55 protein-coding genes (2 of these 55 running past the window's edge) are annotated in these 54,902 nt (G+C 74.0%); 27 read left to right on the top strand and 28 right to left on the bottom strand.

The features are described from left to right. A protein-coding gene (sucC, locus tag HCN08_RS05140) for an ADP-forming succinate--CoA ligase subunit beta (protein ID WP_167981628.1) crosses the window boundary here: on the top strand, window positions 1-435 show its 3' portion. 744 nt of this gene lie to the left of the window's left edge; the window shows 435 of its 1,179 coding nt (coding positions 745-1,179); its start codon lies beyond the left edge, outside the window; it ends in the stop codon at window positions 433-435. 26 nt (window positions 436-461) lie between these two features. After that, window positions 462-1,346, top strand: coding sequence for a succinate--CoA ligase subunit alpha (gene sucD, locus HCN08_RS05135; RefSeq protein ID WP_167981627.1), 885 nt, complete (start codon window positions 462-464; stop codon window positions 1,344-1,346). 60 nt (window positions 1,347-1,406) lie between these two features. Here the strand turns inward: sucD and HCN08_RS05130 are convergent, their stop codons facing one another. Next, window positions 1,407-2,429 (bottom strand): RNA polymerase sigma factor, encoded by a 1,023-nt coding sequence (locus tag HCN08_RS05130; protein WP_167981626.1) that lies wholly within the window; start codon window positions 2,427-2,429, stop codon window positions 1,407-1,409. On the opposite strand from HCN08_RS05130, the gene HCN08_RS05125 reads away from it, so the two are divergent. Beyond that, window positions 2,408-4,168, top strand: a complete 1,761-nt coding sequence (locus tag HCN08_RS05125) for a cell division protein PerM (protein ID WP_322974234.1) — start codon at window positions 2,408-2,410, stop codon at window positions 4,166-4,168. The genes HCN08_RS05130 and HCN08_RS05125 overlap by 22 nt on opposite strands. 15 nt (window positions 4,169-4,183) lie before the next feature. On the opposite strand, the gene HCN08_RS05120 is transcribed toward HCN08_RS05125, so the two are convergent. Continuing rightward, a complete protein-coding gene (locus tag HCN08_RS05120) occupies window positions 4,184-5,017 on the bottom strand; it encodes a hypothetical protein (RefSeq protein WP_240969754.1) in 834 nt (277 codons plus the stop codon). 515 nt (window positions 5,018-5,532) lie between these two features. Between HCN08_RS05120 and purN the strand changes: the two genes are divergently transcribed. Further along, window positions 5,533-6,210, top strand: coding sequence for a phosphoribosylglycinamide formyltransferase (purN, locus tag HCN08_RS05115; RefSeq protein ID WP_322974233.1), 678 nt, complete (start codon window positions 5,533-5,535; stop codon window positions 6,208-6,210). Further along, window positions 6,207-7,838, top strand: coding sequence for a bifunctional phosphoribosylaminoimidazolecarboxamide formyltransferase/IMP cyclohydrolase (gene purH / locus HCN08_RS05110; RefSeq protein ID WP_167981623.1), 1,632 nt, complete (start codon window positions 6,207-6,209; stop codon window positions 7,836-7,838). The genes purN and purH overlap by 4 nt, the downstream gene beginning before the upstream one ends. A gap of 79 nt (window positions 7,839-7,917) precedes the next feature. Here the strand turns inward: purH and HCN08_RS05105 are convergent, their stop codons facing one another. Next, the gene (locus HCN08_RS05105; protein ID WP_167981622.1) at window positions 7,918-8,421 is read right to left on the bottom strand and encodes an RDD family protein; all 504 of its coding nucleotides are present in this window, start codon (window positions 8,419-8,421) and stop codon (window positions 7,918-7,920) included. Window positions 8,422-8,477: 56 nt separating this feature from the next. Further along, on the bottom strand, window positions 8,478-9,158 hold the full coding sequence (locus HCN08_RS05100; RefSeq protein WP_167981621.1) for an RDD family protein: 681 nt from the start codon (window positions 9,156-9,158) through the stop codon (window positions 8,478-8,480). A gap of 144 nt (window positions 9,159-9,302) precedes the next feature. On the opposite strand from HCN08_RS05100, the gene HCN08_RS05095 reads away from it, so the two are divergent. The 5 genes from HCN08_RS05095 to HCN08_RS05075 all read left to right on the top strand — a co-directional run bounded on the left by HCN08_RS05095 (window position 9,303) and on the right by HCN08_RS05075 (window position 14,673). Further along, window positions 9,303-10,178, top strand: a complete 876-nt coding sequence (locus HCN08_RS05095; protein WP_167981620.1) for a bifunctional methylenetetrahydrofolate dehydrogenase/methenyltetrahydrofolate cyclohydrolase — start codon at window positions 9,303-9,305, stop codon at window positions 10,176-10,178. After that, a complete protein-coding gene (locus HCN08_RS05090) occupies window positions 10,168-10,566 on the top strand; it encodes a DUF3017 domain-containing protein (protein WP_167981619.1) in 399 nt (132 codons plus the stop codon). The genes HCN08_RS05095 and HCN08_RS05090 overlap by 11 nt, the downstream gene beginning before the upstream one ends. Window positions 10,567-10,694: 128 nt before the next feature. Further along, entirely contained in the window at window positions 10,695-11,495 is an 801-nt protein-coding gene (locus HCN08_RS05085; RefSeq protein WP_167981618.1) for a helix-turn-helix domain-containing protein, read from the top strand. A gap of 198 nt (window positions 11,496-11,693) precedes the next feature. Further along, window positions 11,694-12,683, top strand: coding sequence for a malate dehydrogenase (locus tag HCN08_RS05080; RefSeq protein WP_167981617.1), 990 nt, complete (start codon window positions 11,694-11,696; stop codon window positions 12,681-12,683). Window positions 12,684-12,888: 205 nt separating this feature from the next. Then, on the top strand, window positions 12,889-14,673 hold the full coding sequence (locus tag HCN08_RS05075) for an LCP family protein (RefSeq protein ID WP_206318330.1): 1,785 nt from the start codon (window positions 12,889-12,891) through the stop codon (window positions 14,671-14,673). Between the two features lie 16 nt (window positions 14,674-14,689). Here the strand turns inward: HCN08_RS05075 and HCN08_RS05070 are convergent, their stop codons facing one another. Continuing rightward, window positions 14,690-16,312 carry an aminotransferase-like domain-containing protein gene (locus HCN08_RS05070; protein ID WP_167981616.1) on the bottom strand — a complete coding sequence of 541 codons (1,623 nt, stop codon included), beginning with the start codon at window positions 16,310-16,312 and terminating at the stop codon, window positions 14,690-14,692. 49 nt (window positions 16,313-16,361) lie between these two features. Here HCN08_RS05070 and HCN08_RS05065 point away from each other — a divergent pair, with 49 nt between their 5' ends. Then, on the top strand, window positions 16,362-16,844 hold the full coding sequence (locus HCN08_RS05065) for a carboxymuconolactone decarboxylase family protein (RefSeq protein ID WP_167981615.1): 483 nt from the start codon (window positions 16,362-16,364) through the stop codon (window positions 16,842-16,844). A 35-nt stretch (window positions 16,845-16,879) separates the two neighbouring features. On the opposite strand, the gene HCN08_RS05060 is transcribed toward HCN08_RS05065, so the two are convergent. From HCN08_RS05060 to rocD, 5 genes are all read right to left on the bottom strand, one after another. Then, a complete protein-coding gene (locus HCN08_RS05060; protein ID WP_206318403.1) occupies window positions 16,880-17,725 on the bottom strand; it encodes a hypothetical protein in 846 nt (281 codons plus the stop codon). A 54-nt stretch (window positions 17,726-17,779) separates the two neighbouring features. After that, complete coding sequence (efeB, locus tag HCN08_RS05055; RefSeq protein ID WP_167981613.1) at window positions 17,780-19,069, bottom strand: iron uptake transporter deferrochelatase/peroxidase subunit; 1,290 nt, start codon at window positions 19,067-19,069, stop codon at window positions 17,780-17,782. Next, entirely contained in the window at window positions 19,069-20,217 is a 1,149-nt protein-coding gene (gene efeO / locus HCN08_RS05050; protein ID WP_167981612.1) for an iron uptake system protein EfeO, read from the bottom strand. Before efeO ends, efeB begins: the two co-directional genes overlap by 1 nt. Window positions 20,218-20,273: 56 nt before the next feature. Next, on the bottom strand, window positions 20,274-21,134 hold the full coding sequence (gene efeU, locus HCN08_RS05045; RefSeq protein ID WP_167981611.1) for an iron uptake transporter permease EfeU: 861 nt from the start codon (window positions 21,132-21,134) through the stop codon (window positions 20,274-20,276). Window positions 21,135-21,409: 275 nt separating this feature from the next. Further along, window positions 21,410-22,666, bottom strand: coding sequence for an ornithine--oxo-acid transaminase (gene rocD, locus HCN08_RS05040; protein WP_167981610.1), 1,257 nt, complete (start codon window positions 22,664-22,666; stop codon window positions 21,410-21,412). A 249-nt stretch (window positions 22,667-22,915) separates the two neighbouring features. Here rocD and trpS point away from each other — a divergent pair, with 249 nt between their 5' ends. Both trpS and HCN08_RS05030 read left to right on the top strand, forming a co-directional pair. Continuing rightward, window positions 22,916-23,935, top strand: a complete 1,020-nt coding sequence (gene trpS, locus HCN08_RS05035) for a tryptophan--tRNA ligase (protein WP_167981609.1) — start codon at window positions 22,916-22,918, stop codon at window positions 23,933-23,935. Window positions 23,936-24,108: 173 nt separating this feature from the next. Then, window positions 24,109-24,684 carry a 2'-5' RNA ligase family protein gene (locus tag HCN08_RS05030; RefSeq protein WP_167981608.1) on the top strand — a complete coding sequence of 192 codons (576 nt, stop codon included), beginning with the start codon at window positions 24,109-24,111 and terminating at the stop codon, window positions 24,682-24,684. A 93-nt stretch (window positions 24,685-24,777) separates the two neighbouring features. Here the strand turns inward: HCN08_RS05030 and HCN08_RS05025 are convergent, their stop codons facing one another. The 3 genes from HCN08_RS05025 to HCN08_RS05015 all read right to left on the bottom strand — a co-directional run bounded on the left by HCN08_RS05025 (window position 24,778) and on the right by HCN08_RS05015 (window position 26,678). Further along, a complete protein-coding gene (locus tag HCN08_RS05025) occupies window positions 24,778-25,254 on the bottom strand; it encodes a lamin tail domain-containing protein (RefSeq protein ID WP_167981607.1) in 477 nt (158 codons plus the stop codon). A gap of 321 nt (window positions 25,255-25,575) precedes the next feature. Beyond that, window positions 25,576-26,046 (bottom strand): GNAT family N-acetyltransferase, encoded by a 471-nt coding sequence (locus HCN08_RS05020; protein WP_167981606.1) that lies wholly within the window; start codon window positions 26,044-26,046, stop codon window positions 25,576-25,578. A gap of 83 nt (window positions 26,047-26,129) precedes the next feature. Then, window positions 26,130-26,678: a carbonic anhydrase gene (locus tag HCN08_RS05015; RefSeq protein WP_167981605.1), complete on the bottom strand. Its 549-nt coding sequence runs from the start codon at window positions 26,676-26,678 to the stop codon at window positions 26,130-26,132. Window positions 26,679-26,812: 134 nt separating this feature from the next. Between HCN08_RS05015 and HCN08_RS05010 the strand changes: the two genes are divergently transcribed. Continuing rightward, window positions 26,813-27,490, top strand: coding sequence for a TetR/AcrR family transcriptional regulator (locus HCN08_RS05010; RefSeq protein WP_167981604.1), 678 nt, complete (start codon window positions 26,813-26,815; stop codon window positions 27,488-27,490). A gap of 29 nt (window positions 27,491-27,519) precedes the next feature. Here the strand turns inward: HCN08_RS05010 and HCN08_RS05005 are convergent, their stop codons facing one another. Both HCN08_RS05005 and HCN08_RS05000 read right to left on the bottom strand, forming a co-directional pair. Beyond that, window positions 27,520-28,566 carry a CU044_5270 family protein gene (locus HCN08_RS05005; protein WP_240969753.1) on the bottom strand — a complete coding sequence of 349 codons (1,047 nt, stop codon included), beginning with the start codon at window positions 28,564-28,566 and terminating at the stop codon, window positions 27,520-27,522. Window positions 28,567-28,585: 19 nt separating this feature from the next. Further along, entirely contained in the window at window positions 28,586-29,209 is a 624-nt protein-coding gene (locus tag HCN08_RS05000) for an RNA polymerase sigma factor (protein WP_167981602.1), read from the bottom strand. A 274-nt stretch (window positions 29,210-29,483) separates the two neighbouring features. Between HCN08_RS05000 and HCN08_RS04995 the strand changes: the two genes are divergently transcribed. Next, complete coding sequence (locus tag HCN08_RS04995) at window positions 29,484-30,191, top strand: hypothetical protein (protein WP_167981601.1); 708 nt, start codon at window positions 29,484-29,486, stop codon at window positions 30,189-30,191. Here HCN08_RS04995 and HCN08_RS04990 read toward each other — a convergent pair. From HCN08_RS04990 to HCN08_RS04975, 4 genes are all read right to left on the bottom strand, one after another. Then, window positions 30,188-30,628, bottom strand: coding sequence for an NUDIX hydrolase (locus HCN08_RS04990; RefSeq protein WP_167981600.1), 441 nt, complete (start codon window positions 30,626-30,628; stop codon window positions 30,188-30,190). The genes HCN08_RS04995 and HCN08_RS04990 overlap by 4 nt on opposite strands. A 170-nt stretch (window positions 30,629-30,798) precedes the next feature. Then, a complete protein-coding gene (locus HCN08_RS04985) occupies window positions 30,799-31,461 on the bottom strand; it encodes a hypothetical protein (protein WP_167981599.1) in 663 nt (220 codons plus the stop codon). Between the two features lie 371 nt (window positions 31,462-31,832). Continuing rightward, entirely contained in the window at window positions 31,833-32,588 is a 756-nt protein-coding gene (locus HCN08_RS04980) for a decaprenylphospho-beta-D-erythro-pentofuranosid-2-ulose 2-reductase (protein ID WP_167981598.1), read from the bottom strand. 70 nt (window positions 32,589-32,658) lie between these two features. Further along, complete coding sequence (locus tag HCN08_RS04975; RefSeq protein ID WP_167981597.1) at window positions 32,659-34,032, bottom strand: FAD-binding oxidoreductase; 1,374 nt, start codon at window positions 34,030-34,032, stop codon at window positions 32,659-32,661. A 173-nt stretch (window positions 34,033-34,205) separates the two neighbouring features. Between HCN08_RS04975 and HCN08_RS04970 the strand changes: the two genes are divergently transcribed. From HCN08_RS04970 to HCN08_RS04955, 4 genes are all read left to right on the top strand, one after another. Continuing rightward, a complete protein-coding gene (locus HCN08_RS04970; protein ID WP_407648672.1) occupies window positions 34,206-35,012 on the top strand; it encodes a phosphatase PAP2 family protein in 807 nt (268 codons plus the stop codon). Then, entirely contained in the window at window positions 35,005-35,973 is a 969-nt protein-coding gene (locus tag HCN08_RS04965) for a decaprenyl-phosphate phosphoribosyltransferase (RefSeq protein WP_167981596.1), read from the top strand. The genes HCN08_RS04970 and HCN08_RS04965 overlap by 8 nt, the downstream gene beginning before the upstream one ends. Before the next feature lie 223 nt (window positions 35,974-36,196). Then, window positions 36,197-36,655 (top strand): GtrA family protein, encoded by a 459-nt coding sequence (locus tag HCN08_RS04960; protein WP_167981681.1) that lies wholly within the window; start codon window positions 36,197-36,199, stop codon window positions 36,653-36,655. Then, on the top strand, window positions 36,643-37,596 hold the full coding sequence (locus tag HCN08_RS04955; RefSeq protein ID WP_167981595.1) for a YihY/virulence factor BrkB family protein: 954 nt from the start codon (window positions 36,643-36,645) through the stop codon (window positions 37,594-37,596). Before HCN08_RS04960 ends, HCN08_RS04955 begins: the two co-directional genes overlap by 13 nt. A 56-nt stretch (window positions 37,597-37,652) precedes the next feature. Here the strand turns inward: HCN08_RS04955 and HCN08_RS04950 are convergent, their stop codons facing one another. Beyond that, a complete protein-coding gene (locus HCN08_RS04950; RefSeq protein WP_167981594.1) occupies window positions 37,653-38,564 on the bottom strand; it encodes an oxidoreductase in 912 nt (303 codons plus the stop codon). 133 nt (window positions 38,565-38,697) lie between these two features. Here HCN08_RS04950 and HCN08_RS04945 point away from each other — a divergent pair, with 133 nt between their 5' ends. Then, the gene (locus HCN08_RS04945; protein ID WP_167981593.1) at window positions 38,698-39,255 is read left to right on the top strand and encodes a TetR family transcriptional regulator; all 558 of its coding nucleotides are present in this window, start codon (window positions 38,698-38,700) and stop codon (window positions 39,253-39,255) included. A gap of 56 nt (window positions 39,256-39,311) precedes the next feature. On the opposite strand, the gene HCN08_RS04940 is transcribed toward HCN08_RS04945, so the two are convergent. Then, on the bottom strand, window positions 39,312-40,679 hold the full coding sequence (locus tag HCN08_RS04940; protein WP_407648671.1) for a D-alanyl-D-alanine carboxypeptidase family protein: 1,368 nt from the start codon (window positions 40,677-40,679) through the stop codon (window positions 39,312-39,314). An 85-nt stretch (window positions 40,680-40,764) separates the two neighbouring features. Here HCN08_RS04940 and HCN08_RS04935 point away from each other — a divergent pair, with 85 nt between their 5' ends. Next, complete coding sequence (locus tag HCN08_RS04935) at window positions 40,765-41,034, top strand: SCO4848 family membrane protein (RefSeq protein WP_167981591.1); 270 nt, start codon at window positions 40,765-40,767, stop codon at window positions 41,032-41,034. 9 nt (window positions 41,035-41,043) lie between these two features. Here HCN08_RS04935 and HCN08_RS04930 read toward each other — a convergent pair whose 3' ends face one another. Together HCN08_RS04930 and HCN08_RS04925 are read right to left on the bottom strand one after the other, a co-directional pair. Then, complete coding sequence (locus tag HCN08_RS04930) at window positions 41,044-41,907, bottom strand: TetR/AcrR family transcriptional regulator (RefSeq protein WP_167981590.1); 864 nt, start codon at window positions 41,905-41,907, stop codon at window positions 41,044-41,046. Between the two features lie 157 nt (window positions 41,908-42,064). Beyond that, entirely contained in the window at window positions 42,065-44,275 is a 2,211-nt protein-coding gene (locus tag HCN08_RS04925; protein ID WP_322974231.1) for an MMPL family transporter, read from the bottom strand. Between the two features lie 159 nt (window positions 44,276-44,434). Here HCN08_RS04925 and HCN08_RS04920 point away from each other — a divergent pair, with 159 nt between their 5' ends. The 5 genes from HCN08_RS04920 to HCN08_RS04900 all read left to right on the top strand — a co-directional run bounded on the left by HCN08_RS04920 (window position 44,435) and on the right by HCN08_RS04900 (window position 48,403). Then, complete coding sequence (locus tag HCN08_RS04920; protein WP_167981589.1) at window positions 44,435-45,166, top strand: response regulator transcription factor; 732 nt, start codon at window positions 44,435-44,437, stop codon at window positions 45,164-45,166. A gap of 1 nt (window position 45,167) precedes the next feature. Beyond that, window positions 45,168-46,874 (top strand): sensor histidine kinase, encoded by a 1,707-nt coding sequence (locus tag HCN08_RS04915; protein WP_322974230.1) that lies wholly within the window; start codon window positions 45,168-45,170, stop codon window positions 46,872-46,874. 24 nt (window positions 46,875-46,898) lie between these two features. After that, window positions 46,899-47,753, top strand: a complete 855-nt coding sequence (locus HCN08_RS04910; RefSeq protein ID WP_167981588.1) for a carboxymuconolactone decarboxylase family protein — start codon at window positions 46,899-46,901, stop codon at window positions 47,751-47,753. 105 nt (window positions 47,754-47,858) lie between these two features. Further along, a complete protein-coding gene (locus HCN08_RS04905; protein WP_167981587.1) occupies window positions 47,859-48,047 on the top strand; it encodes a DUF4236 domain-containing protein in 189 nt (62 codons plus the stop codon). 83 nt (window positions 48,048-48,130) lie between these two features. Continuing rightward, window positions 48,131-48,403, top strand: a complete 273-nt coding sequence (locus HCN08_RS04900) for a GlsB/YeaQ/YmgE family stress response membrane protein (protein WP_167981586.1) — start codon at window positions 48,131-48,133, stop codon at window positions 48,401-48,403. Between the two features lie 3 nt (window positions 48,404-48,406). Here the strand turns inward: HCN08_RS04900 and HCN08_RS36050 are convergent, their stop codons facing one another. From HCN08_RS36050 to HCN08_RS04885, 3 genes are all read right to left on the bottom strand, one after another. Next, complete coding sequence (locus HCN08_RS36050; RefSeq protein ID WP_167981585.1) at window positions 48,407-50,521, bottom strand: DUF4132 domain-containing protein; 2,115 nt, start codon at window positions 50,519-50,521, stop codon at window positions 48,407-48,409. 85 nt (window positions 50,522-50,606) lie between these two features. Next, window positions 50,607-52,334 (bottom strand): FAD-dependent monooxygenase, encoded by a 1,728-nt coding sequence (locus tag HCN08_RS04890; protein ID WP_167981584.1) that lies wholly within the window; start codon window positions 52,332-52,334, stop codon window positions 50,607-50,609. 72 nt (window positions 52,335-52,406) lie between these two features. Beyond that, window positions 52,407-53,150, bottom strand: coding sequence for an acyl-CoA-like ligand-binding transcription factor (locus HCN08_RS04885; protein WP_167981583.1), 744 nt, complete (start codon window positions 53,148-53,150; stop codon window positions 52,407-52,409). Window positions 53,151-53,347: 197 nt separating this feature from the next. Here HCN08_RS04885 and HCN08_RS04880 point away from each other — a divergent pair, with 197 nt between their 5' ends. Continuing rightward, window positions 53,348-53,740, top strand: coding sequence for a hypothetical protein (locus tag HCN08_RS04880; RefSeq protein WP_167981582.1), 393 nt, complete (start codon window positions 53,348-53,350; stop codon window positions 53,738-53,740). A 139-nt stretch (window positions 53,741-53,879) separates the two neighbouring features. Here HCN08_RS04880 and HCN08_RS04875 read toward each other — a convergent pair whose 3' ends face one another. Together HCN08_RS04875 and sdhA are read right to left on the bottom strand one after the other, a co-directional pair. Beyond that, on the bottom strand, window positions 53,880-54,659 hold the full coding sequence (locus HCN08_RS04875; RefSeq protein ID WP_167981581.1) for a succinate dehydrogenase iron-sulfur subunit: 780 nt from the start codon (window positions 54,657-54,659) through the stop codon (window positions 53,880-53,882). Then, on the bottom strand, window positions 54,659-54,902 hold the 3' portion of the coding sequence (gene sdhA, locus HCN08_RS04870; RefSeq protein ID WP_167981580.1) for a succinate dehydrogenase flavoprotein subunit. 1,514 nt of this gene lie beyond the right edge of the window; only the last 244 of its 1,758 coding nucleotides appear in the window; its start codon lies off the right edge, out of view; the stop codon is at window positions 54,659-54,661. The genes HCN08_RS04875 and sdhA overlap by 1 nt, the downstream gene beginning before the upstream one ends.

Genomic DNA, 54,902 nt, shown 5'->3' with positions numbered 1-54,902 from the left:
GACGGCCAGGTCGGCATCATCGGCAACGGCGCCGGCCTGGTCATGAGCACCCTGGACGTCGTCGCCTACGCCGGCGAGGCGCACGGCGGCGTCAAGCCCGCGAACTTCCTGGACATCGGCGGCGGCGCGTCCGCGCAGGTCATGGCGGACGGCCTGGAGATCATCCTGGGCGACCCGGACGTGCGCTCCGTCTTCGTCAACGTCTTCGGCGGCATCACCGCGTGCGACGAGGTCGCCAACGGCATCGTGCAGGCGCTGGCGCTCCTGGAGGACCGGGGCGAGCAGGTCAGCAAGCCGCTGGTCGTCCGCCTCGACGGCAACAACGCCGAGCTGGGCCGGAAGATCCTCACCGACGCGAACCACCCGCTGGTGCAGCGTGTCGACACCATGGACGGCGCGGCCGACAAGGCCGCCGAGCTGGCCGCCGCCAAGTAAGCACGAGGACGAGGACACACACCACCATGGCTATCTGGCTCAACAAGGACAGCAAGGTCATCGTCCAGGGCATGACCGGCGCGACGGGCGTGAAGCACACCAAGCTCATGCTCGGCGACGGCACCAACGTCGTGGGCGGCGTCAACCCGCGCAAGGCGGGGCAGTCCGTGGACTTCGACGGCACCGAGGTGCCGGTCTTCGGCACCGTCAAGGAGGCCATCGAGAAGACCGGCGCGGACGTCACCGTCATCTTCGTGCCGGAGAAGTTCACCAAGGACGCCGTCGTCGAGGCGATCGACGCGGAGATCCCGCTGGCCGTCGTGATCACCGAGGGCATCGCCGTGCACGACTCGGCGTCGTTCTGGGCGCACGCCGGCAAGAAGGGCAACAAGACCCGGATCATCGGCCCGAACTGCCCCGGCATCATCACGCCGGGCCAGTCCAACGTCGGCATCATCCCGGGCGACATCACCAAGCCGGGCCGTATCGGCCTGGTGTCGAAGTCCGGCACGCTGACGTACCAGATGATGTACGAGCTGCGGGACATCGGCTTCTCGACGGCGGTCGGCATCGGTGGCGACCCGATCATCGGCACCACGCACATCGACGCGCTCGCCGCGTTCGAGGCCGACCCCGACACCGACCTCATCGTGATGATCGGCGAGATCGGCGGCGACGCGGAGGAGCGGGCCGCGGCGTTCATCGAGAAGAACGTGACGAAGCCGGTCGTCGGCTACGTCGCCGGCTTCACCGCGCCCGAGGGCAAGACGATGGGCCACGCCGGCGCGATCGTCTCCGGCTCCTCCGGCACGGCGCAGGCGAAGAAGGAGGCCCTGGAGGCGGCGGGCGTCAAGGTCGGCAAGACGCCGTCCGAGACGGCGCGGCTGGCCCGGGCGATCCTCGTCGGCTGAGGCCGCGCTCTTTCGTACGTACGGCCTGCTTCCCCTGCCGGGGGGCGGGCCGTACGCATGTCAGTCGGCGGGGGAGGATACGGGCCGGGTGGTCGCCTGCTGCTGGGCGGGGGCGTCGTGGTGCGAGTGGGCGCCGGGCTGCGGTCCGACGATCATGCAGACGGTGGTGACCAGCAGGATGGCGCCGGCCGCGCCGAAGGAGGCGACCGTACGGCGCCGGGTGCCGCGTTCGCTGGCCTCGCGCACGCCGGCGGCGGTGGGGGCGCCGGGGCTGCCGGGACCGTGGGGTTCGGCGGCGGTGAGCAGGCCGGCGAGGTGGGTGGCGGCGTCGCCGCCGTCGTAGACCTCGGGCGCGGCGGCGGCCAGTTCGCGCCGGGCGCCGATGATGCGGGAGGCGGCGGCGCGGGTGCTGGACTCGACCTCGGCGGCCGTCCGCGGCAGGCTCATCCCCAGCCCGTCGTGCAGCAGCAGCGCCCGCCGCCGCTCCGGGTGGATCCGTACGAGGGCGCCCCACAACTCGCCCTCCACCGCCGGCCCGCCCCGCCGCCGCAGCCGGGCCACATGCCGCTGCCAGGTCGCGAGGGCGTACGTGTGCGCGGTGGCCCGCAGCCACCCCACGGGGTCCTCGTCCCGCGCGACCTCGGGCCACCGCTGCCACGCCAGGTCGAACGCCCGCCCCACCGCCCGCCCGGCAAGCTCCCGATCCCCCGTGAGCACCACGACCTGCCGCCGCAGCCCCTCGGCACACCGCAGATAAAGCGCGTCGAACGCGTCCTCGGCCCCTCCGGTGTCCGCCGGGTCGACCACCCCGACCGCCCTGGCGGCAGCCTCCACGCGGGAGGACGAGATCCCCCCGGCCCCGGCGCTCGCCTCGACCCCGCAGGCACCGAGCGCGGGAGCTTCGGCCCCCTCCGCCGGGGACTCGGGGAGTGGCGTCGCGATCACCGCCGGGTAGACCGCCCGCACCCGAAAGGGCGCAGCCGTGCCGGTCCCGCTGCGCGCCTTGACCGCCGCCGCACCGGTACGCGCACGGGCGGCGGCGGGCTTCGGCCGGGACTTGTGTGGCCGCTTACGCCCGCTCACCGGTAAGTCCTCTCATCCGACTCGTCCGACGGTCCGAAAAAAGCACGCATACGTCGCATCATGGGCGACACGACGATCAAGTGCCTGCTGCACGGGCGAAACGGGTGTTCTTGGCACGATGGGACGCCGTGACCCCACGGACGCATCCCCCGACCCCACCCGAGCCATCCCGCGGCGACGGAGGGGGTGCCAGCCCGGGCGCGGAGGGCTACCCGGCGCCTTTGGGTGCGGGTGGTGGCCCAGGTGGTGGGGGGTACAGCGTTGGGGTGGTTGGGGGGCGGCGGGGGGTTGGGCGGGGGGCGGCGGTTGCTGCAGGGGCGGCGGATGCGGGGCTGGCGCTCGGGGGGCTGGCCGCAGTCGTGTTGCTGTTGTGGGTTGTGTCGCCGCTGCCGGACAGCGGGCTCGGGGGGGCGCTGCGGGTCGGGGCGGATCTGTGGCTCATGGCGCACGGGGCCGACCTCGTGCGGGACGGGACGCTTTCCGGGGTGGCCGCGCCGATCGGGGTCACGCCGTTGCTGCTCAGCGTGCTGCCCGCGTGGCTGCTGCACCGCGGGGCCGCGTCCGCGGTCGGCAACGGGTCGCCGCGGGCGGCCGGCTGGCTGCTCACGGGGTACGTGGGCATCGCGCTGCCGGTCACGGTGTACGCCGCGACCGGGCCCGTACACGTCAACGTGCTGTCCGCCGCGCTGCACGTCCCGCTCTTCGCCGCCGCCGCGACCGCCGCCGGCGCCTGGACCGGGTGCGGCCGGCCGTCACCGGCCCGCTATGTGCGGTGGGGCGGCGACGCCGCTCTCGCGCTGCGGGCCGGCGGCATGGCGGCGGCGGTCCTCGTCGCCGGCGGGGCGATCATCGGCGGCGTCGCGCTCGCCGAGCACCTGATGCGCTCGGGGCGGGCGTACGGGCAGCTCAGCGCGCCCATCGCCGGGCAGGTCGCGGTCTTCCTGCTGTGCGTGCTGCTCGTGCCGAACCTCGCGGTGTGGTCCGCGGCGTACGCCCTCGGGCCCGGCTTCGCGGTCGGCGCGGGCAGTGCGGTGAGCCCGGCGGGCGCGTCGGGCTATCCGCTGCTGCCGCGTTTCCCGCTGCTCGCCGCGCTGCCGCCGCAAGGGCCCGCGCACGCTCTCGGCTGGGCGACCCTCGCGGTGCCGGCCCTGGCCTCGGTCGCGGTCGCCGTCTGCTGCGTCAGGGGCCGCCGCCCGCCGGGCCGTACGGCCCTGGTCGCCGCGGGCGGCTCCGCCGTGTGCGGGCTCGCGCTGGGCCTGCTCGCCTACGCCGCCGCCGGGCCGATGGGTACGGCGACGCTGGCGGACTTCGGCCCGGGCTACTGGCTCACCGCCGCCGCGGCCACGGCCTGGCCGCTGGTCCTGGCCACGCTGCCGGCCACCGCTGTCGCCTGGCTGCGCACCCGGGCGTTGCGCGAACCGCCCCCGCACCCGGCCCCGCGCTGGGCCCGCACCCGCGCGACCTGGCGCTGGACCCGCGCACATCTGCGCCGCAGGCCCAAGCCGCCGTCGCTTTACGCCCGCCTCGCCGCGCTCACCCGCCGGAGGCCGGCCCCGTCCGACTCGCAGGTCCAGCCGCCGCCTTCGCGGTACGCCCGTCTCGCCGCGCTGGCCGGCGTGCGCCGGAGGCCGGCGCCGCCCGCCGTACCGGAGCAGCCTCCCGTACCGCCGAAGCCCACGCATCCGCCGAAGCCAGCGGAGCCGCCCCGGGCCGCGCCCGCGGATGGCGCGGACGGGTGAGGCCGGGGGAGTGCGCTACGGGCGCATCGCCGGGACGTCGCGGAGCGGCTCGGGGAGGAGCTTCTGGCACGCCTGGGCCGCGGGCGTCGTCAGGGCGTCCTTCTTGCACGTGTAGTAGTCGCGGTACGCGAGGTGCAGCGCGTACGTCGAGGCCACGATCGCGAGCGTGACCGCGCTGGTCACGATGCCCGTCCACGCCGCCGTCATGAAGGAGCGCTGCGCGTCGGGCCCGGGCGCGGGCGGCGCGGGGCGCGGGGACTGCGTGGCGTCGGCGAGCGCCGAGGCCGCCTGGGCGCGGGCCTTCGCGCGGTCCTCGGGCGACATCCGCAGCGCGCTGATGCCCCAGTAGAGGGCGAGCGCGCCGAGCAGCAGGCCCACCGGGATCCAGCCGACGACCGCGGCGATCAGGCCCCAGATGCCGCAGAAGATCGCATACCGGGAGCGCCGGTGCGCCGGATCCGTGGGGTCGAAGGTCGGGCCCGTGCCCTGCGGACCGCTCGGGCCCTGCGACGGGTCGGGCCGCCTGCCGTACGGGTCGGGCCGGCCGCCCTGCGGCTGCCGGGTGCTCCACTGGCTCCCCCACGGCCGGGGCGCACCCGGCGGCGGGGGCGGCGGCGCACCGTCCTCCGGCCCCTGACCCGAAGACCCCGGAGACCCCGCACCCCCTGGCGCTCCCGGCCCCCCGGCCGGATCCGCGGGGGCGGACCCCGCGGCGGGCCGCCTGGGCTGCCAGGGCCGGTCCGGCGCCCCCTCGGGCGGCGGGGCGAACGGGTTGTCCTGGTCCTGCTCGCCCTCGGGCGCACGCAGCGCGAGACGATAACGGCCGCTGCTCATGATGTGATGCGCCATCCCCTTGGGCTCGACTCCTCGTAACACCGGTATCAGCACAGTAATCCGCACAGCCGCGCGACCGCCCGGCCCGGCGGCCCGGGCCCCGCCGCCGTGCACCGGCGTACCGTGCCGTACCGCGCCGTACGACCGGGACGCCGGCGAGCCGCGCAGCGACCCGTGCCGTCCCGAGCATCCTCTTGCCTGTGCCCCGCACGTACGTCATACGCGACTCAGGTGTCGGATACATCACGTTCACCCGCGCGCAGGCCGCGCGCAGTCCGTGTCCCTGCCAGACGCTACCCTCCGCGCGCTCACCCGTCCCGCGGGGGCCGTCCACAGTGCCGGTATCGTTGCTGACGGTCGGCGGTCTCGTAGGGTTCCCCGGAATCCGGCCGATCCCTGACTCGTACGATCATCCCAAGGATGTCCGGGCGTGCGCCAGAGGTATGCGCCGCAGGTATGCGCCGCAGGTATGCGCCGCAAGCACGCGCCGGAACGTCCGCCGATCCGCCCGCGAGAGAGAGCCCCCGCCAGTGGCCGCCCGAACTCCCGCCGCCCACACCCCCGCCGCCCCGCACGGCGCCCCGCCCCGCGACCGGGCCGCCCGCCGCCTGGTCGTCCTCGTCTCCGGCTCCGGCACCAACCTCCAGGCGCTGCTCGACGCCATCGAGGCCGACCCCGGCTACGGCGCCCGGATCGTCGCGGTCGGCGCCGACCGCGCCGGCATCGCGGGCCTGGAGCGCGCCGAGCGCGCGGGCCTGCCCACCTTCGTCGTACGGGTCGCGGATTTCGCCGACCGGGCCGCCTGGGACGCCGCGCTCACCGCGGCGACCGCGGCGTACGAGCCGGACCTGGTGGTCTCGGCGGGCTTCATGAAGATCGTCGGCAAGGACTTCCTCGCCGCGTTCGGCGGCCGGTTCGTCAATACCCACCCCGCGCTGCTGCCGAGTTTCCCCGGGGCCCACGGCGTGCGCGACGCGCTCGCGTACGGCGCGAAGGTCACCGGGTGCACCGTCCACTTCGTCGACGACGGCGTCGACACCGGCCCGGTCATCGCCCAGGGCGTGGTCGAGGTCCGGGAGGACGACACGGAGGACGCGCTCCACGAGCGCATCAAGGACGTCGAGCGGCGGCTGCTCGTCGACGTCGTAGGGCGGCTGTCGCGCGACGGCTACCGCATCGAAGGACGAAAGGTACGGATCCCGGCATGAGCGCCGACACCAACGCCACCGAGGGACAAGGCCAGGGACAGGGCCAGGAACAGGGCCAGGGACAGGGCCAGGGGCAGCGGCCCATCCGCCGCGCCCTGATCAGCGTCTACGACAAGACCGGCCTGGAGGACCTGGCCCGCGGGCTGCACGAGGCGGGCGTGGAGCTGGTGTCGACCGGCTCGACCGCGGCCCGGATCGCCGCCGCCGGTGTGCCGGTGACCCCGGTCGAGGAGCTGACCGGCTTCCCCGAGTGCCTGGACGGCCGGGTCAAGACGCTGCACCCGCGCGTGCACGCCGGCATCCTCGCCGACCTGCGGCTGCCCGACCACCAGCGGCAGCTCGACGAGCTGGGCGTCCGGCCGTTCGAGCTGGTCGTGGTCAACCTCTACCCCTTCCGGGAGACCGTCGCCTCCGGCGCGACCGACGACGAGTGCGTCGAGCAGATCGACATCGGCGGGCCCTCCATGGTGCGGGCCGCCGCGAAGAACCACCCCTCCGTCGCGGTCGTCACCAGCCCGGCCCGTTACGCCGACGTGCTCGCCGCCGTGCGCGGGGGCGGCTTCGACCTGACGGCCCGCAAGCGGCTGGCCGCCGAGGCGTTCCGGCACACCGCCGCGTACGACGTCGCCGTCGCGTCCTGGTTCGCCGACGGCTACGCGGCCGACGACGACAGCGCCTTCCCGGCCTTCGCCGGCGAGGTCTTCGTCCGCCGCCAGACGCTGCGCTACGGCGAGAACCCGCACCAGCCGGCCGCGCTGTACGTCACCGAGGGCGGCACCGGCGGCGGGCTGGCCGGCGCGGAGCAGCTGCACGGCAAGGAGATGTCGTACAACAACTACGTGGACACCGAGGCCGCCCGGCGGGCCGCCCACGACCACACCGAGCCGTGCGTGGCGATCATCAAGCACGCCAACCCGTGCGGCATCGCGGTCGGCGCGGACGTCGCCGAGGCGCACCGCAAGGCCCACGCGTGCGACCCGCTGTCCGCGTACGGCGGCGTCATCGCCGTCAACCGGCCGGTGTCGGTGGAGATGGCCGAGCAGGTCGCGGAGATCTTCACCGAGGTCATCGTGGCGCCCGCGTACGAGGACGGCGCCCTGGAGGTGCTGGCCCGCAAGAAGAACATCCGGGTGCTGAAGGTCGCGCAGGCGCCCGACGCGACGACCGAGTACCGCCCGATCGAGGGCGGCATCCTGCTCCAGGCCAAGGACCGCCTCCAGGCCGAGGGCGACGACCCCGCGACGTGGCAGCTCGTGAGCGGCGAGGCGCTCGCGCCCGCGGAACTGGCCGACCTGGCCTTCGCGTGGCGTGCCTCGCGCGCGGTGAAGTCCAACGCGATCCTGCTGGCCAAGGACGGCGCCACGGTCGGCGTCGGCATGGGCCAGGTCAACCGGGTCGACTCCGCCAAGCTCGCCGTCGCCCGCGCCGGCGCCGAGCGCGCGACCGGCTCCTACGCCGCCTCCGACGCCTTCTTCCCCTTCCCCGACGGCTTCGAGGTCCTGGCCGAGGCCGGCGTCAAGGCCGTCGCCCAGCCCGGCGGCTCGGTCCGCGACGACGCGGTCATCGAGGCGGCCCAAAAAGCCGGCGTCACGATGTACCTGACCGCCACCCGCCACTTCTTCCACTGACCCGCACCGTCCCCCCGCCCGAAGCCGACCGCGGCCGTACCCCCGACAAAGGGGTACGGCCGCGGCCGTGCGCGCCGGCTCAGGAGGCCGTCGGTGCCCGCCGGCGCTGCCCGGTGAGCACCACGGCGTTGACGGCCTTGTCGGCGAAGGTCTGCCGCTGCTCGTCCCACAGCGGCCACAGGAAGCCGAGGTAGCACGACAGCAGGTCGAGCAGGTGCAGCCATCTGCGGCCGATGCCGCGCGCCGGCCCCAGCAGCCCGCCGTCCCGGCGGTCCACCAGTTGCAGCCCGAACAGGGCCTTGCCGGGGCTGCGCCCGGTGCGCCCTTCCCACAGCCCGACCAGGATCGCCAGGACCAGCGTCCCGGCCGAACCGGCCTGGAGCGCGTCGGTCCGCGCGTCCCCCTCGGCCATGGTCGCGTACGGCACCCATGACGGCGCGGCGATGACCGCCTGGTCGATCACGCCCGATCCGACGCGCTGGACCCAGCGCGCCAGCTGCCGCCGCTCGAAGCGGTCCGCCGGCCGGAAGGCAGCCGCCTCGATCTCCACCGCGTAGCCCGGGACGTCCGAGGTGTCCGTCATGCCGGGCAGGCCCGGCGCAGGCGGCGCGGGCTTCGCGGTGTATCCCCCCGGATCGCTCAAAACTGGTCCTTGATCACCACGGAGCTGGTCATCTTGTCGGCCCAGGTCTGGTTCTTGGCGTCCCACAGTGGCCACAGGTAGCCCAGGAAGCAGGGGATGCCGTCGAGGATGTGGGCCAGGCGGCGGCCGAAGGCGCGCCAGAAGCCGAGGGCGGAGCCGTCGTGCTCGCGCAGGATGCGGATGCCGACGATCTTCTTGCCGGGGGTCTGGCCGGTCTTGCCCTCGCGGTAGACGAGGAAGAGGAAGACGGCGAAGCCGAGGATCGCGCCGATGACCATCAGCGTGACCTGCGTGCCGGTGGCGGCGGGCAGGTCGTGGCAGTTGCTGCGGGAGATGCCGCGGTCGGCGCAGTCGTTGACCGCGTCCTGGACCTTGACGTTGTGCGGCAGGTAGCCGGCCTGGAAGATGCCGGTCGGTATGAGGTTGAACATCAGCAGGTCCAGCAGCAGCGCCCCGAGCCGGGCGCCCCAGCTCGCCAGCGGCGGCATCCCGTACGGGAGCGCGCCCGGCATGCCGGCGGGGGTGCCGTAGCCGCCGTACGGCTGCTGCGGGGGGTAGCCGTAGCCGGCCGGCTGACCGTACGCGGGCTGCTGCGGGATGCCGGGCGGCTGCGGCTGGCCGTAGGGCTGCTGCGGCGGGCCGCCGTACGGGTTCGGGGGGCCGGGAGGCTGGCTCACGTGCGTGTTTCCTTCACGAGCGGGGACGGACGGCAACGAACCGCCACATCGTCCGGCCAGGCGACACCGGCGCGCAAGGCCCAACGGGGCACAGGAAGCGTACGGATTGGTACCGCGCACCCGGCATCGTTGAGAATGGGGGGCATGAGCGCCCAGATTCTCGATGGCAAGGCCACCGCCGCCGCGATCAAGTCCGAACTGACCGAGCGCGTCCAGGCGCTCAAGGCCCGCGGCGTCGCGCCCGGCCTCGGCACCGTGCTGGTCGGCGACGACCCCGGCAGCAAGTGGTACGTCGCCGGCAAGCACCGCGACTGCGCGCAGGTCGGGATCGGCTCGATCCAGCGCGAACTGCCCGGCACCGCCGGCCAGCAGGAGATCGAGGCGGTCGTCCGCGAGCTCAACGAGGACCCGGCCTGCACCGGCTACATCGTGCAGCTCCCGCTGCCCAGGGGCATCGACACCAACCGGGTGCTGGAGCTGATGGACCCGGCCAAGGACGCCGACGGGCTGCACCCGACGAACCTGGGCCGGCTCGTCCTCGGCGTGCCCGCGCCGCTGCCGTGCACGCCCAACGGCATCGTGGAGCTGCTGCGCCGGCACGGCGTGACCATCGACGGCGCGCATGTGGTCGTCGTCGGGCGCGGCATCACGGTGGGGCGCTCCATCGGGCTGCTGCTCACCCGCAAGTCCGAGAACGCCACGGTGACGCTGTGCCACACCGGCACCCGCGACCTGGCGGCGCAGCTGCGGCAGGCCGACATCGTGGTGGCCGCGGCGGGCGTGCCGCACATCGTCAAGCCCGAGGACGTCAAGCCGGGCGCGGCGGTGCTGGACGTCGGCGTCAGCCGGGACGAGGCCGGCAAGATCGTCGGTGACGTCCACCCGGCGGTCGCCGAGGTCGCCGCGTGGCTGTCGCCGAACCCGGGCGGTGTCGGCCCGATGACCCGCGCGCTGCTGCTGCAGAACGTCGTGGAGGCGGCCGAGCGCGCGGCGGTGCGGGCGGCGGACAGTGTCGTCTGACCTCGGCCCCGGCGGCCGGCCCACCGTCACGACCTCCACCGCCCGCCCGGAGGGCGGCGGCCGGGCCGCGCCGGGCGACGCCCCGGCGCCGGCCCGCCAGTGGCCGATCATCGTGGTCATCGTCGGGGCGGTCGCCGGCCTGGTCACGGTGGCGACCGGTGCCTTCCGCGCCGGCGCGATCGTGCTCGGCGCCGCGATGCTGCTCGGCGGGGTGCTGCGCTGGACGGTGACGTCCGTGGGCATGCTCGCGGTACGCAGCCGCTTCACCGACGTCTTCACCTACGCGGTGCTCGGCGTCGCTATCGTCCTGCTGGCCCTCATGGCCCAGCCGGACCCGGTGATCCGCATCCCGTTCCTGGAGGACATCATCCACTTCTCCGTCCGCTAGGACGGCCGTTGGCCGGCGCTTAGCACAACCGCCGGACATATGCCGGAGGTTGGGCGGAATGAACATCCGTGCGGCACGGATGTTCTATCGTTGCCCTCGGTATTCGACGGGATACGAAGGGTGCGGCCATGGGGCAGTGGGAGCCGCTGGCGGACCACATTCCTGTGGACATGCGGCGGCTCGCGACGCAGCTGCGGCGGATGAAGGACCGCAGCGGCCTGACGGTGCCCGCGCTCGCCGCGCGGACCGCGCAGTCCGCGCAGGCCTGGGCGGGCCACCTCGCGGCGGACACGCTGCCGCCGCTCGCCGCGGTGGAGGTGCTGGCGCAGGCCAGCGGCGCGGACTACGACCGGGTCGGGGCGCTGTGGAAGCTCGCCGAGAAGGCGTCGAAGGGCACCGGCGAGCGCGGCCGGGGCAAGCCGCTGCCCGACCCCGACCCGCTGGACCCGCTGACCTCCGCGGAAGGCATGCCCTCCGCCCGCCGCCGCGCGGTCCTGCTCGCGGCGGCCGGCGTGTGCGCGGTCGCCGCGCTGCTCGCCGTCGTCCTCATGGCCGGCCCCGGCAGCACGCGCGCCCCCGACCGCGGCGCGGCCCCCACCCCGCCCGACACGGCCACGGCGACCGCCCCGCACGCCCCGCCGGGCCCCGCCACCGGCACCCACCCCTCCCAGGACCCCGCCCCCGCGGCCTCCACCCCGCCGGCCCTGACCACCACCCCCACCCCCGGCACGACGACCACGACACCGCCCCCGGCCGCGTCGACGCCGCAGCCACCGCCCCCGTCCAGCGGGGCCGCGCCGCCGCCCGCGTCCTCGGCCCCCGCGACCTCCGCCCCCGCGCCCCCGCCGTCCACCCCGGCCCCGACGCCCACCCCCACCCACACCGGCCTGTGCCTGGGCCTGATCGTCCTCGGCATCTGCATCGGCTGAGCCGCGCCACGGTGACCGCCGCCACAGGGCGGTGGGGTGCGGGGGCGGGTGGGGCAGGCGATAGCCTGGCGGGTGGCTCTCTCCGGGACGAGAGAGCCGCGTTCTGGGCCGCTCGGGCCGCTGCCGGAGGGGCCGTCAGGCCGCACCACGGACCACCCCCGAAGCAGCGCAGCTAACTGCACAGGCCAGGAGAAGGCAATGACTCGCACTCCCGTCAACGTCACCGTCACCGGAGCGGCCGGCCAGATCGGCTACGCCCTCCTCTTCCGCATCGCGTCGGGGCACCTGCTCGGCGCGGACGTGCCGGTGAAGCTCAGGCTGCTGGAGATCCCGCAGGGGCTCAAGGCCGCCGAGGGCACGGCCATGGAGCTGGACGACGCCGCTTTCCCGCTGCTGCGCGGCATCGAGATCACCGACGACCCGAACGTCGCCTTCGACGGTGCGAACGTCGCGCTGCTGGTCGGCGCCCGCCCCCGGACCAAGGGCATGGAGCGCGGTGACCTGCTGGAGGCCAACGGCGGCATCTTCAAGCCGCAGGGCAAGGCCATCAACGACCACGCCGCCGACGACATCAAGGTCCTGGTGGTCGGCAACCCGGCCAACACCAACGCCCTCATCGCCCGCTCGGCCGCCCCGGACGTACCCGCCGACCGCTTCACCGCGATGACCCGCCTGGACCACAACCGGGCGATCGCGCAGCTGGCCAAGCGCACCGGCGCGGCCGTCGCCGACATCAAGCGCGTCACGATCTGGGGCAACCACTCCGCGACGCAGTACCCGGACATCTTCCACGCCGAGGTCGCCGGCAAGAACGCCGCCGAGGTCGTGAACGACGAGCAGTGGCTCGCCGAGACCTTCATCCCGACCGTCGCCAAGCGCGGCGCGGCCATCATCGAGGCCCGCGGCGCCTCCTCGGCGGCCTCCGCCGCCTCCGCGGCCCTCGACCACGTCCACACCTGGGTCAACGGCACCGCGGACGGCGACTGGACGTCCATGGGGATCGTCTCCGACGGCTCCTACGGCGTGCCGGAGGGCCTCATCTCGTCCTTCCCGGTCACCACCAAGGACGGCGCCTTCGAGATCGTCCAGGGCCTGGACATCAACGACTTCTCCCGCCCGCGCATCGACGCCTCCGTCAAGGAGCTGGAGGAGGAGCGCGACGCGGTCCGCGGTCTTGGCCTGATCTGAGCCTGACCCGACCCGGATCCGAGCCAACCGGGCCTCCGCCGCCCGGAGTTGTCCGACCGGCCCCGTCGCTGACGTCCAGCGACGGGGCCGTCGCACGCCGCAATCGTAAGCGGAATGCAACCAAAGAGGCGTTTGAACGGTCCTAGATGTCGGCCGACCAGGCCGCCCCAGTCCGCCTGGGTCCGACGTCGCAGGGGATACGAGCATGAGCGAGCCCTCCCACGGTCACCGGGGCCACGGCACCGGGCGCCGCCGCGCCGGCGCGCACGGCTCCCGCCCCGCCGCCGCCCCCGGCGGCAGCTCCGGCGGCGCACCCGGCACCCCCGGCGGCGCCCCCGCCGACGAGCGCCCGCCCGGCGGTCGCGCCGCCGCGCGCAAGGCGGCCCGCGGCGGCAGGAAGCGCGGCCGGCGGGCCCTGAAGATCACCGGCCTGGTCGTCGGCTTCCTCGTCCTCGCCACCGGCGGCGCGGCCGGCTACGCGTACTGGAAGCTCAACAGCAACATCCAGTCCGACGACCTGTCCGCCAACGGCAAGGACGGCGCCGGCCACGAGAAGGCGGACGCCTTCGGCCGCACCCCCATCAACATCCTGGTCATAGGCTCCGACGGCCGCACCAACGCCAAGGACTGCAAGCTCGGCGGCGCGTGCAAGACCGCCGGCGGGGAGCGCGCGGACGTGGAGATGGTCGTGCACATATCCGCCGACCGCACCAACGCCACCGTCATGAGCGTGCCGCGCGACCTGCGCGCCGACTGGAGCGGCTGCCACGACGACGGCCACCAGAGCATGGGCCCGCAGCACAACACGATGATCAACGCCGCCCTCGCCGGCGGCCCGGGATGCAGCGTCGTCGCCGTCCACGAACTGACCGGCATACCCATCGACCACTTCATGAAGGTCGACTTCTCCGGCGTGGTGGACATGTCCAACGCCGTCGGCGGCGTCCAGGTGTGCGTGGACGCCGACGTCTACGACCCGTACAGCCACCTCAAGCTCAAGGCCGGCAAGCACACCCTCCAGGGCGACGCGGCCCTGGAGTTCCTGCGCACCCGGCACGGCTTCGGCGACTCCAGCGACAGCCGCGGGCGAACCGAGGGCCAGCACGTCTTCCTCACCGCGCTGCTCAACAAGCTCAAGGACGACGGGACGCTGAGCAGCCCCAGCAAGATGTGGAAGCTCGCGAACGCCGCGACCAAGGCGCTCACCGTCGACAACTCCCTCGACTCCATCACCAAGCTCATCGGCCTCGGCGAGGACCTGAACAAGGTCCCCACCAACCGGGTGACCTTCGCCACCCTCCAGACCGCCGACACCAAGGTCAACGGCGTCTACGAGACGCACCTGGTGCAGCCCGGCGCCTCTGCGCTGTTCAAGACGATCGCCGACGACCAGTCGCTCACCACCGCGAGCGGCGCCAAGACCACCGCGGGCGCCACGGCCACCGCCTCCGCCGCGCCCACCGTCGCGCCCGGCACGGTCGCCGTGCAGGTGCGCAACGGGGCCGCCAAGGACGGCGCCCTCGTGCCCGGCCGCGCCTCCGACGTCGTGACCGAGCTCAAGGCCCGCGGCTTCAAGCTCGCCACCGCCGTCACCGGCGCCGCGACGCCCACCACCTCGCTGACCTACCCGGCCGGCGGGCAGCCGCAGGCCCAGGCCGTCGCGAAGGCGCTCGGCATACCCGCCGCGGACGTCAAGCAGACCGCCGACGCGACCGGCGTCGTCCTGACCGTCGGCTCGGACTGGACGACCGGCACGACCTTCCCCGGCGCGAAGGTCGACGCCTCCGACAGCCAGCGCAAGACCGCCCTGGACGGCTCGAACTACCAGAACGGCAGCGACAAGGGCTCGTGCGCGAAGGTCAGCAAGTACGACGACGTGATAGGCGTCGACGCCAACGGCCATGTCACGACCAAGGACAACCCGCCGCACTCCACGTCCCCGACCCACGCCTACGCCATCTCGCCCAACGTGAAGGACTCCGCGCCCTGATCCGCCCCGGTCCCGGTCAGCCCCCGCCGCCGGCGTCCAGCGCCCGGCACAGCAGGTCGAGCGCCTGCGCGAAGGCGTGGTCCGGCGGCCGGGCGTAGCCGACGACCAGGGCCGGCGGATGCGATACGGCCCGGCCGAACACGGCGAGCGAAGGCACCGAGAGCCCCAGCCGGTGCGCGCGGGCCACGACCGCGTCCACCGGGCCGGCCGACGCCGGCAGCTCGGCGAGCGCGTGCAGGCCCGCCGCGATGCCCGACACCCGCACCCCCGGGGCGCGTTCGGCCAGCACCCGCACGACGCGGTCGCGCCGCGCCCGGTAGCGCAGCCGCATCCGCCGTACGTGCCGGTCGTACGCGCCCGAGCCGATGAACTCCGCGAGCGTCAACTGGTCCAGCACCGCCGACTGGTGGTCGGCCAGCCGCTTCTCCCGGACCACCGCCGCCAGCAGGTGCGGCGGCACCGCCAGCCACGCCAGGCGCAGCGCGGGCGCCAGGCTCTTGCTCGCGGTGCCGGCGTAGACGACATGGTCGGGCGCGAGCGCCTGGAGCGCGGCGACGGGCTGCCGGTCGTAGCGGAACTCCCCGTCGTAGTCGTCCTCGACGACCAGCCCGCCGGTCGAGCGCGCCCACGCCACGACGGCGGTACGGCGGGCGGGCGACAGGCGCACGCCGAGCGGGAACTGGTGCGCGGGCGTGAGCACCACGGCGGGCGTCCCGGCGTCCAGCGCCTCGACCCGGGCGCCGTCGGCGTCGACGGGCAGCGGCACCGGGTCGAGCCCGGCGGCCCGCAGCACCGTCGGGATGTCCGGCAGCCCCACCTCCTCCACCGCCGCCCGGCGGGCGCCCCGCGCGTACAGCACCCGGGCCAGCAGGCCCACCGCCTGGGTGTAGCCGGTGCAGATCACCAGGTTCCCGGGGTCGGTGCGCACCCCGCGGACCCGGGCCAGGTAGCCGGCGAGCGCGGTGCGCAGCTCGGGGCGACCGCGCGGGTCGGTGTACCCGAAGGCGTCGTTGGGCGCGGCGGTCAGCGCCCGGCGGGCGGCCCGCAGCCAGCCGGTGCGCGGGAAGGAGCCGAGGTCGGGCGAGCCGGGCCACAGCGCGTACGGCAGCGCGGTCTCGTACGGCGCGAGCTCGGCGGGCCCGCTGCGGGGCGCCTCACCGGCGGGCGGCACGGCCCCCCGCGCACCGTACCCTGGCACGGAGGCCGCCCCGGGTACGGACCCGCGCACATCGGCCGCCCCCGGCCCGGACGCAGCCCCGCGCACCGGAGCCGGCCCCCGTACGGGCCCTGGCACGGACGCCGGCCCCCGTACGGGCCCTGGCCCGGACGCCGGCCCCCGTACCGAGGCGCCGGCGCCCTCCGCCGGCCGGGGTGCCACCGTCGTGCCCGAGCCCTGCCGCGCGGTGAGCCAGCCCTCCGCGACGAGCTGCCCGTACGCGTCGGCCACGGTGTTGCGGGCCAGCCCCAGGTCCCGCGCCAGCACCCTGCTGGAGGGCAGCCGGGTGCCCGGCGCGAGCCGCCCGTCGCGTACGGCGGTGCGCAGCGCCTCCTCCAGGCCGGCCCGGCTGCGCTGGCCGGCGAGGTCCAGCAGCAGGTCGTAGTCGCCGCCGCCGCGCCGCGGATTGGCCCATTCGTTCATACGCCTAGTGGACCACGGAGCCAGGCCACTTCCCGCATACGGTGGCCGTATGACCACGAACCACGAAACCGCTCCGACCGTCCCCGCCCCCGTCCGCCGTATCGACCTCAAGGACAAGGCGCCGGACTTCTACCAGGCGATGTTCGCCCTCGACAAGGCCGCGGCCAAGGGCCTGGACCCGGTGGTGCGCGAGCTGGTGCGGGTGCGCACCTCGCAGCTCAACGGCTGCGCCTACTGCGTCGACAAGCACAGCCACGCCGCCCTGGAGGAGGGCGTGTCGCAGCAGAAGCTCATCGGCGTCACGGTGTGGCGCGAGACGCCCTTCTTCACCGCCCGGGAGCGTGCCGCGCTGGCGCTGGCCGAGGCCGTCACGCAGCTCGGCCCGCACGGCGTCGCCGACGACGTCTACGACGAGGCGGCCAAGCTCTTCGACGAGGACGAGCTGCCGCGGCTCATCGCCATGTGCGTCGCGATGAACGCCTGGAACCGCATCGGCGTCACCTGCCGCCTGTCCCCGGCCGCGTACGCCTGACGCGCACGGCGCCGCGGCCGGGAAACCGGGAAGCCTCACGGCGTGCGCACCGGCTCCCGCGCCGGTACGGGCCCGGCCTCCACCGCCCCGCCCTCCCCGAAGCGCGCCAGCACCAGCGCCCCCAGCACCGCCAGCGCGAACCCGGCGACCGCCACCGGCGCCCACCCGGCGCGCGTGCGGTCGCCCAGCGCCAGCACCCCCACCAGCGCGGGCCCGACCGTCTCGCCCACCACCATCGCGGCGGTCGCCGTCGTGACGCTGCCGCGGCTCAGCGCGGAGGTCAGCAGCAGGAAGGCGGCCCCGCCGCCGAGCAGCAGGGCGTAGAGCGCCGGGCTCGCCACGCCGTCCACGAGCCGCACCGCGACCTCGACGACGCCGAAGCCGAGCCCCGCCCCGAGCCCCAGGCCCGCCGCCCTGGCCCGCCCCGGCAGCCGCCCGGCGACCGCCCCGACCAGCAGCACCCCGCCGGCCGCGGCGAGCGTGCCCCAGCGCAGCCCGGCCCCGCCGTGCCCGTGCCCCTCGCCCCCGGCGGCGAGCCCGAGCAGCGCCAGGCCGCCGCAGACGGTGCCCACGGCGGCCCATTCGGTACGGTCCAGCGCCGCGCCCAGCAGCCGGGCCGCCGCGACGGCGGTCACCGCCAGGCTCGCGGCGAGCGCGGCGCCGACCGCGTAGATCGGCATCCTGCGCAGCGCGACCAGCTCGCAGCCGAAACCGGCGGCGTCCAGGGCGAGCCCGGCGAGGTAGACGCGCTGGGCGAGCGCCCGGGCCAGCAGCCGGGTGTCGACGCCGGAGCCGCTGCCGGGCTCGGCGGCCCGCGCCCCCTTGGCCTGGAGCACGGAGGCCACCCCGAAGCACACGGCCGCGCCCAGCGCGGCCACCATCCCGACGATCACCCTCCGCACCCTACGGCGTCCGCGCGGGCCTGCCCGCCGGGCTTACGCCAGCAGCTCCTGCGCCCAGCCCGTCCCGGCGGCCCTGGCGCCCGGCGGGCACGCGAACAGGCCCGAGCCGACGTGCTGGATGTACTCGTTGAGCGCGTCGTGCGCCCCGAGCTTGCGCTGCAGCGCGATGAACTGCGTGCGCGGGTCCTTCTGGTAGGCGATGAAGAACAGCCCCGCGTCCAGCTCGCCGGTCGCGGGCACGATGCCGTCGGTGAAGGAGTAGCCGCGGCGCAGGATGCGCACCCCGCCGTTGTTCTCGTGCGCGGCGAGCCGGATGTGCGCGTCGGCGGGGATGACGGGGTCGCCGCCGGCGGCCTTCTTGGCGAAGTCGGGCTGGTCGGTCTCCTTGGCGCCGGTCAGCGGCGCGCCGGTGTACTTGGCGCGGCCGAAGACGTTCTCCTGGTCCTGGAGGAAGTCGCGGTCCCATGCCTCGATGCGCATCCGGATCCGGCGGGCGACGAGGTAGCTGCCGCCGCGCATCCACGGCTGGTCGGTCTCGTCGCCGACCCACACGTGCCCGTCCATCAGCGAGGTGTCGTCGCCGGGGATGTTGCGCGTGCCGTCCTTGAAGCCCATCAGGTTGCGCGGGGTCTCCTTGCCGCCGCCGTTGCCGGTGGCGTTGCCGAAGCCCAGCTGCGACCAGCGCATGACGACGGTGCCGCGGCCGATACGGGCCAGGTTGCGGATGACGTGGAAGGCCACGATCGGGTCGTCGGCGCACGCCTGGATGGCCAGGTCGCCGCCGCTGCGCTCGGGGTCGAGGTTCTCCGGCGGCAGCTTGGGCAGGTCGGCGAGCGCGGCGGGGCGCTTGCCGGCCAGGCCGAACCGCTTGTCGAAAAGCGAGCCGCCGAGCCCGAGGGTGATGGTGAGGTTGGCCGGCGACAGCCCGTATGCCTCGCCGGTGTCGGCGGGCGGCGCGGCCGGGTTGTCGTTGTCGCCCGGCACCGTCTTCCCCTGCGTCATCGCGGCGGCGGCGGCCGTCCACTGCTGGAGCAGCTGCCGCAGCGCGGCCCGGTTCTCCGCCACGGTGCCGCTGACCGTCAGGTCGTACGTGGCGAAGGCCAGCCGGTCCTGTGCGGGCGTGGCGATGCCGGCCTGGTGGGTGCCGTAGAAGGGCACCCGGTCGGCCGGTGCGGCGGCCTTGGCGGGCTTGTCGTCGTCGCTGCACCCGGCCAGGCCCACCGCGGCCGTGCCGGCCAGGGCCGCCCCGCCGAGGGCGAGCAGCCCGCGGCGGGACGTACCGGAGGCGGGGCCGGACGCGGTGGAGGTACCGGGCCGGCTCATCAGCCGTTCACCTTCGCGGCGACCTGGGACAGCGGCTCGGCGAGCGCGTCCACCTTCTGGGTCAGGACGCGCCGCTTGTCGTCGCCGACGGTGGAGTAGTCGACGTAGCCGTTGCCCTGCTTGTACGGCTGGAGCGCGGCCAGCACGGCGGCGAACTGCGTGTTGACGGTGGTCGACAGCGCCGCGTCGGTCTTGTCCAGCGCCGGCTTGAGCAGGTCGAACGCCTTCTGCGCGCCGGAGACGTTGGCCTCGAAGTCGGACAGGTCGGTGTGGCTGTAGCGGTCCTCCTCGCCGGTGACCTTGCTGGAGGCGACCTCGTCGAGCAGCTCGGTCGCGCCGTTGGCGAGCTGGGCGGGCTGGTAGGTGGTGGTGGCCACCAGCGTCTTGAGCTTGGCGACGTCCGCGTCGAGCTTGTCGGCGACCGGGCTCATGCCGGTGAGCGACTTGTCCTGCCAGAGGGCCTTCTCCAGCCGGTGGAAGCCGGTCCACTTCGACTGGTCGTCGACGTCGTCGACGCGCGCGTCGATGTCGGGGTCGAGGTCGCCGAAGCTCTCCGCGACGGGCTCGACCTCCTCGTAGTAGTAGCGGGCCTGCGCGAAGGCGGCCTTGGCCTTGTCCATGTCGCCGGCGCGCACCGCGTCGGTGAACTGCTTGGTGGCCGGCACCAGCTTGTCGACCTCGGCGATGACGTACGCCTGGTAGCCGGTGGTGGCCTGGGTCAGGGCGGCCTTGACGGCCGGGTCCTGGGACGGCGTGGCGCTGGAGCCGGTGACGGTGAAGTCGGTCTTCTCGGTCTTGGCGTTGGGGCAGTACACCTGGTACTTCCCGCCGTTCAGCCGCAGCGAGAAGGTGCCGGAAAGACCCGGGGTCAGGTTCTCCTTCTCGCCCATGATGGTGTCGCCGTTCAGCAGCTCGGCCTCGGTGACCTTGTTGGCGCTGACGTTCTTGACCTGGAAGGTGACCGGCCCGGCCGGCACGGACGCCGGGGAGGGCTTGCAGCCGTCGTCGGTGAGGTTGATCGCGACCTTCACCGCGCCCTTGGGGGCGCTGTCCGACTTGCTCTTCGCACATCCGGTGGCGACCAGCCCGGCGATGGCCAGCAGGCCGGTGGCCCGCAGCACACGGGGGGTGGTGGTGGATATGGGCATGGGACAGCGCTCCTGGAGGTCTGGCGGAAGGATCGGGGACGGGGGTGGAAAGGGCGTCAGCGGCCCTGGACCGGCTCGGGGGCGGGCGCGGGCTTGGCGGCGGCGGGGCGGCGGCCGGTGGGGCGCGGCCAGCTGAGGAAGACCAGCATGGGCACGGCGTAGACCAGCCAGACCACGACCTCGATGACGGTCGGTTCGGGTTGCAGCCCCAGCACGCCGGTGAGCAGCGAGGAGATCACCGTGCCGGGCCGCACCAGCCAGCTCAGGTCGAACGCCTGGGACTGGCCGGCGTCGATCCAGCCGGCCTCGTGCGCGGTGTGGAAGACCGTCATCACCAGGCCGGCTGCGACCAGGACCAGCACCAGGCCGGTGATCTTGAAGAACCGGCCGAGGTTGAAGCGCACTCCGCCGCGGTAGATGCCGTAGCCGATGACGCACGCGATGACGATGCCGATGGCCGCGCCGGTGGTGCCGGTGCCGACGCTGGAGCTGTTCTGGATGACCGAGACCAGGAAGACGGCGGTCTCGAAGCCCTCGCGCAGCACCGCGAGGAAGGCCATCACGACCAGTGCCCGCGCCGAGCCCTGGGCCAGCGCGTTGGCGGCGTGGTCCTCCAACTCGCGCTTCATGCCGCGGGCGTGACGGCTCATCCACAGGATCATGCCGGTGACCATGACGACGGCGAGGGCGCCGATGACCGTCTCCAGCGCCTCCTGCTGCTGCTGCGGCAGCTCACGGGAGAGGGTGACCAGCCCGATGCCGATCAGCAGGCACAGGGTGACGGCGACACCGACGCCTATCCACACCTGACGCAGCGCGTCCCGGCGGCCGTTGCGGCCGAGGAAAGCGGCGATGATGCCCACGATGAGCGAGGCTTCGATGCCCTCCCGCAGTCCGATGACGAGGGTTGGGATCACCTGAGGTCAGTCCTTCCGAGGCAGCCGTTATGCGTGGTTAGGCTAGCCTAAGTTCGGGACTCCAAGGTGAGCCTTGCCTAACGATCGGGCAAAATATCGTCACCGGGCACCGTTCGGTACGGTAACAGGGGCGCGCGCCCGGCCCGCCGGGCGGGGGCCCGCGCCCGGAGCCCGCGCCCGCCGCCGCCGTACGCGCTGCCGTACGCGCTGCCGCACGTGCCGGGGTACGCGCCGGGGTTCGTGCCGGGGTTCGCGCCCCCGCCCGTGACCGCCGCTCAGCCGGCCGTCAGCACCTCGCGCAGCCGGTCCAGCGACCAGTCCAGGTCGTCCTTGGAGATCACCAGCGGCGGCGCCAGCCGCAGCGTCGAGACATGGGTGTCCTTGGCCAGCACCCCGCGCGGCAGCAGCGCCTCGGCGACCGTGCGCGCGGTGCCGCGCTCGGCGGGGATGTCCAGGCCCGCCCACAGCCCGCGGCCCCGTACCTGCGTCAGCGCGCCCGCCGCCAGCAGCGAGCCCAGCTCGCGGTGCAGGTGCTCGCCCAACTCCGCGGCCCGCCGCTGGTACTCACCGGTGCGCAGCATCGCCAGCACCTCCAGGCCCACCGCGCAGGCCAGCGGGTTGCCGCCGAAGGTCGAGCCGTGCTCGCCCGGCCGGAAGACGCCCAGCACCTCGCGCGAGGACACCACCGCCGAGACCGGCACCACACCGCCGCCCAGCGCCTTGCCCAGCACGTACATGTCCGGCACGACGTCCTCGTGCTCGCACGCGAACGTCCGCCCGGTCCGCCCGAGGCCGGACTGGATCTCGTCGGCGATGAAGAGCACCCCGCGCTCGGCGGTGATCCGCCGCACCCCCGCCAGATACCCCGGCGGCGGCACCAGCACGCCGGCCTCGCCCTGGATCGGCTCCAGCAGCACCGCGACCGTGTCGTCGTCCACCGCCGCCTCCAGCGCGGCCAGGTCGCCGTACGGGACGACCTGGAAACCGGGGGTGTACGGGCCGAAGTCCGCGCGGGCCTCCGGGTCGGTGGAGAAGCTGATGATCGTGGTGGTGCGGCCGTGGAAGTTGCCGTCCGCCACGATGATCTTCGCCCGGCCGTCGGGCACGCCCTTGACCTTGTAGCCCCACTTGCGGGCGGTCTTGACCGCCGTCTCGACCGCCTCCGCGCCGGTGTTCATCGGCAGCACCATCTCCATGCCGCACAGCTGCGCCAGCTCCGCGCAGAAGCGGGCGAAGCGGTCGTGGTGGAAGGCCCGCGAGGTCAGCGTCACCCGCCCCAGCTGCTCCTTGGCCGCCGCGATCAGCCGCGGGTGGGCGTGCCCGAAGTTCAGCGCCGAGTAGCCGGCGAGCATGTCCACGTACCGCTTGCCCTCGACATCCGTCACCCAGGCGCCCTCGCCCTCGGCGATGACCACCGGCAGCGGGTGGTAGTTGTGCGCGCTGTACGTGTCGGCCTCGGCGATCTGCCGCTCGGTCGCGGCGCCGGGGGCCGGGGAGGTGCCGGGCGTGTTGCCGGAAGTGCTGGTGGTCACGTGCGTACTCCGTTCGTCGTGCGTCGGGAGCCAGGCGGCGGGCACCCCGGTGGGGGACGCGGGCGCCTGGAAGGGGGCGGGGTGTGCCCCTGCGGCACTGCTGTCGTCGTTCCACGGTGTTCTACCGTGTTTCCATCGTCGCGCACCCGGGCCCGCGCGAAACCTTGCGGCGCGCGGCGCTTTCCCCCGCAGATCCGGCGGCCCCGATCGGGGGTATGGCGTGTCGCGCCGACCTGAGAGAATGGGGGCATGGCCCCCCTCTCCCGCGTCCCCCGCGCCCTCTCGGGCATCCAGCCCACCGCCGGCTCGTTCCACCTGGGCAACTACCTCGGTGCGGTCCGGCAGTATGTGGCGCTCCAGGACACCCACGACGCCTTTTACATGGTGGTGGACCTGCACGCGATCACCGTGCCGCAGGATCCGGTGGAGCTGCGGGCCAACACCAGGACCGCCGCGGCCCAGCTGCTGGCGGCGGGGCTGGACCCGGACCGCTGCACGCTGTTCATCCAGAGCCATGTGCCCGAGCACGCGCAGCTGGCGTGGGTCATGAACTGCATCACCGGCTTCGGCGAGGCGTCGCGGATGACGCAGTTCAAGGACAAGTCCGCCAAGCAGGGCGCCGACCGGGCCACGGTGGGCCTGTTCACGTACCCCATCCTCCAGGTCGCCGACATCCTGCTCTACCAGGCGGACGCGGTGCCGGTCGGCGAGGACCAGCGCCAGCACATCGAGCTGACCCGGGACCTTGCCGAGCGTTTCAACGGCCGGTTCGGGCAGACGTTCACCGCGCCGGTGCCGTACATCGTCAAGGAGGTCGCGAAGATCTACGACCTCCAGGACCCGGGCGCGAAGATGAGCAAGTCGGCCGCCAACCCCAAGGGCCTGGTCAACCTGCTGGACGACCCCAAGGTCTCGGCGAAGAAGTTCCGCAGCGCGGTCACCGACACCGACACCGTCATCCGGTACGACGAAAAGGACAAGCCGGGCGTCAGCAACCTGCTCAGGATTCACTCCGCCCTCACCGGCACCGGAATCCCGGAACTGGAACGGCAGTACGAGGGCAAGGGCTACGGTGCGCTCAAGACCGACCTCGCGGAGATCTTCGTGGAGTGGGTCACCCCGTTCCACGACCGCACGAGGGAGTATCTGGACGACCCGGAGACGCTGGACTCGGTCCTCGCGAAAGGCGCGGAGAAGGCCAGGTCCGTGGCGGCGGAGACGCTGGCCGCGGCATACGACCGGATCGGCTTCGTGCCGGCCAAGCACTGACGGCCGGCGGCCGGCGGGCCCCGCCCACCGGTCGCGGGCCGCGCACGATCGGGGTACCACGGGGTGACGGGGCTTTCGGGGAACGGCGCACGCGCGCACACGTACGTCTGACGGGCACCGGCCCTGCGTCCGCAGGGCACCGACCCGGGGAACCTGGGGAAAGGGGTGAACGCATGGAGACCACCACGACGATCGGCGTGTCCATCGCGGTCCCGGAGCCGTACGGGCGGCTGCTCCAGGAGCGCAGAGCCGGCTTCGGCGACCCCGCCGCCTACGCCATCCCCACCCACATCACGCTGCTGCCGCCCACCGAGGTCGCCGCCGCCGAGCTGCCCGCCTTCCGCGGCCACCTGGCCCGGGTCGCCGCGGCCGGCCGCCCCTTCCTGATGCGGCTGGACGGCACGGCGAGCTTCCGGCCGCTGTCCCCGGTGGTCTACGTCCACATCGCGCAGGGCGCGGACGACTGCGCCGACCTCCAGGAGCGGGTGCGCTCGGGGCCGGTCCGCCGCGAGCTGCAGTTCCCGTACCACCCGCATGTGACGATCGCGCACGGCATCCCCGAGCCGGCCATGGACCGCGCCCAGCGCGAGCTCGCCGACTACGCGGCCGAGTGGACCACCACGGGCTTCGCGCTCTACGAGCAGGGCGGCGACGGGGTGTGGCGCAAGATGCGCGAATACCCTTTCGGGGCTGAGCCCCCGTCCGTGCCGCACCAGCACCCGCTGCGGACGACGGCGACCCGGCTCTAGGGCCCGGCGTGACGGCGCCCCGCCGCCCGGGGTGGCCGGGGACGGGGCGACCGGGTGCCGGACCGCCCGCGCGGGGCGGCCCGGCGGTGGGGCTCAGCGGTGGGTGCGGTGGCCCCAGGACTCGGTGTCCACGATCGCGCCGCGGGCGTCACGCAGCGTCGCGGTGTCGCGGCTGCGGTTCCACACCGAGGCGCCGCGGTCCTGGTAGAGGTCGCGGGCGGTGTTGCGGCCGTTGCCGGTGTGGACGCGCAGCGACTCGTGCGCCCGCAGCGTCACGTTGCCGAAGCGGTACGTGTGGCGCTCGGCGTCGGTCAGCGTCCAGCGGTTGAGGCTGACCGCGCGCCGGCCCTCGTTGGTCACCGTGATCCACTCGTTGTTCAGCGAGCGGTTCGACCGGTCCCGGTCGTTCGCGGTGTGGTGGACGGCGCCGAGGACGACCTGGGCGCTCTGCTGCCGGCCGCGGTCGTGGCCGCGCGAGTGGTCCGCGGCGGACGCCGGCAGCGCGGCGGCGGTCACGAGGGCACCCGCCGCGAGCACGGTCGCGGCCAGGCGGGAAGCGATACGGGACACGGAGTCCCCTTTCGTGTCGTACTGGTGATCCGGGCGCCGGCCCGGTCTCCCGCGCCGACGCCCTCACGATCACTCCGCGCCCCGGCGGCCGGCCGTACGGACGGCACCGTGTTACCGATTACGGACAAATCCGTAACTGTCGGATGCGCCGCGCAAGGAGTGCCCGGTTCGGTGTGTCGCGACCCTCGGGTACGGCTTCTGGCCGCGCCGCTACGGGCCCGGCGGCGGCGCGCCACCCCGCGGGCCACCCCGAACGCCCGCCCGAGCGCTCGGGCGGGCCGCGACCGGGAACGTAACGGAACCGGCTGCCGGGCGGGCGGCCTACGGCGTCCAGCGCAGCGTCATGTCGGGCAGGTTCTCCATGTTGCGGGCGCCGTCATTCGTGTCCAGGACGGTGAAGCCGTGCCGCTCGTAGAAGGCCCTGGCCCCGGTGTTCTGCTGGAAGACATGCAGCGACAGACCGCCGGGGCTGTGCCGCCTGGCCTCGTCGAGCAGCAGCGTCCCGATGCCCTGCCGGCGCGCCTCGGGCCGCAGATAGAGCTGCTCCAGCATGTCGCCTTCGAGCGCCGCGTAGCCCTCGATCCGCCCGGCGCGCTCGGCGACCCACACCTGGCACTGCGTGAGCACGACCTCCCGTATCCACCGGGTCACTTCGTCGTGCCCGCGGCGCTGCGGCGGCAGATACGGCATGGTCCCGGCCCGCGAGTCCATGTGCACCCGCGCGACCACCTCCGCGTCCGCCGCGCCCGCCGACCGGATCCGCACACCCTGAGGTCCTTCACTGTCACCCATCCGCCGGACCGTACCGGCACCCCCCACCCCGGGCCACCGGTTAACCGCCCGCGGCTCGGCTCGTGGGCGCTCCCGGCGTCCGCTCAGTGCGGCCCGGGCTTCCGCGCGGCCTCGGTCACGGTGGTGACGCGGCCGGTCTCGACGGCGTAGACGTGGCCGGAGACGCTGACCCGCGGCGGCAGCAGCGGTGCGGCGAGCAGGCGGGCGACGTCCTCGCGGACGGTGCGCTCGGGGTCGGCGACCTCGGTGGCCCGCAGCGTGGGCTCGTCGACGCCGGTGGTCTCGGCGGCGCGGCGCAGGAAGGCGGGGTCGGCGAGGAAGCCGGTGCCGCACTGCGTGTGGTGGAGCAGGGCGACCTCGAAGAGCGGGCCGTCCGCCATGCCGAAGACGTCCGCCGCGAGGAAGGCGAGGTAGGCCAGGTCGTGGATCAGGGAGGGGGTGACACGGCCGCCGGCGTTGCGGACGACGGGGGCGTCGCCGGGCTGGAGGCCCAGGATCGCGGCGGGGTCGAGGCGGTGGTCCAGGCAGGTCACGACGACGGTCTGCGCGGTGGGCACCCCGAGGGGGACAGGGGAGTAGGCGCGGGCGAAGTGCTCGTTGCGGGCGAGGAGGGGGGTCAGGCGGGTGGGCATGGCGGGCTCCGGGCGTTGCGGAGGGGCGAGCCGCCGGGCTCGCGCCGTGAGGTGGACGCCGTCCACCGTAGCCCGGGGATGTGGACAGCGTCCACTGAAATGTGGACGCCGTCCACTACAGGTATCCTGACGTCGTGACGCCCGACCGGCCCGCCCCGCGCCCGCCCTCCGCCGAGGAGCCGCAGCGGCGCCCGCGCGGTGCCGTACGGGACGGCCTGGTCGCGGCCGGGCTGGACCTCGCCCGGGCCGGCGGACCGGACGCCGTGGTGCTGCGCGAGGCCACCCGCGCGGTCGGCGTCGTCCCCAACGCGGCCTACCGGCACTTCGCCAACCGCGGCGAGCTCCTCGCGGCGGTGTGCGCCGCGGCGATCGGCGAGCTGGCCGACCGGATGGCCGCGGGCACGGCGAGCGTGCCGGGCCCGTACGGCGACCCCGCGGCGGCGGGCGCGCGGCTGCGCGCGGTCGGCACGGCGTATCTGGCCTTCGCCCGCGAGGAGCCCGGCCTGTTCGCCACCGCCTTCGCCGTCCCGCACGAGCACCCGTACCCGTACCCGGGCGCCGCGCCGGGCGCCGCCGGCCCGACCCGGCCCGACCGCTCCCCCCTCGGGCAACTGCGGGCGGTGCTGGACGAGTTGACGCAGGCTCGGGTCCTCGACCCGGAGCGCCGCCCGGGCCTGGAGTACCCCGTCTGGTCCACCGTCCACGGCCTGGCCGTGCTCGTCGGCCAGGGGCCCCTGCGCGACCTGCCCGCGGCCGAGCGCAACGCGCTGGAGGAACGCACGTTGCGCACGATCGGCGAGATGCTGGCGTAAGGACGCCCGGGCGTTTCACCGGCCGGGCGTCACGGGCGCTGCTTGGCCCTGTCGACGACCGCCCAGCTTTCGAGGGAGGTGAACAGGACTTCGTGCACCTTGCCGTTGCCCGACCCCGCGCTCTCGTCGACCCGGTAGCCGAGGTAGGCGTAGGTCGTCGGGTCGAAGAGGAAGTAGTCGCCCCCGTCCTTCGTCCCGTACGGCCGCTCCGGGTCGTCGTACGTGACGCCCACGCCGACCCGCCCCCTGGCGTCCCGCAGGCCGGAGACCACCTTCGTCCCGGGGACCAGCCCGAGCGCCTCGAACGCCGCCGCGCGCAGCCCGTCGGGCATCACCGGAACGCGTTCGAGCAGCCCGGTGAGCATGAGGTGGACCATCGACCACATGCCGTCGTTCAGGCCGGTCACCTTGCCGTTCTCGATCGTGGCGTTGCCGCCCACGACCCTGAGGATGAGCTGCGTGGGGTCGGTCGGCAGCTTCTCCAGCTCCGTCCACTCCAGCGGCGGCCAGTTGATCACGCCCGGTTCCGACGGCTGGGACCACCAGCCCTTGCCGACCTCCATGACCCAGGACGGCTTCGAGTCGTCCACCGAGGTCCAGTTCTCGTCGGTGTAGGTCTTCGTGTCGCCGGCCACCGCGTCGGTCTTCTTGACGAGCTCCTTGGTGTAGATGAACTGGTCGTTCCTGGGCCGTGCCGCCTGCTCGTGCTGCCGCGCGTACGTGGCCGCGCCCTTGAGCACGGTCTGCGCGCTGACGTTCTCCAGGACCAGCGGGGAGTCGCCCGCCGCCCGCCCCTTGCCGTTGCTGCCGCCGGCGCCGTCGACGAGCCCGGAGACCGCGACACCGCCGGTGACCGCGGCGGCGACCGCGGTGGCCAGCGCGATGCGCAGGACGGGGCGGCGCGGGCGCGGTGCCGGGGCGCTCCCCGCGTTGCCCGCGTTGCCCGCGGTCTCCGCGTTCCCCGAGCGCTCCGCCTCGATCGCGGCGAGCAGCCGGGCCCGCACCCGCCACCGGGTGGCGACGTCCAGCGGGGGAGCCCCCGCGTCGTACTCCCGCAGTTCTTGCAGGTCCCGCATGTCTCGCGGCTCCTCGATCTCACGCATGGGCGTCCGCCTCTCGTAAAGCTGTCGGATCAGACCCGCCCAGTGCTGCGCGCAACCTGCTGCGAGCCCGGTTCAGCCGGGATCTGACGGTGCCCACCGGCACACCGAGGGCCTGGGCCGCTTCCTCGTAGCCGAGGTCGGCCCAGGCCACCAGCAGGACCACGTCCCGGTGCCGGGCGGACAGCCTGGCCAGCGCCGCCGCCAGCTCCGGCCGCAGCCCCGTCGCACCCGCCCTCGCGACCGCGCGGTCCGCGACCGGCTCCTCGTGCTCCACCGGCTCGGGGACCTTCGCGAGCGCCTTTAAGCGGCGTGCTTCGGCCCTGCGGTGCCGGGCGACGAGGTTGGTCGCGATGCCGAAGAGCCAGGGGCGGGCGTCGGCACGTGTGAGGTCGTAGCTGTGGCGCCGCTGGAAGGCGGTCGTGAACGTGTCCGCCGTCAGGTCCTCCGCCGCCTCCGGGCCGACCCGCCGGGCCAGGTAGCGGTGCACGGCGTCGGCGTACCGGTAGAAGAGGACGGCGAACAGCTCGGGCTCGTCCCGGGACCGCGCGATCACACCGGCGTCGCTGTCCTCGCGTTGCTCTTCGCGGGTGCGGACGCCCGGGGGCTCGACGGCCATCAGGGCTCCTCTCGTTCGGGTCTCGTTCGGATCTCGTTCGGTCGAACGCCTCGAAGGCTTGGGCTTGTTCGGGTTCCTCTCCTGTCCTTCGCCGCTGGGCCGCATCGGGTTCCATCCCCGGGGGCGCTCGGCCCGCGGGGACATCGGCGCTGCCCTCCACCATGTCCGCGCGGCCCTGTCCCGGGCGGCGCCCGGCGCGGTATCCAGGGAACCCCGCACCGTGCCGTACGTGCCGCACGCGCCGCACGTGCCCCCGAGCGAAGAGGTGAGCCCTGTGCGCACACACCGCAGGCCCGCGGCGGGCGGCGAACGGGACGAGGCCCGTCCCGGGGCGGCCGGCGCGCAACGCCGTACGGCCGACCCCCGCACCCCCGACCTCGTACGCGGCGACGCCCGCGCCATGCCCGCGCTCCAGGGCTCGGTGGGCAACGGCACCGTCCTGCGCATGCTGCACCGCTCCGGCCACCCCGTCCTCCAGCGCACCCACTTCGGGCCCGGCGAGGAGGTGACCGCCGACCCCGGCTACAGCGTCACGCTGAACGCGACGGTCAACGGCGTGGGCATCGGCACCTTCAGCAGCCAGACCACGCCGTACTCACCCGGCGACCACGCGGAGGACCAGCTCATCGACGAGCTGGAGACCGCCTGCTCCATGCCCACCATGGCCCGCGCGGACACCGCCCAGGCCCTGGCCCAGGGCCAGCCCGACGGCCAGGGCGGCCGGCTGCACACCCTGGTCATCTCCGACCTCACCGCGAGCCCCTGCTCCAGCCGCCACGGCACGACCACCAAGGCCCCCGGCGTCGAAGGCTGCACCGAACGCCTCGTCGACCTGGCGACGAACGGCCACCACGGCCACCGCTTCCAGATCACCATCCGCGCCCACCACCTCTACCAGCCCCGCATCCCCAACGCCCGCGCCCTCTCCCAACAAGCCGTCGCCGACCTCACCGCCGCAGGCATCACCATCCAGGTGGGCTAGGGCCATCCGTGGAGGGTGACGCCGAAGTCCCCTGCGAGGTAGCCGCGCAGGCCCGCCGCCGGGTACGGGATCAGGTCCGCGGGCAGCGCGTCGACGGGGAACCAGCGCAGGGCCAGGCACTTGTCGGGTTCGCGGTTGACGGGGTCGCCCTGCCAGCGGGTGGCCTCGAAGAAGAAGCCGATACGGTCGGCGACGCCGTCGTCCTGCCGGTGGTGGACGGTGTGCACGAGCCGCAGGTCGGCCTCGGCGACGACGACCCCGGTCTCCTCGTACCCCTCGCGCACGACCGCCCGGGTCAACGCCTCGTCCGGCTCCAACTTCCCCGAGGGCGCGTGCCACATGCCGTGCCCGTACGCACCGGCCCGCCGCGAGAGCAGTACGCGGTCGCCGTCCCGCAGGACGAGGTGCACGTCGATGACGGGTCCGCCGACGTTCACGATCGTGGCCTTTCTTGCCGTTTCCGGTGCGCAGCCGGCGCGCAGCCAGTGCGTAGCTCGTAGCGTGAGAGTGTAGACGGCGCGTGCGGCGAGGACTGAGGGGACGCGGGCGGCCCCGCTGAGCCGGGGGTCCGGGGCAGCGGGGCCGTCGTGGGTGCGGGCCGGCGGGGTCAGTTCAGCGGGATGTCGAAGTTCTTCGCCGTGATCTTCGTGCCGTTCGAGGTCTGCGCCGCCAGGCGCTTGTAGCGCAGGACGAGGGTCTTCTCGTCCTTCTTCGGGGTGAAGACGACCCACCCGGTCGTCGTCTTGCCGGTTTCCGCGTCCTCCAGCGGGGGGTAACCCGCCGCCTTGATGTCGTCGTCGAGGATTGTCGTGCTCGCCTGGTCGATGCCGTTCGACTGGGCCGTCAGGTAGAAGGAGTCCGCGCCGAAGGTGTCGTAATACTTCGAGCTCGCCGTGACCTTCACGTTGACCAGAATGACATCCTCGTCCTCCAGCGCGGAGAACTTGCTTTTCGACGCCGCCGAGGGCTGGAAGCCCGAGATGTAGCTGATGACGGTGGCCTTCTCGCCCATCACGTCGTCGGTGAACGACTTGTTGACGGTCACCGGCTTGCCCTGCGCCGCGGTGCCGCCGCCCGCGGCGGACGGCGAGTCGGTGGGTGCCGCGGTGTCCGCGGTCGGGGAGGGCGCGTCGGTCGTGGCCGGGGCGCCGGCGCTCGGCGTCGAGGACGTCGCGTCGGACGAGCTGTCGTCGTCGTTGCACGCCGTGAGGAACGCGCCGCCGGCTATGACGGCCGCGACGACAAGACTGGTGGGCTTGTGGATACGCATGTGGTGATACCCCCGGTGCGGAATTCGGCGCCGTGACGAGCCGTCAGAGGCTGGGCGTGCCGCTTCCGTTCGTTCGATTGTCTGGGACGTCGCGTCACTATACACGGACCCCGAATGGGCATTGCCGCCGCCCGGAAAGCCGCACTTTACGGCACTTCGGCGCCGCATAACGGGCCGCGCTTCCGGCAATGCGAACACCGAATTTCGTGTACGCGGTGTCGTGCGGTGGCGAATTGGTGACGAGGTTGTGCGGCTGCCGTGACAATACAACTATTCCGTAAGGAAATTGACGTGATGTCACATCCGCGGGCCGCAAACCCTCGTGGGCGGGCGGCCGGGCCGTGAGCCCGGCCGCGGGCAGGGACCACCGCTCAGAGGGGCAGCCGGCGGAAGAGGGGGCGCGGCAGATGGCGGATCGCGGACATCACCGCCCGCAGCGTGCCCGGCACCCAGATCGTCGTGCTGCGGCGGCGCAGCCCCAGCTCGATCGCGGCGGCCACCTCGTCGGCCGTCGTGGACAGCGGGGCCGGCTCCAGGCCCTCGGTCATCCTGGTGTGGACGAACCCGGGCCTGACCGTCATCACATGCACCCCCGAGCCGTGCATGGCGTCGGCCAGGCCCTGGCAGAAGGCGTCCAGGCCCGCCTTGCTGCTGCCGTAGATGAAGTTCGCCCGGCGGGCGCGCTCCCCGGCGACCGAGGAGAGCACCACCAGCGAGCCATGGCCCTGCACCTGGAGCGCGGTGGCGCCGACCAGGGCCGCCGACACCGCGCCGGTGTAGTTGACCTGCGCCACATGGACGGCGGCCAGCGGGTCCTGCTCGTCGCGCGCCTGGTCGCCCAGCACGCCGAAGGCCAGCAGCACCATGTCGATGTCGCCCTCGGCGAAGACCTTGCCGAGCGCCACCTCGTGCGAGGCCGGGTCCAGCGCGTCGAAGTCGACGGTCGTCACCGTCGCGCCGAGCCGGCGCAGGGACTGCGCCGCCGCGTCCAGTTGCGGCGACGGCCGCCCGGCGAGGAAGACCGTGCGCGTACGGCGGCCGATCAGCCGGCGGGCGGTCGCCAGCCCGATCTCCGACGTGCCGCCCAGCACCAGCAGGGACTGCGGGGCACCGAAGGCGTCCTTCATGGCTTCTCCGTAAAACGGTCAGAGGGGCGGTCGGAGGGGCGGTCAGTGAGGGCGGGGACTGCGGCTGCGCTCATACGGCCAGCCGGCGGGCGAGGTCGGAGGTGATGACGCGGCGCGGGTCGTAGCGGGAGCGCAGCTCGCGGAAATCGTCGAGCCGGGGATACATGCGGGCCAGCACGTCCGGGCGCATCCGGGCGTCCTTGGCCAGGTAGACCCGGCCGCCGGCCGCGGCCACCTCGTCGTCCAGCTCGTCGAGGAAGGCGGCCAGGCCCGGCAGCGTCGCCGGCAGGTCCAGCGCCAGCGTCCAGCCGGGCATCGGGAAGGACAGCCACCCCGGGTCGGCCTCGCCGAAGCGCTTGAGGACGGCGAGGAAGGACGGGCAGCGGCGCGAGCCGATCCGCCGCACGATCCGCCGCAGCGCCTCCTCCTGCCCGTAGCCGACCACGAACTGGTACTGGACGAAGCCGCCGCGGCCGTAGATCCGGTTCCACTCGGGCAGGCCGTCCAGCGGGTGGAAGAACGCGGCCAGCTTCTGGAGCCTGCCGCGCTGGTCGCGCGGGGCCTTGCGGTACCAGAACTCGTTGAACAGCCCCACGCTGCGGCGGCCCAGCAGGCCCTCGGGGACAAAGCGGGGGGCGGCCGGCAGGCGGGAGGCGGGGCGGAAGGCGAGCGGGTCGGCGCGCAGCCGGGGCGGCAGCGCCTCCAGCGGGGCGTGGTCGCCGCGGGTCAGGACGGCGCGGCCGGTCCGCGCGCCGCGGGCGAGCAGGTCGATCCAGGCGACGGAGTAGCGGTACCGGTGGTCGTCGGCGGCCAGCCGGGCCATCAGGTCGTCCAGGTCGGTGGCGCGCTCGGTGTCCACCGTCATCAGTGACGTCTCGACCGGCAGCATCTGGAGCGTCGCGGCGAGGATGACGCCGGTCAGGCCCATGCCGCCGGCCGTGGCCCAGAACAGGTCCGGCTCGTCCTCGGGGGTGGCGACCCGGGTCTCACCGTCCCCGGTGAGCAGCTCGATGGCCCGCACATGGCGGGAGAAGGAGCCGGACATGTGGTGGTTCTTGCCGTGGATGTCGGCGCCGATCGCGCCGCCGACCGTCACATACCGCGTCCCCGGCGAGACCGGCACGAACCAGCCGAGCGGCAGCATCACCTGCATCAGGCGGTGCAGCGACACCCCCGCGTCGCACGTCACGAGGCCGCCGACCGCGTCGATCTCATGGATACGGTCCAGGCCCGTCATGTCCAGCACCGCGCCGCCGGCATTCTGCGCCGCGTCCCCGTACGCCCGGCCCAGGCCCCGGGCGATCGCGCCGCGCCCGCCGCACTCGGCCAGGGCGCGCACCGCCTCCTCGTACGAACCGGGGCGCAGCACCAGCGCGGACGTGGGCGCGGTGCGGCCCCATCCGGTGACGGGGACGGCCTCGGGGGCGGCGAAGGGTACGGGCATATCGCTGACGCTATCGCCCGGAACGCCCCAAAAGGGGGTTATCCACAGGTTCCTCACCGTAAAGGGCGAGTGTCCCGGCGTGAGCGGTGGGCCCGCACGGTAATCACTCGGGGCTGGACCCGCGTGGCGCCTTGCCGCCGCGCGGACCCCATGCGGAGGGAGAAACACCGCCGATGCGCTCATCCGACTCCGCCGCGCCGGGCGGCACCTCGATATCCCGGCCCGGGACGAAGCCCCCCGGGGGCGGCCCCCGCGGGCCCGCCGGCGAGCGGCACCTGGCACTCGTCCGACCGGCCGACGCCCCCGAGGCCCCTGAAGCCCCCGACGCGGCAGCCGGCACCGGCGACGCAGCCGGCACCGCCGGCCCAGCCGCCCCAGCCGACCCCGCCGGCCCCGGCGCCCCGGCCCGCCGCCGGCTTGCCCGCGACGAGGCCCTGACGGCCCTGGCCCGCATGGCCGCCGCCGCCCACCGTGCCGACCGGCGCCTGCTCACCGCACTGCGGCACCGCGGCGAGGACCGGCGCGTCGCCGGCGTCGTCCGCGTCCTCGGCCTCACCGGCGAGCACGCCGCCGTATGGATCGCCGCCGGAGCCGCGGGCGCGCTCGGCGACCCGCAGCGGCGCACCCAATGGCTGCGGGCCACCGCGCTCGTCGCCGGCGCGCACGCCGTGAGCATCGGCGCCAAGCGGGCGGTACGCCGGCCCCGGCCGCGTATCGCCGGGGCCGCGCCCCTGGTCCGTACCGCGAGCGCGCACAGCTTCCCCAGCTCGCACGCCGCCTCCGCCACGGCCGCCGCCGTCGCCTTCGGCGCGCTGCTGCCGGGGACGGCGACCGTGCCGGCACTCGCCGCCGCGATATCCGCCTCACGGCTCGTCGCCGGGGTGCACTACCCGAGCGACGTCCTGTGCGGCGCGCTGCTGGGCGCCGCCGCGGCCCGGCTGGGCCGGGCGTGGGCGCTGGGCGGTGGGCGCCATGGGTGAACCGTCGGCCGTGCTGGTCGAGGAGACCACGGGCGGGGCGGGCGTCGCCGGGCTCGCCGCCCGGCGGGCGCCGCGCGGACTGCCCGCCGGGCTCGTACGGACCGCGCGGCCCCGGCAATGGGTCAAGAACGGCCTGGTGCTCGCCGCGCCCTTCGCCGCCGGGCGGCTGCTGTCGGTGGGGGAGTGCGTCCAGCTCGGCCTGGTGCTGGTGCTGTTCACCGCCTGCGCGTCCGCCGTCTACCTCGTCAACGACGCCCGGGACGCCGAGGCCGACCGCGCCCACCCGGTCAAGCGGCTGCGCCCGGTGGCCTGCGGGCAGGTGCCGGTCGGCGTCGCCTACGCGGTCGGCGGCACCCTCGCGGTGGCCGCGCCCGCGACCGCCGCCGTCACCTGCAACCCCGACACCGCCGGCCTGCTCGCCGGCTATGTGCTGATGCAGCTGGCCTATTGCGTGTGGCTCAAGCACATCCTCGTCGTCGACCTGGTCGTCGTCACCACCGGCTTCCTGATGCGCGCGATGGCCGGCGGCCTCGCCCTGGACATCGGGCTGTCCCGCTGGTTCCTGATCACCTCCGGCTTCGGCGCGCTCTTCGTCGTCGCCGCCAAGCGGTATTCCGAGCTGGTGCTGATGTCGCGGCAGGAGGGCGAGGTCGGCGCGTCACGGGCGCTGCTCGGCGAATACAGCTCGGGATACCTGCGCTTCGTGTGGCAGCTCGCGGCCGGCGTCGGCGTCCTCGCGTACTGCCTGTGGGCGATGGAGACCGGCGGCGAGGCGTCCGGGCTGCTGCCGTGGCGGCAGCTGTCCATGGTGCCGTTCATCCTGTGGGTGCTGCGCTACGCCGTCTTCGCCGACAACGGGTCGGCCGGCGCGCCCGAGGACGTACTGCTGCGGGACCGCGCCCTGGTGGTGATCGGGCTGGCCTGGGGCGCGCTCTACGTGCTCGCCGCGGTGAACAGGTGAGGGCCGCCGGGTGAGCGGGGCCGGCGCGCCGGGACGGCGTACATTGCGGCGCCCGCCGCGTATTGCCGCGCGGCGGGCACACCGGCATACATTGCCGCGGAAATTGCGCCGGCTGCGCGGACGCAGGCGGCGCGGCACGCTGCTGCCCGGGCGGCTCCCCGGGCTGCTCCCCGCGCGCCTTCGCGCCCGGGTGCGGCGCCGGCTGCCGCCACGGGTGCGGGCGATGCTCCCGGAGATCGCCGGCTTCGCGCTCGCCGGCGGCGCCGCCTATGCCGCGGACCTGGTGCTGTTCATCTGGCTGCGCAATTACGCCGGCCTCGGACCGCTCACCGCCAAGGCGCTGTCCTTCCTCGCCGGCTGCGGGGTGGCGTACAACGGCAACGCCCTGGGCACGTACCGGCGCCGCGTCGTCGCCACGCCCCGCGCCCGCCGCTACGGCGTCTTCTTCGCCGTCAACGCCGCAGGTGCCGGCGTGCAGTTGCTCTGCCTGGTGCTGTCGCACTACATGCTCGGCCTCACCAGCCCGCGGGCCGACGTGGTCTCCGGCGGGGTCGTCGGCATGGCGCTGGCCACGGCGCTGCGCTTCTGGGGCACCCGCACGCTGGTCTTCCGGCCCGCCACCCGGCGTACCCGCGGCGTGCGCAGGGCGGACGAGGGTAACCGACCCACATGGACTGGCTGACCCGGGTTCCGTGGATCGGTCCACGGCTCGGGCCGTGGTACGAGCGACGCGTCGCACCGCTGGTCGCGCGCGTCATGCGCACCCACGCCTACCGCGCCTTCGACCACCTGCTCCAGGTGCACTGGACGCGGCTGGCCGCCGCGATGACCTTCACCAGCTTCCTGTCGCTCTTCCCGCTGATCACCGTGGCCGCCGCGGTCGGCGCGGCGCTGCTGTCGCAGCGGCAGCTGGACAGGCTGGAGGACAAGCTCACCGACCAGATCCCCGGCATCGCCGACCAGATCGACATCCATGGCCTGGTCGACAACGCCGGCACGGTCGGCCTGATCGCCTCCGGCGTGCTGCTCTTCACCGGCATCGGGTGGGTCAGCTCGCTGCGGGACTGCCTGCGGGCGGTGTGGGGCAAGGACGACTCGGGCGAGAATCCCGTCAAGGGCAAGCTGCACGACTTCGCGATCCTGGTGGGCCTGGGCCTGGCCGTGCTGGTCTCGCTCGGCGCGTCCGGCTTCGCGACGACCGCGGTCACCTGGACCGCGGACCGCATCGGCCTGGCCGAGCAGGGGTGGGGGCGGGTCGCGCTCACCGTCGTGGGCTATCTGCTCGCCGTCACGGCGGACTTCCTGATCCTCATCTACCTGCTGACCTTCACGCCGGGCGTGGACCCGCCGCGGCAGGCGGTGGTGATGGCCGCGCTGATCGGCGCGGTGGGCCTGGAGATCCTGAAGGTCGCCCTCAGCGGCTATCTGCAACGCGTCGCCGGCCGCAACATCTACGGGGCCTTCGGCACCCCCGTGGCGCTGCTGCTGTGGTTCAACTTCATGGCCAAGCTCCTGCTCTACTGCGCCGCCTGGACGGTGACCCCCCGCCACGCCCCCGAGCCGCTGCCGCCCCACACCCCGCCGGAGGAGCACCGGCGCGGCGCGACCCGCTGGGAGAAGTGACCCGGCCGAAGTGAGCCGTTCGAAGTCGGCTGCGGATCCAGGGCCGCGGGTGAATCTCACGGCGTGAAGGTCACGCCGGTCAACCGCTCGCTCTCGCTCCACAGCCGCGCCCCCTGCGCCGGGTCGGCCGCGTCCTTGGGAAGCCGGACGCGCCGCGGTGTGCCGGAGGTCTGGTCGCGCCCGGCCGGCCCGAGGAAGTCGCCGCTGCGCACGTCGGGGCTGGTGGCGGCGTAGAGGGACGGCCATGCGGCACCCTCGGGCGAGCCCATGAGCAGGCGGGCGGCGAGCGGGGTGAACAGCCGGGCGAGGCCGCTCGTGCTGTGCTGCTGGAGGTTGGTCATCGCGGCGCCGGGGTGGATCACCAGGGCCTCGACGGGGGTTCCGGCGGTGCGCCGGGCGAGTTCCAGGGTGTAGACGACGTTTGCGCGCTTGGACTTGGCGTAAGAGGCCATTGCGCGGTAACCGCGCTCGCTCAGCAGGTCGTCGAGCCGGCCCATGCGCCAGCGGGCGGCGATCGCGCTGACGGTGACGACCCGGGCTGCGGGGGAGCGGCGGACCGCGGGCCACACGAGGGCGTCGAAGGCGAAGTGGCCGAGGTGGTTGGTGCCCACCGTCATCTCGAAGCCGTCGCGGGTGGTCTGCCGGGTGGGCAGGTTCATCACGCCCGCGTTGTTGACCAGCAGGTCGATCGTCCGGGTCTCGACGACGCGGGCGGCGGCCTCGCGGACCGAGGCGAGGTCGGACAGGTCGAGCGCGAGCGTGGCCGGCCGGGCGTGCGGGACGGCGGCCCGTACCGCCGCGGCGGCCTCCTCCAGCCTGGCCGGGCTGCGGCCGGCGAGGACGACGCCGGCGCCGTGGGCGGCGAGCACCCGGGCGGTCTCCAGGCCGATGCCGCTGTTGCCGCCGGTGATCAGGGCGGTGCGGCCGGTCTGGTCGGGGATGGCGGCGGGGGTCCAGCGGTCGGTCATGGCGGCGTCCTCCGGTTAATGAACGAACATTCATTACGGTGTCCAGGGTGGAGGGTGACGGGAGCCGTTGTCAAATGAACGTTCATTATCTGCGAGTGCCGTGCATCCCCGCCGCCGGAACTACCCTGTGGGTGTGCGCATCCGGGACCCCGAAGCCAAGAAGCAGCAGCTCCTCGACGCCGCGCTCGCGGAGTTCGCCGAGTACGGGCTGGCCGGCGCGCGGGTGGACCGGCTGGCGCAGCGCGCCGGGATCAGCCCGGGGCTGGTCTACTCCTTCCACAAGGGCAAGGCCGAGCTTTTCGACGCGGTCTTCGACCACATCGTCGACCTCACGGTCGCGACCGTGCCGATCGACGCGGACCGGCTGCCCGAGTACGCCGGGCTGCTGCACGACGCGGCGGCCGGGCACCCCGAGGTGCTGCGCTTCGTGACCTGGTATCACCTGGAGCGCGGGGAGGCCGCGCAGCGCGCGGCGGTGGCGGCGTCGATGGGCGCGAAGGTCGCGGCGATCGAGGAGGCGCAGGCCCGGGGGACGGTGGCCGGCGACCGGCCGGCGGCCCAGGTGCTCGTGCTGGTGCTCACCCTGGCGAACATGTTCCACCAGCACGGGGAGGACGTGCTGCACCTCGTCCCCGAGGCCGAGCGCCGCGCGCTCGTCGTGGACGCGGTCGCCCGGCTCGTCACGCCGTAGCGGAGACCGGGGCCGGGCCGGGGGCCGGGGACCACGAAGGGCAGCCCCCGGAGGGGTCAGCGGCGGCGGTGGCCGCGGGGGCGGGGGGAGTCGGTGGGGAGGGGGCGGCGGTGGCGGACGACGGCCACGACGACGCCGAGGACGAGGACGGTCGCGAGGGCGATGCCCGCGGCGGTCCACATGCCGCCCGAGGAGGAGGTCGTGGTCGCGGAGGCGTCGACGTGCTTCTGCGGGGCGGTCGCGGAGGGCGTCGCCGGGGCCGACGCCTTGACCTTGCTCAGCGGCGGGACCAGCGTGCCGACCGGCCTGGCGGTCGGGGCGGCCTTGAAGCCCCAGTCCAGCAGGGCCGCGGCCTCGCGGTAGACCTGGTTGTGCTTGGGCTCCGGGTTCATGACGGTGACCAGGAGCGTACGGCCGTCGCGCTGCGCGACACCCGTGTACGTCGCGCCCGCGTTCGTCGTGTTGCCGTTCTTGACGCCCGCGATGCCGGGGTAGCGCTTGAGGTCGTAGTCGCCGCTGAGCAGGCGGTCGGTGTTCTGGATCTGGAAGGTGCTGCGGACCTTCGTCGGCTTGCCGGCCTTGTCCTTCTTGTAGTCGCCGGGGAACTGCGCGACCACCGTCGAGCAGTACGCCCGGAAGTCCGCGTTCTGCAGGCCCTCACGGGCGAACAGCGTCAGGTCGTACGCGCTGCTGTGCTGCCCCGGCTCGTCGTAGCCGTCCGGCGTGACGACGTTGGTGTCGCCGGCCTGCAGCTCCTTGGCCTCGGCGTTCATGTCGGCGACGGTCTGCTGCACGCCGCCGTTCATCGCCGCCAGCACGTGCACCGCGTCGTTGCCGGAGCGCAGGAAGACCCCGAGCCAGAGGTCCTTGACGGTGTACGGGTGGTTCTCCTGTATGCCGACCAGGCTGCTGCCCTCGCCCATCCCGGCGAGGTCGCTCGGCGCGACGACATGCGTCTGCGTGCTCGGCAGCTTGGGCAGCACGGTGTCGGCGAAGAGCATCTTCAGCGTGCTGGCCGGGGCGAGCTGCCAGTGCGCGTTGTGCGAGGCGAGGACGTCGCCGGTCTCGGCGTCGGCGATGATCCAGGAGCGGGCGGTCAGGCCCGTGGGCAGCGCGGGTGCGCCGCCGGAGAGGTCCACCTGGTCGCCGGGCACGCCCAGCCGGTCGCCGCCGACCGTCGACATCTGCGCGGGCGGCTGCGGCGCCTTCGGCTCGGCCGCCGCCGTGCCCGCGCCGAGCGTGCCGCCCAGCAGGGCGGCTGCCGCCAGGCTCGCGAAGCCGGCCGCCACGCGGTGGCGGAAGCGGCGGGGACGAAGGCGCAGGCGGGGACGGGCTGGTGCGGTGTGAGGCATCGGCACCCGCAAGAACGTACAGGGCGAAGATGTCCGCGCACCCCCCAGGGGCCCCTGGGATCCACGTGACATGACCCACCCGCGGGCCGCGCGGCGGCCTCCCGCGCGCCCGGGGGCGGTTTCCGGGCACGGGGAAGCGCCGCACATACTGGGACGTATGAAGCTCAGCCGCCCGGTGTCCTGGTTCCTCACCGCCTTCGGGGTCTGGTCCTGGATCGTCTGGACCACCTTTGTGAAAAATTTGTGGAAGGACGCCAGCGGGCTCGCCTTCCACCACGGGGACCACTCCTCGCCGACCGCGTATTTCTGGATCCACCTGACGCTCGCCGTCGTCTCGACGGTCTTCGGCACGGCGATCGGCGTCCTGGGCCTGCGCGGCCTGCGCGCCCTCCACCGCCGGCGCACCGCCCCCGCACCCGAGGCGTAGCCCCCCGGGTCAGGCCCGGCGGCGGCGGGCGGGCTTGCCTGCGGGCGCGGCGGCGGGCTCGGCGGCGGAGGGGGCCGGGGCGGGGCGGGTGACGGCGGTGCGGCCGATGGTCGGCAGGATGAAGTCCTGGATCAGCCCCTTGGCGTCCCGCACCATCGGCCGGAAGACCCGGTGGCGCGACAGCGCGATGAGCCGCGCCACCAGCGGGGTCGAGCGGCGGACGAACTCACGCGTGCGCTCGGTGTCCGGGGTGCGGTCGAAGACCCAGTAGAGGACGACGACCATCAGGTGCAGCCACAGCAGGTCCGGCAGCAGGTCGGCGAGCTCCGGGTCGAGCTTGGGGGCGAGTTCGGAGCCGGCCAGGACATCCCGGAAGAGGTCGACCGCGGTGGCCCGCGCGGGGTGGGACTCGTGGGAGAAGGGGCTCAGCGAGCTGTCCGGGTCGGCGGCGGTGCGGAAGAACTGCGCGGCGAACCCGTGGTAGTCCGCGGCGCAGTCCAGCCATGACTCCAGCGCGATCCGCAGCCGTACGTCGAAGTCCTGCTCACCGGCCATCCGGGCGGCGGCGTCCAGCGCGTGGGCGTACGTCATCTGGTCGTAGAAGCCCTGGATCAGGAACTCCTTGGACTCGAAGTAGTAGTACGCGTTCCCGACCGAGACGCCGGCCTCCTGCGCGATGGCCCGCATCGTCGTCCTGTCGTACCCGCGCTCCCGGAACAGCCGCATGGCGGTGTCCAGGATGAGGGCGCGGGTCTGCTCGCTCTTGCCGGTCTTCGGCCGCGCCCGCCCGCCGGGCAGCTCCTCGGCCCCCTCGCCGGCGGCCGGCGGCGGGCCCGGCGCGGGCGGTCCGTTACGGCTGCTGTTGTCCTCCATCACGGTGAGCCTAGTCCGGCGCGGCGCAGCCTTCCGCGCACCCGGTCGCCGTCCAGCCGCCCCTGCCGCTGTAGGCCCTCCGTACGCATGAAAAGACCGGCCCGGCCCCCGAGGAAGCGGGGCCGGGCCGGTCGGGCACCGGAGGGCGGCGGCGGGGTCAGTCCGCCGAGGAGGCGAGCGCCAGGTCCGGCTCCTGGCCGGGCCGCACGGGCGCGACCTCCTCGTCGGCCGGCTCGACCGCCATGTGCGGCAGGCGCTTGTCCAGCCAGCCCGGCAGCCACCAGTTCGCCCTGCCGAACAGGTGCATCAGCGACGGCACCAGCACCGTCCGCAGGATGAACGCGTCCAGCGCGACCGCGCCCGCGAGCCCGACGCCGAACATCCCCAGCACCCGCACCCCGCTGAGCGCGAACGCGCCGAAGACGCAGATCATGATGACCGCCGCCGAGTTGATCACCCGGCTGGTCTCGGCGAGCCCGACCCGTACCGCCCGCGCGCTGTCCTTGGTGTGCACCCACTCCTCGTGCATCCGGCTGACCAGGAAGACCTGGTAGTCCATCGACAGCCCGAACAGCAGCGCCAGCATGATCACCGGCAGGAAGGCGTCGATCGGCCCCTGCCGGGTCGCGCCCAGCAGGCTGCCGCCCCACGCCCACTGGAAGGTCGCGACCAGCACACCGAAGGACGCGCCCGCCGCCACCATGTTCATCACCGCCGCCGTCAGCGGCACGACGATGCTGCGGAAGGCGAGCAGCAGCAGCACGAAGCCCAGCGCGATGATCACCCCGATGAAGATCGGCATCTTGTTGCCCAGGACGGTCGAGAAGTCCTTGAAGATCGCGGTCGGACCGCCGACGTACGCCTTCATCGTCGTACCGCGCTCGGCCTGCGGCACGACGTCCTGCCGCAGGTGGTTGATGAGGGTGCTGGTCGCCTTGTCCTGCGGCGAGGTCGTCGGCACCGCCTGCACCAGCGCGACCGTGCTGTCCGGCTGCATCGGCAGCGCGGCGGCATAGGCGATGCCCTTGGTGCGGCCGAGGGTGCTGACCAGGCCGTCCAGCGCCTGCTTGTCGCGCGCACCGCCGGGCACCTCGGCCAGGATCGTCAGCGGACCGTTGAAGCCCGGACCAAAGCCATCGGCCAGCATGTCGTACGCCTTGCGGGTCGTCGTCGACGTCGGGTTGTTGCCCTGGTCGGAGGAGCCCAGCCGCAGCGACAGCGTCGGGATCGCCAGCACCGCCATGACGGCGATCGCGAGCGCGGCGAGCGAGCGCGGATGCCGCTGCACGAACGACGACCAGCGCGCCGCCGCCCCCGTCGACTCGCCCACCTGCGGGCCGGTCGCGGCGAACCTGCGGCGCTGGCGGCGGCTGAGCACCTTCGTGCCGAACACCCCGAGCAGCGCCGGCAGCAGCGTCACGGCCGCCAGCACCGACACCACGACCGTCATCGCCGCGGAGATCGCCACGCCGTACAGCAGGCTCAGGCCCACCGTGAACATCCCCAGCAGCGCGATGCAGACCGTGCCGCCCGCGAACAGCACCGCACGCCCTGAGGTGTTGACGGCCGTGACCGCGGACTCCTCGGGCGACTTGCCGCTCAGGATGCCCTTGCGGTGCCGGGTGACGATGAACAGCGCGTAGTCGATGCCGACGCCGAGGCCCACCAGCATCGCCAACTGCCCGGAGAAGTCCGGCACGTTCATGGTGTGGGTCAGCAGCGTGATCAGCGACGACGAGATGCCGATCGCGAACAGCGCCGTCACGATTGGCGTCAGCATGCCCAGCAGCGAGCCGAACGCCAGGAAGAGCACCACCGCAGCCGCCGCGATGCCCACGAACTCGCTCAGGCCCGGCGGCGGCTGCTCGATCTGGGCGACGATGTTGCCGCCCACCTCGACCTTCAGCCCGTCCCGCCGCGCCGAGTGCGCGGTGTCGACCAGGTCGTGCACCTGCCCCTCGGACAGCTTGGCGCCCAGCACGTCGTACGTCACCGTCGCGTACGCCGTCCTGCCGTCCTTGCTGATCTGCGCGGCACCCGCCGGGTCGTACGGGCTCACGACCTTGCCGACGTCCTTCTGGTGCCGGATCCGGTCCAGCACCGGCGCGATCCGGTCCCGGACCGCCGGGTCCTTCACCGAGCCGGCGTCGGTGTGCCACACCACGGTGTCGGACTCGCCCGACTGGTCGTGCACGGCCTTGTCCAGCAGGTCGAGCACCTTGGCGGACTCGGTGTGCGGGAGCGAGAACACATTCGAGTACGCGTCGCCGGCGATCCGGCCCGCGGCCCCCGTGCCGAGCAGCGCCGCCACCCACAGCACGATCACCAGCCATTTGTGCCGGAAGCACCATCGCGCCAGAACGGCCACGATCCATCCCCCATCATTCGTCCGTCATCCGTTGTGATCCACTCGCCCCACTCCAGAGTCAGGTGTCACAACGCCCGGACCAAGCCGATCCGACTTCTCTCAAGGAACTCCAAAGTTCGCGCCCGCCGGGTGTCACGGGCCTTGCGGATACTGGACGGCATGGAGACAGCTGTCGGTACGGCTCCCACGGTGCTCGTCGTCGAGGACGAGCCGGGAATCGCGGACATCCTGCGCATCACGCTGACCTACAACGGCTTCACCGTCCACTGCGCCGCCACCCGGCGGGAGGCGCTCGCCGCCGTCCGCGCGCACCGGCCCGACCTCGTCCTGCTCGACGTGATGCTGCCGGACGGCAACGGCTGGGAGGTCTGCCGCGCGCTGCGCGCCGAGCACTCCGCCGGGCGCTCCGGGGAGGACGACCTGGCCGTCATCTTCGTGACCGCGCGGGACGCGCCGCGCGACGTCGTCGCGGGGCTCGCGCTCGGCGGGGACGACTACATCACCAAGCCCTTCGGCGTCGACGAGGTCGTCGCCCGCGTGCACGCCGTGCTGCGCCGCACCCGGCGCTCGGCCGGCGTCGCCGACCGGGTGCTGCGGCACGGCGACCTGGAGATGGACGAGGCGACGTACTCGGTGCGCCGGGCCGGCCAGCCGGTGGAGCTGACGCCCACCGAGTACAACCTGCTGCGGCACCTGCTGCGGCACGCCGGGCGGATCATCTCCAAGGAGCAGCTGCTCCAGCACGTGTGGCAGTACGAGACGGTGGTGCCGTCCACCGTCGTCGAGACCTACATCTCCTACCTGCGGCGCAAGCTCGACCGGTTCGGGCCGCCGCTCATCGAGACCCGGCGCGGCGTCGGGTACGGGCTGCGCGCCGTCGAGCAGGCCTGACGTGCGGTTCGGCGGGCTGTGGGCGAGCGGGGTGCCGGGCGGCGGCGGGTACGGCTCGCGCGGATACGGCCCAGGGGGCTACGGCTCGCGGGGCCCCTACCGTACGTACGACCCGGTGTGCGCGGTGGGCCGGCGGCGGCTGCTGCCCCGGCCGCGGACGCTGCGGGCCCGGCTGACGCTCGCCAACGTCGCCTTCGTCGCCCTCGGGCTGCTGGCGACCGCCGGCTTCAGCGTCATGGCGACGTACATGGTGCTCGGCAGTGAGATCGACCACACCCTGCGCGACTCGCAGCGCTCGCTCAGCAGCGCGCCGGTCACCGCCGACGGCCTGGCGCGGCTGTGCACCCTCGCCGGCATCCTCCAGGCCGGCAAGGACGGCAGGGACGACGGCGACGGCGGGCTGTCCTTCGCCAAGGCCTTCAAGCAGGACCTCTTCGTCGTCCTCGACGAGGACGGCCGCAACTCCTCGGTGTGCGAGAACGACGGCGGCGCCGACAACCGGCTGCGCGCCGACCTCACCGCCGGCCTGCACGAACCGGCCGCGCTGGCCCGCAGCGGCAAGGCCGTCAACGTACGCGCCGCCGGCACCGACTACCGGGTCGTCGTCACCCGGCTCGGCGACGGCAGCATGGTCGTGCAGGGCATGCGCTACAGCGGCCTGGAACACGCCATCCACAAGCTGCTGGTGTGGGAGTCGCTGGCCGGCCTCGGGCTGCTGGGACTGCTCGCGGTCGGCTCGCTGAGCGCCGCCCGGCGCCGGCTCAGCCCGCTGGAGACCATGGTCGAGACCGCCTCCGCGATCGCCGAGGGCGACCTGTCGCGGCGCATCGCCACCTCCCGGCACGGCTCCACCGAGGTCCGGCAGCTCAGCACCGCGCTCAACGCGATGCTCCAGCAGATCGAGACCGCCGTGACCGAGAGCGAACGCGCCACCGCGCAGCTGCGGCACTTCCTCGCCGACGCCTCCCATGAACTGCGCACCCCGCTCGCCTCCGTGCAGGGCTACCTCCAGCTCTACGAGAAGGGCATGCTCGACGCCGCCGACAAGGACCGCGCCCTCAGCCGGGTCTCCGCCGAGGCCCAGCGGATGAGCCGGCTCGTCGACGAACTCCTGGCCCTGGCCCGGCTGGAGGAACGCCCCGAGCTGGACTTCCAGCCGGTCGACCTGTGCGCGCTGGTACGGGACGCCGCCGCCGACCTCGCCGCGCAGCAGCCGGGCCGCCCGCAGACGCTGCTGCTGCCGGCCGGCGCGCGCGGGGCGTACGCGCTCGGCGACGAGGCGGGGCTGCGGCAGGTCGTCGGCAACCTGCTCAGCAACGTCCGCGCCCATACGCCCGCGGACGCGCCGCTGGTCATCGAGGTGGAGGGCGACGCCACGGGCGTACGGCTGCGGATCGCCGACTCCGGGCCCGGGCTCGAACCCGCGGACGCCGCACGCGCCTTCGACCGCTTCTTCCGCGCCGACGCAGAACGGGCGCCGGACACCGGGGGAGCGGGGCTGGGCATGGCCATAGTCCAGGCCGTCGTCCAGGCCCACCACGGCACGGTGCGGCTCGACACCGCGCCGGGGGAGGGGCTGACCGTCCACATCACGCTGCCGCCGGCGCCTGCCCCCGGCGGGGCGCCACCCCCGGCCGACCCGGACGGGGTCGCGGCTCCGCGCGCGGCCGGCGCCACGGCCGGGGCGAACGTCCTTGCGCTGGAGTGAGCTCGAAGTCGTAGCGTCCCTCACATGACGCACGAACCCGCAGCTCACGCATCCGGCAGCGACGACCGCTACACCCGTGGCCTGGCCGCGCTCCGGCTGGTCACCGGCGGCGAGCACAACCCGGTGCTCGGCCCGGTCGCCGAGACCGCCCCCGACCTCGCCCGCTTCACCGTCGAATTCGGCTACGGCGACATCTGGTCCCAGCCCGGCCTGACCCCGCGGCAGCGCCAGATCGGCACCATCGCGGCGCTGGCCGCGCTCGGCAACGCCGCCCCGCAGCTGCGCTTCCACATCGCCGGCGCGCTCAACGTGGGCTGCACCCGGCGGGAGATCGTCGAGACCTTCATCCACACCAGCGTCTACGCCGGCTTCCCCGCCGCCCTCAACGCGCTGGCCGCGGCCCGCGAGGTCTTCACCGCGCGGGGCGACGGTGACGAGGGCGGCGAGGGCGGCGAGGGCGACACGGCCATCGCGGAGGAGCCCGCCGGCGGCGACCGCTACGCCCGCGGCCTGGACCTGCTGCGGGCGGTGGACGGCCCCGCCGGGCCCGCGGTCGTCGACTCCCTCGCCGGCATCGCCCCCGACCTCGGGCGCTACCTCGTCGAGTACGTCTTCGGCGACGTCTACGCCCGCACCGGCCTGGACCTGCGCACCCGCGAGCTCGCCACCATCGCCATGTGCACCGCCCTCGGCACCGCCGGCCCCCAACTGCGCGTCCACCTGCGGGCCTTCCTGCACGTCGGCGGCACCCGCGAGGAGATCGTCACGCTGCTCACCCAGCTCTCCGGCTACGCCGGCTTCCCCGCCGCCCTCAACGCCGTCACCGCCGCCCGCGAGATCTTCGCCGAGCAGGACGCGGCCGGGAACGCAGCCGAATAGCAGCCAGGAGGGCGCCGGCAAAGCGTCAACTGCCCTCCGCGCAGCCGTGAAAAGCCGGAACGCGGGCACACGGACCGACCACCACGAGCTTTCCGGAGGTGTTCCATGCCCGTGACATTCCGCAAGTCCTTCCACATCCTGCCCGGCGTGCGGGTCAACGTGAACCGCAAGTCGCTGTCCCTGACCATCGGCCGCAAGGGCGCGCACCGCACCTGGTCCACCCGCGGCCGGCGCACCACCTCGGTGGACCTGCCCGGCCCCTTCGGCTACCGCCACACCGACCGCAGCAGGTGACCCCCGCGGGTGTTCGGGGCTGCTGACCTCCCGTCACATCGCCGAACAGGTGTGTGACGGGACCCGGCGGGCATAACGCGGCTATGGGCATCATCGGATGGATCGTTCTGGGCCTGCTCGCCGGCGCCATCGCCAAGATCATCCTGCCGGGGCGCGACCCCGGCGGGCTGGTCGGCACCACCCTCATCGGCATCGTCGGCGCCTTCCTCGGCGGCTGGCTGTCCACCAAGCTCTGGGACAAGCCGGTGCCGCACGAGTTCTTCAACGGCAGGACCTGGCTCGCCGCGATCGGCGGCTCGCTCGTCCTGCTCATCCTCTACCGCATATTCTTCGGCGACTCCCGCGACCGCCGCTGACCCTCACGGCAGCGGCGGCAGCTGACGGACGATCGACGGATCGGTGATCCGGGCGTCGTCCGCCAGCAGGAACGCCTTGGACAGCACCACCGCCAGCAGCCCGCCGTCCGCCTCGAACGGCAGGAACACCCGGTCGCCCGCCGCCTGCCGCCCCGCCGGCACGACGCACAGATAGGCGTCGTTCGGCTCCATCAGCACATTGCCCGAGCCCAGATGGATCCGATACGTCGTCCGGTCGCCGCGCACCCGCAGGAACCGGCCGTCCAGCTCCACCCGGCCGGCGATCCTGGTCCGCGGCAGCAGCCGGGCCAGCGCCTCCTTGCGCACCTCCGCGGACGGCGGCAGCGGCCCGAACGCCGCCTCGTGCCACCGGCCGGCCAACCGCCCCTCCGCCGCGTCCCGCCACTGCTCGTCCGCCGCGATCGACGCCACCTCGACGAACAGGTCCACGTCCCGCAGCGCCTCGCTCAGCACCAGCGGCGGCACCTGCGCCGGCGCCACCGGCGTCCACCCGCGTCCCCCGCCGCGCAGCGGCCGGCGCTCGAACCGCACCCGGTTGCTGGAGCACAGCTCGCCCGTCCCGTACACCGTGTGCCGCGACTCCTCCACCAGCTGGTAGTCGAACCGCGCCCGCCACTCCACCGGCCCGGCCGCCGGCATCACCCGTATCGCCTCGCCCTCGTCACCCCCGTCCCAGAAGCCCAGATGCGACGCCGACCAGCCGCGCGCCGCCATCAGCGACCTGGCCTGCCCGAAGCGCAGCACATGCGCCGCGAACCGGTTGGAATACCCGCCGCTCGCCTCCTCCGCCGGCGTCAGCGGATACACCTCGCGGAACGCCTGCTTGAACGGCTGCCGCAGCTCGCGCTCGGCCACCGCCGTCCGCCACATCTGCACCTCCTCCGGCTCCGCCCGCAGCGGATGCCACAACCGCACCGTGTCCCCGGCGCCGACCGCCGCCGCCGTCCCGTCGGTCGCCGCCAGCACCCAGCCCGCCCCGGCCCGCTCGGGAAACCCGGCGCGCCACCCGGCCGACTCCGCCGCCTCGCCCGCGCCGCCACCGGCCGGGCGCACCTCCCACAGCAGCGACGTCGCCGGCGCGCCCACCAGCGGATGGTCGGCGTAGAGGCGCTGCCAGCGCTCACCGCTCCAGGTCGCGCCCGACGCCAGCAGCTCCTCCAACCGGGACCGCTCGCCCGCCAGCAGCTTGCGCAGCCCCCGCAGCTCTCCCTTCAGCCCGGCGACCTCGGCCGCCGCCTCCTTCCTCGCCGACGCCGGGACCGACGCGACCCGCCGGCCCGCCGCCGTCCGGTACGTCAGCGACGCCGCACCCGCGCCGTCCACCGCCAGCACCGCCGTCGACCCGTCCGGCAGCGGCACCGCCCGCCGGTGCTCCGCGTCCAGCCCCGCCGTCGGCACCGTGCGCTCCCGCAACTGCGACGGCACCAGCCCCGCCCGCCCGGCCACCTCCAACTGCGCCCGCTCGGCCGCCTTGAGCACCGTGCGGTTGCGCACCACCGCCCGCAGCCCCGCCAGTTCGGTGACGGCGTACGCGCCCAGGTCGCCGTCGAAGCTGCCCAGCACCGCGACCGCGGTCGTCGCCACCTGGCCGGTACGCGCCTCACCGCCCCGCCCGCCGAGCCCCGTACCGGCATGGCGCGCACACGCCCCGGCCAGCCGCACCGCCGCCACCCCGGGCCCGTCCGGATCCGCCTCCGGGCCGGGCTCGGCCGCCGCCGCCAGATCGGCCAGCGCCCACAGCAGGCCCCGCACCAGCGCGGTGTTCGCCCAGCCCGTCAGCCCGCGCTGCCGGACCGGCTCCCTGTCCCCGTCCCGGACGGTGAAGCGCCCCTCCGGCTGCGCCGCGAAACCCGCCAGCAGCTCCCGCACCGCCTCCGCCCCGCGCGGCGCCGCCGCGACCAGCTCCGCCGCCTGCGCCCGCCACCGCACCCCGGCCCTGACCTGCCCCAGCGTCCCGCAGTGCGCCAGCAACGCGCCCACCCCGGGCGACGCCAGCAACTGCGCATGCTCGGCCCGCATCCGCGGCCCGTACGCGTCGTCGCCGTCCAGCACCGACGCGGGCAGACCCGCATCCTCCACCGCCGCCACTACCGCCATCGCCCCACCCCTGAGCCCGCGCCCCCCGGGGGCGCCCTACGCTGTCGGCCAGCAGCGTAGGCACCGGCACTGACAACCGGCCCGCTCAGCCCACCCCGAACCACCTGGCCCCCGCCGCCCGCAGCTCCGCCAGCTCCGCCGCGGACGGCTCGGCGGCCGAGGTCGCCCACGCCACATAGCCGTCCGGGCGGATCAGCGCGGCCGTGAACGGCGGGGCGGCGGCCGGCGGGCGCGGGCTCGCCGGTATCACGTCCACCCGGGCGGACCAGCCCGGCACCTGCGTCGCCGCGCTCGCCGCCGCGGTGAGGTCGAGCAGCAACGGCCGGCCCGTACGGGACAGTTCGGCAAGGCGCACCGGGCCCGACGCCGTGGTCAGCGCGAGGTCGGGGGCGAAGGCGCCCAGCAGCGGATGGTCGATCGCACCTCCCATGTCGTAGCGCAGGTCGGAACCCGCTATCAGCGCGGCGGCCCTGGCGACGGCCGCCTCGTCCTGGAACAGCTCGGCCATCAGCTCCCGCAGCGCGTCCACATCGCTCCCCGGCTGGTGCAGCGCGGACTGCGCCTGGGCGGAGACCAGGGTGCGGCGGGCGGCGGCGGTGCGCTCGGTGTCATAGCTGGCCAGCAGGCCCTCCGGGGCGGTGCCGGCGAGCTGCGCGGCCAGCTTCCAGCCGAGGTTGAGCGCGTCCTGGAGGCCCGCGTTCAGGCCCGGGCCGCCGCCCGAGGCGTAGACGTGCGCCGCGTCGCCGACCAGGAACAGCCGCCCGTCGCCCAGCCGCTCGGCCACCCGCGTGTTGCCGCCCTTGAGCCGGCGCAGCACGAACGGGCCCTCGCCCTCCGGCGCCCCGACGGGGACGTCCGCCCCCAGCACCCGGCCTATGCTCGCCCGCATCTCCGCGAGGCTCATCGGCTCGTCGCCCTCCACCGGCTCCCACTCGGTCGTCGCGATCAGCGGCGGGCGGCCCGGCAGCGGCGCCCAGGTGAACGCCCCGCGCGGGGTCCGCCGTGGGAAGAACGGCGGCACCGTCCCGAAGCCCGGCACCCGCAGGCCCGACGCGTCCGCCCAGCCCGCCGGGACCGACACATGGGCGTGCCGGCCCACAGAGCGGTCGTACGTCACCCCGGGGAAGCCGATGCCGGCGAGCTTGCGGACCGGGCTGTGGGCGCCGTCCGCCCCGACGACATAGCGGGCCCGCAGGGTGTAACCGCCCCGCGGCGCGGACACCTTCAGCTCCACCGCGTCGTCCTGCCGGACGAGGCCGACCAGCTCGTGGCCCGCGCGTATCTCCGCGCCCGCCGCACGCGCCCGGGCGTCCAGCACCTCGACGATGCGGTGCTGCGGTACGGCCACGGTGTGGACCGGGCTCTCGGGCAGCACGCTCAGATTCAGCGGGATCCCGGCGAACATGAAGCCCGCCCTGTTCGGCTGCGGCGGCCCCGGCACACCGGTCAGGGGCTCGCTCAGACCGCGCCGGTCCAGCGCGGGGACGACCTGGCCCACCAGTCCGTTCGCCTTTGGCTCGCGGCTGGGCTCCGGCAGCCGCTCCAGCACGACCGGGCGTACCCCGAGCAGACCCAGCTCCGCCGCGAGCAGCAGCCCCGCGGGCCCGCCGCCGACGATCACCACGTCGGCGTCGGCGGTCGCGGCATGCGCACCGCCGTCCGGGCCGGCACCCGTGCTGCCGCCCGCGCTGCCGCCCGCGCTGCCGCCCGAGCTGCCGCCCGAGCTGCCGCCCGTGCTGCCGCCCGGGCCGGCACCCGCGCCGCTGACCGCACCCGCGCCCGCGTCCGTTTCGTCCTCAATGTGTGCAGCCATCTGGACGCACTCCTCCCCACTCTCCGTGCACGGTTGTTGATCGACAGGTTCCGCGGCCTCGCGCCGCGGCGTTCAGCTCTGGGCCGAGGTGGAATCCGGCGCCTTCTCCGGGGCGGGCAGGCCCGCCGCCAGGTGGTCCAGGGCCTCCGTTATCAATGGGCCCAGCGGGACCGGGGGATCGGCCAGCAGCCAGTGCGTCAAGGCCGCGCCGATCGCGGCGCCCACCGTGGCCGCGACCAGCTTCGGGTAGAGATCCGTCGCCGGGTCCGTGCCCGTACGGGCCCCTATCGCCTTGGCCAGCACGCCCTGCGCCTGCTGGTCGGCGCGCATGACCTCGGCCTGGACGGCGGGCTCCGTCATCACCTCCCGGATCGCCTCACGGTGACCCGGCACGGGCGTGGAGGACTGCGGCGCCGCGGCATCCTCCGAGGCGAACTCGACCCGCAGGGCCGCCCCTATGGCCTCCCACAGCGGCTCGGCGGCCGGGCGGGCGCTCACCGTACGGGCGACGCGCTCCATGCGGTCGAAGTGGGCCGCGGCGATGGCCTCCGCCTTGCCGGAGAAATAGTTGCGGAAGGTGCGCTCCGAGACATTGACCGCGGCGGCGATGTCCTCGACCCGGACATTCGACCAGCCCCGCTGGATCGCCAGCGCGATGGTCGTATGGCTCAGGGCGGCACGCGTCTGCCGCTTCTTGCGCTCCCGCAGGCCCTCCGCCCGCCGCGCTTCCTCCGCGCCCCCGGCCGCCCCGCTCGCGCCCGCGCCTTCGCCCAGACCCGCGCCAACGCCCGCGCCTGCGCCCGTCGTCTCGTCCATGACCCCCGCCCCTCGTCCTTCCCGCGCTACCGCGCCGCCCGTCCCTTCGTGCTTTCCACGCTAGCATTTTTGCCGGACCGGAAAAAAGAGCCTGTGGATAACTTTGCCTCCCCGGAAAGATCATCCGACGGTCGGACTGCCCAAAGCCGGCGAGCACACCCCCGGCGGTGTCAGTGCCCGCCCCTACCCTCGGCCCCATGGGATTGGTGACCTTCGTCGACGAGACGACCTCAAGCGGCGCGCTCGACTCCTGGGAGCTGGAGTTCGCGGAGGAGCGGGTGCCCGCGCGCGAGCTGGTCAGGCGCCGGGTGCGGGAAGAGGTCGCGCGGTTCAACGCCCGGCGCCCCGAGGTCTTCCGGGGCCTCGTGCAGCCCGCCGGCGCCGAGCGCGCGCCGGACGGATGGCGGCTGCCGCAGCCGCGGGCGCTGGACGCCGAGCGGCAGTGCGAGCGCGCGCTGGAGGCGTTCGGGCGCAACGGCTTCCTGCTGCTCGTCGCCGACCGGCAGATAACGGACCTGGACGAGCTCGTGGACGTCTCGATCACCACCGAGGTCGTCTTCCTCAAACTCGTCCCGCTGGTGGGCGGCTGACCCGCCGCCCGCACTCACCCCCGGCCCCCGCACTCACCCCGAGCCCCCGCACCCCCCCCGTAAAACGCCGAAGGGCGCGGCCCCGGAAGCCCCGGGACCCGCGCCCTCCTCCGTACGGACAGGATCCGTACGGCGAAAATCAGTAGCGGCGCGTGATGAGCGCCCGCTTGACCTCCGCGATCGCCTTCGTCACCTCGATGCCGCGCGGGCACGCGTCCGTGCAGTTGAAGGTGGTGCGGCAGCGCCAGACGCCGTCCTTGTCGTTGAGGATCTCCAGCCGCTGCTCCCCGCCCTCGTCACGCGAGTCGAAGATGAAGCGGTGCGCGTTGACGATGGCCGCCGGGCCGAAATACTGCCCGTCGTTCCAGTACACCGGGCAGGACGAGGTGCACGCGGCGCACAGGATGCACTTGGTGGTGTCGTCGAAGCGCGCCCGGTCCTCGGCGGATTGCAGCCGCTCCCGCGTGGGCTCGTTGCCCTTGGTGATCAGGAACGGCATGACGTCCCGGTACGCCTGGAAGAACGGGTCCATGTCGACCACGAGGTCCTTCAGCACCGTCAGGCCCTTGATGGGCTCGATGGTGATGGGCTTCTCGGGGTTGATGTCCTTGATCAGGGTCTTGCAGGCCAGCCGGTTGCGCCCGTTGATCCGCATGGCGTCCGAGCCGCACACGCCGTGCGCGCACGAGCGGCGGAAGGTCAGCGTGCCGTCGATCTCCCACTTGACCTTGTGCAGCGCGTCCAGGACGCGCTCCTTCGGGTCGATCGGGATGCGGTAGTCGACCCACTCGGCGTCCGCGGACACCTCGGGGTTGAAGCGGCGGACCCGCAGCGTGACGGTGATCAGGTGGGCGGCGCCCGCCTCGGCGGCGTCCAGGGCGGACGAGTGACCGTGCCCCTGCAGCGTGGGGGTGCTCATCAGTACTTACGCTCCATCGGCTGGTAGCGGGTCTGCACGACCGGCTTGTAGTCCAGGCGGATCGACTCGGCGCCGGTCGCCTCGTCCACCTCGCGGTACGCCATCGTGTGCCGCATGAAGTTGACGTCGTCGCGGTTGGGGTAGTCCTCGCGGTAGTGGCCGCCGCGGGACTCCTTGCGGGCCAGCGCGCTGACGGCCATGACCTCGGCGAGGTCCAGCAGGTTGCCCAGCTCCACGGCCTCC

It is taken from the genome of Actinacidiphila epipremni (assembly GCF_012034175.1).
In the GTDB taxonomy this organism is placed as follows: Bacteria; Actinomycetota; Actinomycetes; order Streptomycetales; family Streptomycetaceae; genus Actinacidiphila; species Actinacidiphila epipremni.
Note: the sequence above shows the minus strand (reverse complement) of the source record. Positions and strands in the feature narration are given on the sequence as shown.

Bases quoted from the DNA above. Each gene is read 5' to 3' on its own strand.
- sucD (WP_167981627.1), top strand. From the start codon at position 462: ATGGCTATCTGGCTCAACAAGGACAGCAAGGTCATCGTCCAGGGCATG.
- HCN08_RS05120 (WP_240969754.1), bottom strand. From the start codon at position 5,017: ATGGCGCATCACATCATGAGCAGCGGCCGTTATCGTCTCGCGCTGCGT.
- purH (WP_167981623.1), top strand. From the start codon at position 6,207: ATGAGCGCCGACACCAACGCCACCGAGGGACAAGGCCAGGGACAGGGC.
- HCN08_RS05105 (WP_167981622.1), bottom strand. From the start codon at position 8,421: ATGACGGACACCTCGGACGTCCCGGGCTACGCGGTGGAGATCGAGGCG.
- HCN08_RS05095 (WP_167981620.1), top strand. From the start codon at position 9,303: ATGAGCGCCCAGATTCTCGATGGCAAGGCCACCGCCGCCGCGATCAAG.
- HCN08_RS05085 (WP_167981618.1), top strand. From the start codon at position 10,695: ATGGGGCAGTGGGAGCCGCTGGCGGACCACATTCCTGTGGACATGCGG.
- HCN08_RS05080 (WP_167981617.1), top strand. From the start codon at position 11,694: ATGACTCGCACTCCCGTCAACGTCACCGTCACCGGAGCGGCCGGCCAG.
- HCN08_RS05075 (WP_206318330.1), top strand. From the start codon at position 12,889: ATGAGCGAGCCCTCCCACGGTCACCGGGGCCACGGCACCGGGCGCCGC.
- HCN08_RS05070 (WP_167981616.1), bottom strand. From the start codon at position 16,312: ATGAACGAATGGGCCAATCCGCGGCGCGGCGGCGGCGACTACGACCTG.
- HCN08_RS05065 (WP_167981615.1), top strand. From the start codon at position 16,362: ATGACCACGAACCACGAAACCGCTCCGACCGTCCCCGCCCCCGTCCGC.
- HCN08_RS05060 (WP_206318403.1), bottom strand. From the start codon at position 17,725: ATGGTGGCCGCGCTGGGCGCGGCCGTGTGCTTCGGGGTGGCCTCCGTG.
- efeB (WP_167981613.1), bottom strand. From the start codon at position 19,069: ATGAGCCGGCCCGGTACCTCCACCGCGTCCGGCCCCGCCTCCGGTACG.
- efeO (WP_167981612.1), bottom strand. From the start codon at position 20,217: ATGCCCATATCCACCACCACCCCCCGTGTGCTGCGGGCCACCGGCCTG.
- trpS (WP_167981609.1), top strand. From the start codon at position 22,916: ATGGCCCCCCTCTCCCGCGTCCCCCGCGCCCTCTCGGGCATCCAGCCC.
- HCN08_RS05030 (WP_167981608.1), top strand. From the start codon at position 24,109: ATGGAGACCACCACGACGATCGGCGTGTCCATCGCGGTCCCGGAGCCG.
- HCN08_RS05020 (WP_167981606.1), bottom strand. From the start codon at position 26,046: ATGGGTGACAGTGAAGGACCTCAGGGTGTGCGGATCCGGTCGGCGGGC.
- HCN08_RS05015 (WP_167981605.1), bottom strand. From the start codon at position 26,678: ATGCCCACCCGCCTGACCCCCCTCCTCGCCCGCAACGAGCACTTCGCC.
- HCN08_RS05005 (WP_240969753.1), bottom strand. From the start codon at position 28,566: ATGCGGGACCTGCAAGAACTGCGGGAGTACGACGCGGGGGCTCCCCCG.
- HCN08_RS05000 (WP_167981602.1), bottom strand. From the start codon at position 29,209: ATGGCCGTCGAGCCCCCGGGCGTCCGCACCCGCGAAGAGCAACGCGAG.
- HCN08_RS04985 (WP_167981599.1), bottom strand. From the start codon at position 31,461: ATGCGTATCCACAAGCCCACCAGTCTTGTCGTCGCGGCCGTCATAGCC.
- HCN08_RS04980 (WP_167981598.1), bottom strand. From the start codon at position 32,588: ATGAAGGACGCCTTCGGTGCCCCGCAGTCCCTGCTGGTGCTGGGCGGC.
- HCN08_RS04975 (WP_167981597.1), bottom strand. From the start codon at position 34,032: ATGCCCGTACCCTTCGCCGCCCCCGAGGCCGTCCCCGTCACCGGATGG.
- HCN08_RS04970 (WP_407648672.1), top strand. From the start codon at position 34,206: ATGCGCTCATCCGACTCCGCCGCGCCGGGCGGCACCTCGATATCCCGG.
- HCN08_RS04965 (WP_167981596.1), top strand. From the start codon at position 35,005: ATGGGTGAACCGTCGGCCGTGCTGGTCGAGGAGACCACGGGCGGGGCG.
- HCN08_RS04960 (WP_167981681.1), top strand. From the start codon at position 36,197: ATGCTCCCGGAGATCGCCGGCTTCGCGCTCGCCGGCGGCGCCGCCTAT.
- HCN08_RS04955 (WP_167981595.1), top strand. From the start codon at position 36,643: ATGGACTGGCTGACCCGGGTTCCGTGGATCGGTCCACGGCTCGGGCCG.
- HCN08_RS04950 (WP_167981594.1), bottom strand. From the start codon at position 38,564: ATGACCGACCGCTGGACCCCCGCCGCCATCCCCGACCAGACCGGCCGC.
- HCN08_RS04940 (WP_407648671.1), bottom strand. From the start codon at position 40,679: ATGTCACGTGGATCCCAGGGGCCCCTGGGGGGTGCGCGGACATCTTCG.
- HCN08_RS04935 (WP_167981591.1), top strand. From the start codon at position 40,765: ATGAAGCTCAGCCGCCCGGTGTCCTGGTTCCTCACCGCCTTCGGGGTC.
- HCN08_RS04930 (WP_167981590.1), bottom strand. From the start codon at position 41,907: ATGGAGGACAACAGCAGCCGTAACGGACCGCCCGCGCCGGGCCCGCCG.
- HCN08_RS04920 (WP_167981589.1), top strand. From the start codon at position 44,435: ATGGAGACAGCTGTCGGTACGGCTCCCACGGTGCTCGTCGTCGAGGAC.
- HCN08_RS04910 (WP_167981588.1), top strand. From the start codon at position 46,899: ATGACGCACGAACCCGCAGCTCACGCATCCGGCAGCGACGACCGCTAC.
- HCN08_RS04905 (WP_167981587.1), top strand. From the start codon at position 47,859: ATGCCCGTGACATTCCGCAAGTCCTTCCACATCCTGCCCGGCGTGCGG.
- HCN08_RS04900 (WP_167981586.1), top strand. From the start codon at position 48,131: ATGGGCATCATCGGATGGATCGTTCTGGGCCTGCTCGCCGGCGCCATC.
- HCN08_RS36050 (WP_167981585.1), bottom strand. From the start codon at position 50,521: ATGGCGGTAGTGGCGGCGGTGGAGGATGCGGGTCTGCCCGCGTCGGTG.
- HCN08_RS04890 (WP_167981584.1), bottom strand. From the start codon at position 52,334: ATGGCTGCACACATTGAGGACGAAACGGACGCGGGCGCGGGTGCGGTC.
- HCN08_RS04885 (WP_167981583.1), bottom strand. From the start codon at position 53,150: ATGGACGAGACGACGGGCGCAGGCGCGGGCGTTGGCGCGGGTCTGGGC.
- HCN08_RS04880 (WP_167981582.1), top strand. From the start codon at position 53,348: ATGGGATTGGTGACCTTCGTCGACGAGACGACCTCAAGCGGCGCGCTC.
- HCN08_RS04875 (WP_167981581.1), bottom strand. From the start codon at position 54,659: ATGAGCACCCCCACGCTGCAGGGGCACGGTCACTCGTCCGCCCTGGAC.